General features: G+C 43.0%; 65 protein-coding genes, 1 other RNA gene and 2 pseudogenes (2 of these 68 running past the window's edge). 27 read left to right on the forward strand and 41 right to left on the reverse strand.

Translation table 11 applies throughout. The features are described from left to right. Positions 1–262, reverse strand: partial view of an argininosuccinate lyase gene (gene argH, locus ODU55_RS00520; RefSeq protein ID WP_398581508.1) — the 5' portion only. The gene continues 1,133 nt to the left of window position 1, outside the view; the window shows 262 of its 1,395 coding nt (coding positions 1–262); the start codon lies at positions 260–262; its stop codon lies off the left edge, out of view. 13 nt (positions 263–275) lie between these two features. Then, positions 276–1,469, reverse strand: coding sequence for an argininosuccinate synthase (locus ODU55_RS00525; RefSeq protein ID WP_398581509.1), 1,194 nt, complete (start codon positions 1,467–1,469; stop codon positions 276–278). A gap of 270 nt (positions 1,470–1,739) precedes the next feature. Here ODU55_RS00525 and ODU55_RS00530 point away from each other — a divergent pair, with 270 nt between their 5' ends. Continuing rightward, on the forward strand, positions 1,740–2,282 hold the full coding sequence (locus ODU55_RS00530; protein ID WP_398581510.1) for an NUDIX domain-containing protein: 543 nt from the start codon (positions 1,740–1,742) through the stop codon (positions 2,280–2,282). Positions 2,283–2,576: 294 nt separating this feature from the next. After that, complete coding sequence (locus ODU55_RS00535) at positions 2,577–2,939, forward strand: MerR family transcriptional regulator (RefSeq protein ID WP_398581511.1); 363 nt, start codon at positions 2,577–2,579, stop codon at positions 2,937–2,939. Positions 2,940–2,975: 36 nt separating this feature from the next. Here ODU55_RS00535 and mmuM read toward each other — a convergent pair whose 3' ends face one another. The 14 genes and pseudogenes from mmuM to ODU55_RS00605 form a co-directional block, all read right to left on the reverse strand. Continuing rightward, positions 2,976–3,923 carry a homocysteine S-methyltransferase gene (mmuM, locus tag ODU55_RS00540; protein WP_398581512.1) on the reverse strand — a complete coding sequence of 316 codons (948 nt, stop codon included), beginning with the start codon at positions 3,921–3,923 and terminating at the stop codon, positions 2,976–2,978. Positions 3,924–3,935: 12 nt separating this feature from the next. Then, complete coding sequence (locus tag ODU55_RS00545; protein WP_398581513.1) at positions 3,936–5,312, reverse strand: amino acid permease; 1,377 nt, start codon at positions 5,310–5,312, stop codon at positions 3,936–3,938. Positions 5,313–5,450: 138 nt separating this feature from the next. Further along, positions 5,451–6,905 carry a glutamate--tRNA ligase gene (gltX, locus tag ODU55_RS00550; RefSeq protein WP_398581514.1) on the reverse strand — a complete coding sequence of 485 codons (1,455 nt, stop codon included), beginning with the start codon at positions 6,903–6,905 and terminating at the stop codon, positions 5,451–5,453. 178 nt (positions 6,906–7,083) lie between these two features. Continuing rightward, positions 7,084–8,382, reverse strand: coding sequence for an MFS transporter (locus ODU55_RS00555; RefSeq protein WP_398581515.1), 1,299 nt, complete (start codon positions 8,380–8,382; stop codon positions 7,084–7,086). Between the two features lie 86 nt (positions 8,383–8,468). Then, complete coding sequence (locus ODU55_RS00560; protein WP_398581516.1) at positions 8,469–9,134, reverse strand: hypothetical protein; 666 nt, start codon at positions 9,132–9,134, stop codon at positions 8,469–8,471. Between the two features lie 4 nt (positions 9,135–9,138). Continuing rightward, positions 9,139–9,585: a LytTR family DNA-binding domain-containing protein gene (locus ODU55_RS00565; protein ID WP_398581518.1), complete on the reverse strand. Its 447-nt coding sequence runs from the start codon at positions 9,583–9,585 to the stop codon at positions 9,139–9,141. A gap of 133 nt (positions 9,586–9,718) precedes the next feature. After that, complete coding sequence (locus ODU55_RS00570) at positions 9,719–10,477, reverse strand: TIGR00266 family protein (RefSeq protein WP_398581519.1); 759 nt, start codon at positions 10,475–10,477, stop codon at positions 9,719–9,721. Between the two features lie 340 nt (positions 10,478–10,817). Further along, positions 10,818–11,312 (reverse strand): beta-class carbonic anhydrase, encoded by a 495-nt coding sequence (locus ODU55_RS00575; RefSeq protein WP_398581520.1) that lies wholly within the window; start codon positions 11,310–11,312, stop codon positions 10,818–10,820. A 123-nt stretch (positions 11,313–11,435) separates the two neighbouring features. Beyond that, positions 11,436–12,803: a DNA repair protein RadA gene (gene radA, locus ODU55_RS00580; protein ID WP_398581633.1), complete on the reverse strand. Its 1,368-nt coding sequence runs from the start codon at positions 12,801–12,803 to the stop codon at positions 11,436–11,438. A gap of 6 nt (positions 12,804–12,809) precedes the next feature. Then, a complete protein-coding gene (locus ODU55_RS00585) occupies positions 12,810–13,343 on the reverse strand; it encodes a histidine phosphatase family protein (protein WP_398581521.1) in 534 nt (177 codons plus the stop codon). Positions 13,344–13,349: 6 nt separating this feature from the next. Then, positions 13,350–13,793, reverse strand: coding sequence for a dUTP diphosphatase (locus tag ODU55_RS00590; RefSeq protein ID WP_024388517.1), 444 nt, complete (start codon positions 13,791–13,793; stop codon positions 13,350–13,352). A gap of 97 nt (positions 13,794–13,890) precedes the next feature. Next, complete coding sequence (locus tag ODU55_RS00595) at positions 13,891–15,036, reverse strand: tyrosine-type recombinase/integrase (RefSeq protein ID WP_398581522.1); 1,146 nt, start codon at positions 15,034–15,036, stop codon at positions 13,891–13,893. 159 nt (positions 15,037–15,195) lie between these two features. Next, complete coding sequence (gene dinD, locus ODU55_RS00600) at positions 15,196–16,050, reverse strand: DNA damage-inducible protein D (RefSeq protein ID WP_398581523.1); 855 nt, start codon at positions 16,048–16,050, stop codon at positions 15,196–15,198. A 724-nt stretch (positions 16,051–16,774) separates the two neighbouring features. Further along, positions 16,775–16,957, reverse strand: a pseudogene (locus ODU55_RS00605) (helix-turn-helix domain-containing protein); the annotation flags it as partial. Positions 16,958–17,155: 198 nt separating this feature from the next. On the opposite strand from ODU55_RS00605, the gene ODU55_RS00610 reads away from it, so the two are divergent. The 18 genes and pseudogenes from ODU55_RS00610 (at position 17,156) to ODU55_RS00695 (ending at position 26,140) form a co-directional block, all read left to right on the forward strand. Continuing rightward, a complete protein-coding gene (locus ODU55_RS00610) occupies positions 17,156–17,350 on the forward strand; it encodes a helix-turn-helix transcriptional regulator (RefSeq protein ID WP_032538261.1) in 195 nt (64 codons plus the stop codon). Positions 17,351–17,386: 36 nt separating this feature from the next. Beyond that, entirely contained in the window at positions 17,387–18,145 is a 759-nt protein-coding gene (locus tag ODU55_RS00615; protein ID WP_398581524.1) for a BRO family protein, read from the forward strand. Between the two features lie 206 nt (positions 18,146–18,351). Beyond that, entirely contained in the window at positions 18,352–18,681 is a 330-nt protein-coding gene (locus ODU55_RS00620) for a hypothetical protein (protein ID WP_398581525.1), read from the forward strand. After that, positions 18,674–18,880: a hypothetical protein gene (locus ODU55_RS00625; protein WP_398581526.1), complete on the forward strand. Its 207-nt coding sequence runs from the start codon at positions 18,674–18,676 to the stop codon at positions 18,878–18,880. The genes ODU55_RS00620 and ODU55_RS00625 overlap by 8 nt, the downstream gene beginning before the upstream one ends. Positions 18,881–18,889: 9 nt before the next feature. Then, entirely contained in the window at positions 18,890–19,039 is a 150-nt protein-coding gene (locus ODU55_RS00630) for a hypothetical protein (protein WP_398581527.1), read from the forward strand. Continuing rightward, the gene (locus tag ODU55_RS00635) at positions 19,036–19,371 is read left to right on the forward strand and encodes a hypothetical protein (RefSeq protein ID WP_398581528.1); all 336 of its coding nucleotides are present in this window, start codon (positions 19,036–19,038) and stop codon (positions 19,369–19,371) included. Before ODU55_RS00630 ends, ODU55_RS00635 begins: the two co-directional genes overlap by 4 nt. Continuing rightward, the gene (locus ODU55_RS00640) at positions 19,364–19,633 is read left to right on the forward strand and encodes a DNA-binding protein (protein ID WP_398581529.1); all 270 of its coding nucleotides are present in this window, start codon (positions 19,364–19,366) and stop codon (positions 19,631–19,633) included. The genes ODU55_RS00635 and ODU55_RS00640 overlap by 8 nt, the downstream gene beginning before the upstream one ends. Before the next feature lie 101 nt (positions 19,634–19,734). Beyond that, the gene (locus tag ODU55_RS00645) at positions 19,735–19,875 is read left to right on the forward strand and encodes a hypothetical protein (protein WP_172030109.1); all 141 of its coding nucleotides are present in this window, start codon (positions 19,735–19,737) and stop codon (positions 19,873–19,875) included. Position 19,876: 1 nt separating this feature from the next. After that, positions 19,877–20,386, forward strand: coding sequence for a hypothetical protein (locus tag ODU55_RS00650; protein WP_398581530.1), 510 nt, complete (start codon positions 19,877–19,879; stop codon positions 20,384–20,386). Next, a complete protein-coding gene (locus ODU55_RS00655; protein WP_398581531.1) occupies positions 20,383–21,981 on the forward strand; it encodes a phage resistance protein in 1,599 nt (532 codons plus the stop codon). The genes ODU55_RS00650 and ODU55_RS00655 overlap by 4 nt, the downstream gene beginning before the upstream one ends. Positions 21,982–22,317: 336 nt before the next feature. Further along, positions 22,318–22,491 carry a hypothetical protein gene (locus ODU55_RS00660; protein WP_398581532.1) on the forward strand — a complete coding sequence of 58 codons (174 nt, stop codon included), beginning with the start codon at positions 22,318–22,320 and terminating at the stop codon, positions 22,489–22,491. 20 nt (positions 22,492–22,511) lie between these two features. Further along, a complete protein-coding gene (locus tag ODU55_RS00665) occupies positions 22,512–23,060 on the forward strand; it encodes a hypothetical protein (RefSeq protein WP_398581533.1) in 549 nt (182 codons plus the stop codon). Positions 23,061–23,140: 80 nt separating this feature from the next. Then, positions 23,141–23,509 (forward strand): hypothetical protein, encoded by a 369-nt coding sequence (locus ODU55_RS00670; protein WP_398581534.1) that lies wholly within the window; start codon positions 23,141–23,143, stop codon positions 23,507–23,509. Between the two features lie 52 nt (positions 23,510–23,561). Then, a pseudogene (locus tag ODU55_RS00675) lies at positions 23,562–24,065 on the forward strand (hypothetical protein). Between the two features lie 419 nt (positions 24,066–24,484). Next, entirely contained in the window at positions 24,485–24,898 is a 414-nt protein-coding gene (locus ODU55_RS00680) for a hypothetical protein (protein ID WP_398581535.1), read from the forward strand. A 46-nt stretch (positions 24,899–24,944) separates the two neighbouring features. Beyond that, positions 24,945–25,286, forward strand: a complete 342-nt coding sequence (locus ODU55_RS00685; RefSeq protein WP_398581536.1) for a DUF1492 domain-containing protein — start codon at positions 24,945–24,947, stop codon at positions 25,284–25,286. A gap of 208 nt (positions 25,287–25,494) precedes the next feature. Then, positions 25,495–25,683, forward strand: coding sequence for a type II toxin-antitoxin system HicA family toxin (locus ODU55_RS00690; RefSeq protein ID WP_398581537.1), 189 nt, complete (start codon positions 25,495–25,497; stop codon positions 25,681–25,683). A 52-nt stretch (positions 25,684–25,735) separates the two neighbouring features. After that, positions 25,736–26,140 (forward strand): type II toxin-antitoxin system HicB family antitoxin, encoded by a 405-nt coding sequence (locus ODU55_RS00695; protein WP_398581538.1) that lies wholly within the window; start codon positions 25,736–25,738, stop codon positions 26,138–26,140. Between the two features lie 353 nt (positions 26,141–26,493). On the opposite strand, the gene ODU55_RS00700 is transcribed toward ODU55_RS00695, so the two are convergent. After that, the gene (locus tag ODU55_RS00700) at positions 26,494–27,480 is read right to left on the reverse strand and encodes a virulence RhuM family protein (RefSeq protein WP_398581539.1); all 987 of its coding nucleotides are present in this window, start codon (positions 27,478–27,480) and stop codon (positions 26,494–26,496) included. Positions 27,481–27,766: 286 nt separating this feature from the next. Next, on the reverse strand, positions 27,767–28,633 hold the full coding sequence (locus ODU55_RS00705; RefSeq protein ID WP_398581540.1) for a helix-turn-helix domain-containing protein: 867 nt from the start codon (positions 28,631–28,633) through the stop codon (positions 27,767–27,769). 343 nt (positions 28,634–28,976) lie between these two features. On the opposite strand from ODU55_RS00705, the gene ODU55_RS00710 reads away from it, so the two are divergent. After that, positions 28,977–29,546 (forward strand): ABC transporter ATP-binding protein, encoded by a 570-nt coding sequence (locus tag ODU55_RS00710; RefSeq protein ID WP_398581541.1) that lies wholly within the window; start codon positions 28,977–28,979, stop codon positions 29,544–29,546. Positions 29,547–29,576: 30 nt separating this feature from the next. After that, the gene (locus ODU55_RS00715; RefSeq protein ID WP_180274950.1) at positions 29,577–29,720 is read left to right on the forward strand and encodes a hypothetical protein; all 144 of its coding nucleotides are present in this window, start codon (positions 29,577–29,579) and stop codon (positions 29,718–29,720) included. 671 nt (positions 29,721–30,391) lie between these two features. Here ODU55_RS00715 and ODU55_RS00720 read toward each other — a convergent pair. Further along, positions 30,392–30,751, reverse strand: a complete 360-nt coding sequence (locus ODU55_RS00720) for a YbaN family protein (protein WP_398581542.1) — start codon at positions 30,749–30,751, stop codon at positions 30,392–30,394. A gap of 127 nt (positions 30,752–30,878) precedes the next feature. Between ODU55_RS00720 and ODU55_RS00725 the strand changes: the two genes are divergently transcribed. From ODU55_RS00725 to ODU55_RS00735, 3 genes are all read left to right on the forward strand, one after another. After that, complete coding sequence (locus tag ODU55_RS00725; protein WP_024384178.1) at positions 30,879–31,481, forward strand: NADPH-dependent FMN reductase; 603 nt, start codon at positions 30,879–30,881, stop codon at positions 31,479–31,481. A 15-nt stretch (positions 31,482–31,496) separates the two neighbouring features. Then, positions 31,497–32,732 (forward strand): NAD(P)H-dependent oxidoreductase, encoded by a 1,236-nt coding sequence (locus ODU55_RS00730; RefSeq protein ID WP_398581543.1) that lies wholly within the window; start codon positions 31,497–31,499, stop codon positions 32,730–32,732. An 83-nt stretch (positions 32,733–32,815) separates the two neighbouring features. Then, entirely contained in the window at positions 32,816–33,610 is a 795-nt protein-coding gene (locus ODU55_RS00735) for a formate/nitrite transporter family protein (RefSeq protein ID WP_398581544.1), read from the forward strand. An 82-nt stretch (positions 33,611–33,692) separates the two neighbouring features. Here ODU55_RS00735 and ODU55_RS00740 read toward each other — a convergent pair whose 3' ends face one another. The 3 genes from ODU55_RS00740 to ODU55_RS00750 are packed head-to-tail and all read right to left on the reverse strand — an operon-like array spanning position 33,693 to position 37,626. After that, positions 33,693–35,477 carry an ABC transporter ATP-binding protein gene (locus ODU55_RS00740; protein WP_398581545.1) on the reverse strand — a complete coding sequence of 595 codons (1,785 nt, stop codon included), beginning with the start codon at positions 35,475–35,477 and terminating at the stop codon, positions 33,693–33,695. Beyond that, positions 35,478–37,184, reverse strand: a complete 1,707-nt coding sequence (locus ODU55_RS00745) for an ABC transporter ATP-binding protein (RefSeq protein ID WP_398581546.1) — start codon at positions 37,182–37,184, stop codon at positions 35,478–35,480. Next, positions 37,177–37,626 (reverse strand): MarR family winged helix-turn-helix transcriptional regulator, encoded by a 450-nt coding sequence (locus ODU55_RS00750; protein WP_398581547.1) that lies wholly within the window; start codon positions 37,624–37,626, stop codon positions 37,177–37,179. The genes ODU55_RS00745 and ODU55_RS00750 overlap by 8 nt, the downstream gene beginning before the upstream one ends. Positions 37,627–37,852: 226 nt before the next feature. Between ODU55_RS00750 and ODU55_RS00755 the strand changes: the two genes are divergently transcribed. Then, entirely contained in the window at positions 37,853–38,869 is a 1,017-nt protein-coding gene (locus tag ODU55_RS00755) for an NAD(P)H-dependent glycerol-3-phosphate dehydrogenase (protein ID WP_398581548.1), read from the forward strand. 29 nt (positions 38,870–38,898) lie between these two features. Further along, positions 38,899–39,804 carry a UTP--glucose-1-phosphate uridylyltransferase GalU gene (gene galU, locus ODU55_RS00760; protein ID WP_398581549.1) on the forward strand — a complete coding sequence of 302 codons (906 nt, stop codon included), beginning with the start codon at positions 38,899–38,901 and terminating at the stop codon, positions 39,802–39,804. 26 nt (positions 39,805–39,830) lie between these two features. Here the strand turns inward: galU and ODU55_RS00765 are convergent, their stop codons facing one another. From ODU55_RS00765 to ODU55_RS00855, 19 genes are all read right to left on the reverse strand, one after another. Then, positions 39,831–40,508, reverse strand: coding sequence for a rhomboid family intramembrane serine protease (locus ODU55_RS00765; RefSeq protein WP_398581550.1), 678 nt, complete (start codon positions 40,506–40,508; stop codon positions 39,831–39,833). Then, complete coding sequence (locus ODU55_RS00770) at positions 40,492–41,034, reverse strand: 5-formyltetrahydrofolate cyclo-ligase (protein ID WP_398581551.1); 543 nt, start codon at positions 41,032–41,034, stop codon at positions 40,492–40,494. The genes ODU55_RS00765 and ODU55_RS00770 overlap by 17 nt, the downstream gene beginning before the upstream one ends. 41 nt (positions 41,035–41,075) lie before the next feature. Further along, the gene (locus ODU55_RS00775) at positions 41,076–42,203 is read right to left on the reverse strand and encodes an N-acetyldiaminopimelate deacetylase (RefSeq protein WP_398581552.1); all 1,128 of its coding nucleotides are present in this window, start codon (positions 42,201–42,203) and stop codon (positions 41,076–41,078) included. 9 nt (positions 42,204–42,212) lie between these two features. Beyond that, positions 42,213–42,911: a 2,3,4,5-tetrahydropyridine-2,6-dicarboxylate N-acetyltransferase gene (gene dapD, locus ODU55_RS00780; protein WP_024376132.1), complete on the reverse strand. Its 699-nt coding sequence runs from the start codon at positions 42,909–42,911 to the stop codon at positions 42,213–42,215. 106 nt (positions 42,912–43,017) lie between these two features. Further along, positions 43,018–43,506 (reverse strand): hypothetical protein, encoded by a 489-nt coding sequence (locus tag ODU55_RS00785; protein ID WP_398581553.1) that lies wholly within the window; start codon positions 43,504–43,506, stop codon positions 43,018–43,020. 107 nt (positions 43,507–43,613) lie between these two features. Then, positions 43,614–44,354: a metallophosphoesterase gene (locus tag ODU55_RS00790; RefSeq protein WP_398581554.1), complete on the reverse strand. Its 741-nt coding sequence runs from the start codon at positions 44,352–44,354 to the stop codon at positions 43,614–43,616. A gap of 162 nt (positions 44,355–44,516) precedes the next feature. Continuing rightward, positions 44,517–45,866 carry a glucose-6-phosphate isomerase gene (locus ODU55_RS00795; RefSeq protein ID WP_248027026.1) on the reverse strand — a complete coding sequence of 450 codons (1,350 nt, stop codon included), beginning with the start codon at positions 45,864–45,866 and terminating at the stop codon, positions 44,517–44,519. Positions 45,867–45,947: 81 nt separating this feature from the next. Continuing rightward, positions 45,948–46,490, reverse strand: coding sequence for a hypothetical protein (locus ODU55_RS00800; RefSeq protein ID WP_398581555.1), 543 nt, complete (start codon positions 46,488–46,490; stop codon positions 45,948–45,950). Between the two features lie 203 nt (positions 46,491–46,693). Further along, an RNA gene (ffs, locus tag ODU55_RS00805) (signal recognition particle sRNA small type) lies at positions 46,694–46,783 on the reverse strand. Positions 46,784–46,864: 81 nt separating this feature from the next. After that, positions 46,865–47,347, reverse strand: a complete 483-nt coding sequence (tadA, locus tag ODU55_RS00810) for a tRNA adenosine(34) deaminase TadA (protein WP_398581556.1) — start codon at positions 47,345–47,347, stop codon at positions 46,865–46,867. Positions 47,348–47,398: 51 nt separating this feature from the next. Beyond that, positions 47,399–49,369, reverse strand: a complete 1,971-nt coding sequence (tkt, locus tag ODU55_RS00815; RefSeq protein WP_398581557.1) for a transketolase — start codon at positions 49,367–49,369, stop codon at positions 47,399–47,401. 102 nt (positions 49,370–49,471) lie between these two features. After that, positions 49,472–50,563 carry an L-ascorbate 6-phosphate lactonase gene (gene ulaG, locus ODU55_RS00820; RefSeq protein WP_002938500.1) on the reverse strand — a complete coding sequence of 364 codons (1,092 nt, stop codon included), beginning with the start codon at positions 50,561–50,563 and terminating at the stop codon, positions 49,472–49,474. A 104-nt stretch (positions 50,564–50,667) separates the two neighbouring features. Next, on the reverse strand, positions 50,668–52,356 hold the full coding sequence (locus ODU55_RS00825) for a transcription antiterminator (protein ID WP_029179489.1): 1,689 nt from the start codon (positions 52,354–52,356) through the stop codon (positions 50,668–50,670). Positions 52,357–52,446: 90 nt separating this feature from the next. Continuing rightward, complete coding sequence (locus tag ODU55_RS00830; RefSeq protein ID WP_398581558.1) at positions 52,447–53,064, reverse strand: hypothetical protein; 618 nt, start codon at positions 53,062–53,064, stop codon at positions 52,447–52,449. Between the two features lie 73 nt (positions 53,065–53,137). Continuing rightward, positions 53,138–53,854 (reverse strand): L-ribulose-5-phosphate 4-epimerase, encoded by a 717-nt coding sequence (locus ODU55_RS00835; RefSeq protein ID WP_398581559.1) that lies wholly within the window; start codon positions 53,852–53,854, stop codon positions 53,138–53,140. Further along, entirely contained in the window at positions 53,854–54,717 is an 864-nt protein-coding gene (locus ODU55_RS00840; protein WP_024401059.1) for an L-ribulose-5-phosphate 3-epimerase, read from the reverse strand. The genes ODU55_RS00835 and ODU55_RS00840 overlap by 1 nt, the downstream gene beginning before the upstream one ends. 5 nt (positions 54,718–54,722) lie before the next feature. Continuing rightward, on the reverse strand, positions 54,723–55,388 hold the full coding sequence (locus ODU55_RS00845; protein WP_029187125.1) for a 3-keto-L-gulonate-6-phosphate decarboxylase UlaD: 666 nt from the start codon (positions 55,386–55,388) through the stop codon (positions 54,723–54,725). 118 nt (positions 55,389–55,506) lie between these two features. Then, positions 55,507–55,992 carry a PTS sugar transporter subunit IIA gene (locus tag ODU55_RS00850; protein WP_222376415.1) on the reverse strand — a complete coding sequence of 162 codons (486 nt, stop codon included), beginning with the start codon at positions 55,990–55,992 and terminating at the stop codon, positions 55,507–55,509. A 54-nt stretch (positions 55,993–56,046) separates the two neighbouring features. Then, positions 56,047–56,105, reverse strand: the 3' portion of a protein-coding gene (locus ODU55_RS00855) for a PTS sugar transporter subunit IIB (RefSeq protein WP_002939872.1). It continues 220 nt past the right edge of the window; 59 of the gene's 279 nt are visible here — the last part of the coding sequence; its start codon lies off the right edge, out of view; its stop codon occupies positions 56,047–56,049.

Consider the following 56,105-nt stretch of genomic DNA (forward strand, 5'->3'; position numbering starts at 1 on the left):
TGTGAATGTCTTCGTTACGAACATCAAACACCAACTTACCAGCTTCATATTCTGCTAACAATTCTTCCAGACCAGTTTGAATAGCCTGGGCTTCTTCAAGCTTGATAATCCCTGTGGCTCCAAGCATCTGTACATGCGCCAGTGATCCCTGAATATCATACTTAGCCAGTTTTTGGTCAAAGCGGATGGAAGCTCCGAATTCTTCGACCCATGCCTCAAGACTGGCTTCAAAGCGACCACCCCATAATTTCTTTGCTTCCATAAGCTCCTACTTTCTAGCTCTTTTTATGAATTTCCGCATTGACCTTGGTTGGTAATCCCCAAAGCTTGATGAAACCAACTGCTGCATCTTGGTCAAAGGTATCTGCACTGGTATAGGTTGCCAAATCTTCATCATAAAGGGAATTTGGAGATTTCCGAGCAACTACTTTTGCTGACCCCTTATACAATTTCACTTTTGCGGTGCCATTAACAACTGCCTGGGTCTGAGCAAGATAGGCCTTCAAGGCATCTGTTGCAGGATTGAACCACAAACCATTGTAAATCAAGTTAGAGAGTTCATTTGAAACAATCGGTTTGAAATGCGATACTTCCCGCACCAGGGTCAAATCTTCAATTTCCTTGTGGGCTGTCAGAAGGGTAATGGCTCCTGGACACTCATAAATTTCACGTGACTTGATTCCGACTAAACGATTTTCCACGTGGTCAATCCGACCCACACCATGCTTACCAGCAATGACATTGAGTCTTTGAATGAGATTAGCAAGACTTAGCTCTTCACCATTTACAGCAACAGGAATCCCTGCTTTAAACTCAATATCGACATACTCAGGAGTATCTGGTGCATTTTCTGGTGCAGTTGTAATACCAAAAGCATCTTCTGGCGCTTCATTCCATGGATTTTCTAAAACTCCGCACTCATTGGCACGACCCCAAAGGTTTTGGTCGACTGAGTAAGGACTGTCCAGGTCAGCTGGGACTGGTACACCATTTTCCTTGGCGAAGATAATTTCCTCTTCACGCGCCCATTTCCATTCACGGACAGGAGCCACGACTTTCAAGCTTGGATCCAGGGCTGCAATGGCTACCTCAAACCGCACCTGGTCATTACCCTTACCAGTACAGCCGTGAGCGATAGTGGTTGCTCCTGTCTTATGAGCCATTTCCACCAACTTTTTAGAAATCAAGGGACGGCTGAGAGCCGATACCAGCGGGTATTTTTGCTCATAGTAGGCATGGGCTTGCAGGGCTGGTAGGACATATTCTTGGGCGAATTCTTCTTTTACATCCAATACATGGGACTCAATAGCACCGATTGATAAGGCCTTATCATGAATAAAGTCGAGGTCCTTGCCCTCTCCAACATCCATACAAACCGCAATGACATCATAGTCTTTCTTCAACCAAGCAATTGCAACTGAAGTATCAAGGCCACCTGAATAAGCTAAGATTAATTTTTCTTTTGACATAAGCATTCTCATTTCTACTGTTTTTTTATAAAACTTAGTGACTATTATAGTGTATATTTATACTTTTTGCAACATAAATATACACATTTTTAAAAATTTTTTGTAAATTTTCAACCTTGATTTGAAAAGGAATAAAAGAAAAAACTGACCGAGGTCAGCTTTTAGCTCAATAATTCCCCAATCATTCCAATGCGCAAACATCCGCAAGATGCTTGTCTAACACTTCCAGATTTGCTATAATGAATAACCAATCTAAAAAAGGAGTAAAATATGGAAATCTGGAACGCCTACACAGCCGACGGTCACTTGACCGACCATACCCTCACACGCGGAGAAGCCATTCCCGATGGCCTATACCACCTAGTCGTCGAGTGCATCATCCGCCACCGCGACGGCAGCACCCTCTTCATGAAACGCGACAGCGCCAAGCCCTCCTACCCTGACTATTACGAAGCGACAGCAGGAGGCTCGGCTTTATTTGGGGAAATAGCTGAGCAGGCCATTTTACGCGAGGTCCGCGAGGAAACTGGCATTGAGCTGACAGCCCCCCAACTCCGCCACCATACACACTTTGTCGCCCATGATGACCAGTGTATCTTCCACTGCTACTGGGCAGAAACCGACTGGGACAAATCTGCCATCCAACTCCAAGCCAACGAAACCAGCCACTACATCTGGGTCCCACAAGAAAAACTGAAAGATTTCCTAGAAACAGAACTGGTTATCCCAAGGCAGAAAGACTATGTGGAGAGCTTATTTTTAGAACAAGAACAGGGTAAGAGCGAGAATGAAACTCAGTACAACATGAGATAAAAAGTGACTGAGATGGTTTCTCCCAAAAAGAATGCGACCACCTAAGACACGCACACCGCAAGCCAAAAATAAACCGAGAATAAATCCCCAAACTGTCTGCCAGCCCAACAAACTGAGCAATACTGGGCAAGCATATAAAACCAGTAACCAGCTGGGAAGTTGCTTGCGATATACCCAAGCAGATAGCGGCAACAGCCCCAAATAAAGCACAATCAAGCATTTAACAATAAGCATATAGAACTCCTTTCCCCATCAATGTATCATGAGGGGGTAAGGCACTGTCAAGAGGAGATTATGAAAACAGGACAAGTTATGCAACAATTTGGTATCAAACGTGATACGCTTCGCTTCTACACCGAACAAGGATTGCTACAGCCTCAGCTGGTTAACGGTAACTACTACTGGAATGAAGAAGAAATCAACAACCTAGAAAATATCCTAGGACTTCGCCAGTTAGGCCTATCTGTGAAAGCCATTATCCGTATCAAAGAACTTCACGACACAAAATGCGGTAGCCTCGAACAGCTTGAAGAAAACAAACAGGTCATACTGGATGAAATTGTCGACCGTGAAAAACAAATCCTCCTGCTCCAAGAACAGAAGGAAAATCTAGAAAGCCTACTCCAGCAGATTGAGGAAAGATTACAGAATTTATAGCAAAATCCCCGCCGTCACGCGACAGTGGGGACACTTTTATTTCAATCCAACAACTAGACTTGCAATATCAGCTGGTCGGGTTCGGCAACAACCTCCAACCACTTTTGCTCCTAGCTTATGCCAAGCCAGAGTATTGTCCAAAAGGCTGTGGCTATGGTCAGCTTCTTCTTTCCAGGTCTGAGTAGCTCCATCATATACCTCTCCAGAATTTGGATAGGTGACAAAAGGTTTATCTGTTTTTTCTCTCAACCGACTGAGAAAGGCTGGGTAAAGAGACGGTGCTGTGCAGTTTAGACCGACTGCTAAAATCTGCTCTCTGCTGTTTATCAACTCTGCTATTTTCTCAATAGCTGTCCCATCAGAAATCGACTGCCCGTCTTGTGAAGTGAAACTAATATAGGCCTCTACCTCTGGAAAATCCTCCGCCAACAACTCTACCAAGGCCTGTGTTTCGAGAAAATTGGGAATGGTCTCCAAGGCTAAGAGTTCTGCCCCCTGTCCTAAGAGGAGCTCTATCCGACGACGGTGGAAAGTCTTCAATTCCGCTAAACTGATGTTGCCATAATCACCTGTGTACTCCGAACCATTGGCTAGATAGGCTGCATAGGGACCAACATCGCCTGAAATAAGTGGATAAGTGCGATTTGTTTTTTCAGTTTCAGACAAGTCAGCCCAGACCTCGTCTCGAGCCTCCTTAGCCAAATCAACTGTCAGACGAATCAACTTTTCAGCCTCAGCCTGTGACAAACCAGCTTCCGCCAAACCTTCAAAAGTCGCCTGATAGGTTGATGTCGTGACCAAATCCGCACCTGCACGAATGTAATCCTTGTGAATGTCCTTGATTAGCTGGGGATTCTCCAACAGATATTTGGCAGACCAGAGCTTACCTGATACATCATGACCTCGAAATTCTAACTCCGTCCCAAGAGCACCATGTAAAATGACAAACTCTTGATTGTCTAATAATTCCTTAAAACGACCCATACGAGTTTCTCCTTACCACTTTTTAAAGCGAATGTAATGATACACATAACAACCAATCATAAAAGGTACACCAAAGTAAAGACCTGCACGCTGAGAAGGATCCCAACCGATTCCGATGATGGAAATAACCAGCAAAACAACTGTAATCCATGGCAAAGTCGGTGAAAATGGCGTCTTGTATTCCAATTCGTCTACACTATGATTCTTCAAAAATTCACGTCGGAAACCGATTTGTGCAAGCGGAATAGCCAACCAAGCAATGACAACTGCAAAACCAGCGATAGAAACCAAGGCTAAGAAAATAGTATCTTCTGCATAAATTGAGGCAATCAAGGCAACGACAACACCAATCATGGACAAAATCATCCCACGCATGGGAACGCCGTGCTTGTTGATTTTAACCAATTCCTTGCTAATCATGCCCTCATTGGCCAAAGACCAAAACATACGGCTTGAAGCGTAGAGACCTGAAGTGGACGCAGATAAAATAGCTGTCAAAATGATGAAGTTCATAATGTCCGCTGCGTAAGGGAAGCCAATCTTGTCCAAGACAAGTACAAATGGTGCTTCTGTCACACCTGCCTCTGACATGGGAAGTAAAGCTGCTAAGACCACGATGGTCAAAACAAAGAAGATAACCAAGAGACCGATGGTCGATTTAATGGCTTGTGGTACTGCCTTCTTTGGATTGTCAGTTTCTCCTGCGGCAATTCCAATCATTTCCACACCTGAAAAAGCATAGTTAACGGATAGCATGACTGAAATAAAACCAACGAGACCGTTCGGTAGTAATCCTTGGGCTGTAATATTACTGAAGAGCGGCGCAGCATTGGTCCCCTCAAAAGGCAAGACACCAAAAATAGCAAGAGTCCCGAGTACGATAAAGGCTGCAATGGCATAGACTTTGACAGAGGAAAGTGCATCTTCTGCTCGAGCAAACCAACCGACAGACAGCGTGTTCAAACCAAAGACAATGACCGCGAAAATCGTTGCAAAAATCCAAATTGGCACACTAGGAAACCAACGTTGCATGAGTTGAGCTGCTCCGACGAACTGAGAAGCCAGTGCGACTACCCAGCAAAGCCAATACATCCAGGCCACCATAAAACCAGTACCAGGACTGATAAACTTAGTAGCATAGGTATGGAAGGAGCCTGTCACAGGCATGGCTACAGAAAGTTCCCCCAGCGAAAACATAACCAAATAAACCATAACAGCTCCAAAAAGGTAAGCTGCAATAGCTCCGAACGGCCCAGCCTGTGCAATGGTATAGCCCGAACTCAAGAACAAACCTGTTCCAATAACACCACCGATGGACAACATTTGCAAATGACGACTATTCATCTCTCGGTTGAAGGTACCTTCATTTTCAAAATTATGATTTTCCATAAACTCTCCTAAATAGTAATGATTTATTTATGATAACACAGTTTTTCAGAAAATCGTTATACCGTTTTCAACGCGAGTGTTATAGTTATCGGTTATAACAAAATCCCCGCCGTCACAAGACTGCGGGGATTATTGTTCTTACAAACTCTTCAGCATATTATCAATATGCTGGATAGATTTTTCACGGCCGAGTAGGTAAATGGTATTTGGCAACTCTGGTCCATGCATTTCACCTGAAACGGCGATACGGATTGGCATGAAGAGGTTTTTGCCCTTGATGCCAGTTTCTTTTTGGACTGCCTTGATTTGCGGGAAGATGTTATCTGGTTGGAAATCTTCGTCCGTCATAGCTTCCAATTTCTCCTTGAGAGCATTGAGGACCGTTGGAACTGTTTCGCCAGCCATGACTTCTTTTTCCTCATCGGTCAATTCTGGGAAATCAGAGAAGAAAAGGTCTGTCAACGGAACGATTTCATCCACAGAAGACATTTGTGGCTTGTAGAGTTCCACCAATTTTTCTGCCTTGTCTGTCAAACGACCAGCCTCTTCCAAGAATGGTTTGGCAAGGTTGAAAATGGTCTCCAAATCAGCTTTTTTGATGTACTCATTGCCCATCCAAGCCAACTTTTTCGGATCAAAGGAAGCTGGTGACTTGCTGAGGCGTTTTTCGTCAAAGAGTTGGATAATCTCCTCTTTGGAGAAGATTTCTTCCTCACCACCAGGTGTCCAACCCAAAAGCGTGATAAAGTTGAAAACAGCTTCTGGCAGGTAGCCTTTTTTGCGGTAATCTTCGATAAAGGCAAGGGTGTTGGTGTCACGTTTGGACAACTTTTTACCCGTAGCAGAGTTGATAATCAAGGTCATGTGACCAAATTCTGGCGCTTCCCAGCCCAGTGCCTCATAGACCATGAGCTGCTTGGGTGTATTGGCAATGTGGTCATCCCCACGGATAACGTGCGAGATATTCATCAGATGATCATCGATCACTACGGCAAAGTTATAGGTTGGATAGCCGTCACGTTTTTGGATAACCCAGTCACCACCGATGTTGCCACCTTCAAACTCGATTTCGCCCTTAACCATGTCATTCCACTTATAAACACCAGCTTCATTGACAGCCAAGCGAACTGTTGGAACAATGCCAGCCGCCTCACGCTCTGCGATGTAGGCCGCTTTTTCATCTTCAGACATACCAAGGTATTCGTTGATGTAGCGAGGTGTTTCGCCCGCAGCTTCCTGACGCTCACGCTCCGCCGCCAATTCTTCTTCTGTCACGTAAGACTTGTAGGCCTTGCCTTCTGCCAAAAGTTGATCAACATACTTTTGGTAAATATCCAAACGCTCTGATTGACGGTATTGCTCATGAGTTTCTGGACTCTCATCCCAGTCAATACCCAACCAACGCAGGTTTTCAAGCTGAGAACGCTCGCCGTCTTCCACATGGCGTTTGCGGTCTGTGTCTTCGATACGAATGATAAAATCACCGCCGTGATGACGGGCAAAAAGATAGTTGAACAATGCTGTACGGGCATTTCCGATATGCAAGAGTCCCGTTGGACTTGGTGCGTAACGCACACGAATTGGTTTGGTCATGTTTCTCTCCCTGTAAAATTTTCATACTCAATGAAAATCGAATTCAGACTAGGCGACGTAGAAGCAGATAGAACTGAAGTTCATCAAGTCAAGTCAACGACGCCTGAATTTGATTTTCGAAGAGTAGCAATCAAGAACATTATAGCATAGAACACCCTCAGATAACAGAAAAATCAGCCTAGAGAGACTGATTTTGAGGTGTTTTTCTATTTTGAGGTGTTTTTTGATTCCGTGCCAGCCAGTAGAGGACATAGAGGACCAAGAAGCCAGTTGCCGCTAGGAAAAGTCCGCTAATCTGATTGACAGTCAATACCAAGACCAGACCTGATACCAGTAGTCGAGTAAAGGCTTGACCTAGCATAAAATAGGTCGATACCGCTCCGCCAATGGTCGCCAACTGCTCCTCTGGCATAGAATTGACAAACTTAGCGTTAAACTTAGGTCCACTAGCTCCAGAGCTAATCCCCATTGTAGTAAGGAAGAAGAAAATAATTGGCAGTTGATGCAGCAACATTCCCACAAATACTCCCAGTAGAGAGAAGGTGGCTGCTATTTCAAGCGTCACCATGCTGGTCTTTTTGAAGAGAGTAAAGACCAAGGTCGAACCCAAGATGTTGCCGACAAAGAAGATTAGAATGGTCAGGGCAAGGGTGGTCTCAACATTGAGGAAGACAAGATTTGGGTCTTCGCTAATCAAGAGGACAAGAATAGGATAAAGAATCGCTCCGCAGGCGTTGATAATGGGGCTGGTAATCAGGACCAGGCGGAACTCGGGAATCTTGCGCAACTCCACGATGGCTTGCTTGAAAGAGGCTAGAATGCCTGGACCCTTGGTTGCCTGCTCGGGCTGGCTCGGCTGCTCTGCTATTTTCAAAGGCTGCTCCGTCAGGAGTTTGCGAAAGGCTGGCGTCAGTAGCTGCATGATGAGAAGGGCGGCTAAAAAGGTGCCGGCGTTGAGAAAAGCCAGGTTTTGGTAGGAGAGGAGGCCGACCAAGAGGGCAGAGAGGGCCTGAAAGGCGATGTTGAGGAGACTGGTAACGGTCTGGCGAAAGGCCGAGTACTGCTCCCGCTCTTCTTTGGGCGCTACGCGCAATCCCAGAGGTGTATAGAGGCCGTTTTCATAGAAGCCAGCGAAGTCTGCAAAGACATTGAAAGTTGCAGCCACCACGACAATCCAGAGGGCTGGCTCAAAGCCCATGCAGAATCCCAGAATGAGGTAAAGAAGGACACGAAAGAGAAGAGTCAGCTTGATAGTGCCGATTTTGTTGACCGTCTTATCTGCCAGATAGCCCGTAAAGAGCCCCATAAAGCTAGGAAAGATTTCTGAGAAGGTCACAATCGCCAGCGCCAGACGGCTGTTGGGTACCAGCAAGACATAGTTCATCAAGGCCAGATAATAGACAACATCGCCAAAATTGGACAGCATATCCGCCGTCAGTACCCATAGGTAAGTCGCATTTTTCAAAATCTTTTTCATGATAATCCCTTTCTTTTATATAGTTTTCAGAATATTCAGACTCTTTAGTCTGCAGAGGAGCCTGAATAGACTTTCCTCTTGCCACTTTATGCAGAATAAATCGTTAGGTTTGAGAAGGCTAGGTCACCTGTAACAAGGAGGGCCTTTTCTCCCTGCTCAGTCGCATAGTTATTGGTTGTTGACATAGCACTGTCAAGTTCCACCACTGCTCGCCAGTTGGCCGGCAGATAGAGTGTAACATTTGAGAAGGCAGCATCGATATGGAATTCAGCCTTATTGCCTAAAATAACCGCCTGATCAAAGTAAACTGTACTAGATCCGAAGGCTACTTCCACACTATCATGGAGAAAATTATCGTCATGAATGTAGCGGGTTGAAGAGCCAAAAGCTGTATCGCGTCTCTTATCGCCAATCACGCCTGTTCCAAAACTTTTTGTATCAATCATCTCCCTGTTCCTCCTAGGTTTTATCAGTAACTTCAATCCTGCACAAGCTAGTATCGATCCCAGAATTACTGTCCAGGTATCAATGTTCACCCAGTCAAAGTGATTGTTCAAAATAATAAAGACCAAAGTTCCCCACACAAAGCTTGTAACTAACTGTCTTCTAATTATTGCTTTTAGGAGAAGATAACTCCAACCGACTACCAATACTAATTTCCAAAGAGGAAGCTCAATAGCCGGCAAGTAGTCTTGAAACAAGACCAAGCCTGCCAAGACCAGCAGAGCAATTCCTAAACCATATTTTTTCATCTTCCTACCTCATTTCCTGTAACTTTTCTTTAAGCAAGTGGTAATAGTGCCGCGACACATGAACTTCCTTGTGGGTCTTGTAGAAGGCAATTCGACTGGTACCCGAGAAGGACTTATCCAGCGAATAGACCGCCTTGCTGTTAACAATGGTTGACTTGGCCACTCGACAAAAGTAGATCGGCAAGTATTCTTCCAGCTCATAGAGCTTCATCTTGACCTCATAGGCATCGTCGCCTGTATGGGCAAAAATCTTGGCCCCATCCGTTTCAAAGAAGAGCACCTCACTCACGGATAGAAAATACTCACTGCTCCCCTTGTAAAAGACAAGCGAGGGACGGCTAACCTGTTGCAGAGCCCGCTGAATCGCTTCTACTTCTGGTCCTAGCTGACTGGCCCGGATGACCACTTCAACCTGATCCAAGTTATCATCAAATTCAATCCTAACTTTCATAGCTCCCTCCTTTTTGATAGGTCTATTATACCAATTCCAACCACAATTACAAGGGCATTTCAGTAAGTGGTAAAAATCAGCAGGTAAGTGGTAACATCAGACATACAAAAAACCAGCCGAAGCTGGTTCCATCTTAAAAAATCGCATCCAGCAATGATGTGCTTCCACCACCACCGTCACCACCTGCACCGACAATATGATTGCCAATGACCTGAGCAAATGTCTCAATGTTCAAGCTCTGTACATAGATTTCTCCATAACCTGTAAAGGTATTAACGATTCCTTCACCTGTACCGATAGATTGGAGGAAACCATTTTCCATATGGATATTGTAGTCCAAATCACGACTCCAAGCAACCACATGAGCATTGTCAATGGTGATACTTCCACCATCCAAAGTTAGCTTCTTAATAGAACCAAACGCATTCGCCAAAAGTGTGCCATGCCCCTCCGTAGTCATCACAAAGAGACCACCCTGACCACCAAAGAAAGCTTTCCCAACACTCTGGCGTTCCATTTTATATTGAGCAGAACCATCAAGGGCAAGGAAAGCACCATCATTGAGGCGGTATTGCTCTGCCCCCAGTTCCAAGGCAATAACCTGACCTGGCGTTGAAGGCGCAAGTGCAATTTTTCCGTCGTCACTATTGGAAATGGCTTGCGTGACAAACATAGATTCGCCTGATACCATTGACCGACCGATGGCCCCCATCAATTTACCAAAACCTGAACCACCACGCGCATTGAGCTTAGTATTCAAGGTCACACTCGGCGTATGGTAGACCATGCTCCCTTGTTGAATATAAGCTGATTCACCAGCTTCCAAGGCGATTTCCACCAAAGGAAACTGCATATTACTATCGATAGTATATTTCATCCGATTGTCTGACATAAGAAGGTCTCCTTGTTTTTTGTGTCATTCCTATAACACAATTCTACAACTAAAACAAAACCCTGTCAAGTATTTTTATAAAAAAATATGGAAAACTGCACTATCAGTTCCCCATTTTTATTATATAGTCTTTCAGTTTGCTTTTAGTACTAGGCAACGAGCTGCATGGTTGCTTCAATAGTCCAGCGTACTGTTGAAGGTTGGAAATCATACTTACGATAGTAAGTAACATTAGTGGAGTACAGCAAAGCGAGTTCAAATAATCACAAATTATTTGAATCTGGAAATAAGGAAACGGAGTTTCCTCATACGTCGACGTAATAAAAGATAAACTGAAAGACTAGATAACTTCTGTCATACGGCCCGTATCTACATCGTAAACCGCACCGAAAATTTCAACGTCATCGGGGATAAGCGGAGATTGTTTCAAGAGAGCAATATCCTCCCTCACACTTTCCTCAACATCGGTAAAAGGTAGGAAGTCCTGACCGCTGACATCAACCTGCAAATCCCGCTTGAGTTGGGCCGCAAAATCCTCATTGGTAAAGGTCTGGGCACCGCAGTCTGTATGGTGGAGGACAACGATTTCCCTTGTGCCGAGCTGCTGCTGGGAAATGACCAGCGAACGAATCATGTCGTCTGTCACGCGCCCACCCGCATTCCGCAAAATGTGAGCATCACCCAGAGCCAGGCCCAAGGCCTGCGCCACGTGAAGCCGTGAGTCCATACAAGTCACGATAGCCACCTTGGTCTTTGGACGAAGAGGCAAATGGTAATCACCATGCAGGTCAACATAGGCCTTGTTGGCCTTCATAAAGTTTTGAAAATAAGACATAGGACCTCCTTGTCTGATGAGAATTTCTGAAATTTTCAGAAATAGGTTAGACCTAGCTTATCACATTCCCGACTATTTGTCGCAAAAAGAGGAGCGACTAGCTATCACTCCCGAATATTCTTGTCACTTAAACACTTTCTGCAAGACTTCGCCAATGGTGGTCACGCCGATAACGGTGATTTCCTTGGGCACCTTGATACCTGTCAGAGAATTTTTTGGGGCATAGACCTTGGTAAAGCCCAATTTAGCGGCTTCGTTAATCCGTTGTTCAATCCGATTGACACGGCGGATTTCACCTGTCAGACCGATTTCGCCTATAAAGCACTCTTGTGGGTTGGTAGGCTTATCCTTGTAACTGGAGGCAAGGGCAACTGCGACCGCCAGGTCAATAGCTGGCTCATCCAGTTTGACACCACCTGCTGACTTAAGGTAGGCATCTTGGTTTTGGAGGAGCAGGCCTGCCCGTTTTTCCAAAACCGCCATAATCAAGCTAGCACGGTTGAAGTCCAAGCCTGTAGTGGTCCGCTTGGCATTGCCAAACATGGTCGGGGTCACCAGGGCCTGCACTTCGGCAAGGATAGGGCGGGTGCCCTCCATGGTCACGACAATCGCAGAGCCAGTCGCCCCGTCCAAACGCTCTTCTAGAAAGACTTCGCTAGGGTTGAGGACTTCGACCAAACCCTGCGACTGCATTTCAAAAATGCCGATTTCGTTGGTGGAGCCAAAACGGTTTTTGACCGCCCGCAAGATACGGAAGGTATGCTGCCGCTCACCCTCAAAATAGAGGACTGTATCCACCATGTGCTCCAAGGTCCGCGGTCCAGCCAGGGTTCCTTCCTTGGTCATGTGGCCGACAATAAAGGTTGCGATGTTGTTGGTCTTGGCAATCTGCATAAGTTCATTGGTCACTTCACGGACCTGACTGACAGAGCCTTGCACGCTAGAAATGTCAGGGCTCATAATGGTCTGGATAGAGTCGATAATCAGGAAATCTGGTTTTATCTTCTCAATCTCGGTCCGAATGCTCTGCATATTGGTCTCCGCATAGAGATAGAACTCGCTGTCGATGTCGCCCAGACGCTCCGCCCGCAACTTAATCTGCTGGGCAGACTCTTCCCCCGACACATAGAGGACGGTGCCAATGGTCGAAAGTTGGGTTGATACCTGTAAAAGTAAGGTGGATTTTCCGATTCCTGGATCGCCTCCGATCAGGACCAGACTGCCTGGGACCACACCGCCACCGAGGACACGGTTGAACTCCTCCATGTTGGTCTTGGTGCGGGCCACTTGAATAGAGGAAACTTCATTGAGTTTCATGGGACGGGTCTTCTCACCTGTCAGGCTGACCCGCTCGTTCTTGACCTCAGTGACTTCCACTTCCTCGACAAAGCTAGACCAGGAGCCACAGTTTGGACAACGGCCCAGATACTTGGGTGAGTGGTACTCGCAGGATTGACAGACAAAGGTTGTTTTTTTCTTAGCGATGATGATTTCCTCCTATAGAGTGTATTCTAGGATTTCGCAGTAGGCTATGGTTTCTTTAGGGACAAACTGGCGTATCAGCATACCGTGACAGACGATAACGATTCGGTCATAGGCTTTGTATTTTTCAAGGGCCTGTAAAAATCGCTCTTTCATCTCCGCAGCAGTCTCATAGCGAACAGGTGAAGACTCAGGCACCGCTCCGCTATTTTCCCAAAATAATCGATGAGCTAAGACAGCCTCATCTTGACTAGCATTTTGCCCCGTCAGGTCTGGTCGCCACTCATGAAAAAAGGGCTCAACCAGAAGAGGTAGTTGCTGGGCATGAGCAATGTAAGTTGCAGTCTCCAAGGCCCGCGTGACGCTTGAAGCGATAACCACCTGAGCATGAGCAAAAACAGAACTGCTGGCAACTTTCTGGGCCAAAGCCCTTCCCTTTTCAGTCAGGGGAGCCAGATCCCGTCCAAAACCTGCGTACAGCCGAGGGTTATCATGCTGGTCAAACATACTGTAGTCAGGCTCGGAATGCCGCACAAAGAAAATCTGCATAGTAGTCTATTTCCCCGTCGAGCCAAATCCGCCCGTCCGAACGCCGTCGGCCTGGTCGCCGTCAGCCAAGAGGAAGGGGGCAAAAACAGCCTGTACGATCCGCTCGCCGGCTTCCACCACGACAGTTTCCTCTGTGATGTTTCGCATCTGGGCAAAGATATGACCTTCATTGGCTGGATTGCCATAGTAATCGCCGTCGATAACCCCAACCGAGTTAATCAAAACCAGCCCCTTTTTGCGAGGGTTGGACGACCGGTCGTAGAGATAGAGAACCTCGTTGGCCTGCATATAGGCCTTGACACCCGTTGGCACCAACTTAATCTCACCTGGCTCCAAGCTGACCCTCTCCGCAGCCTTTAGGTCGTAACCTGCTGCGTGGGCTGTCTCACGTTTTGGCAATAAATTTTCATCAGTAAACTGGCTGACCAGTTCGAATCCACGGATTTTCATAATATTTTTTCTTTTATCCTTTCAAAACGTTGATTTAATAAGGTTTCTAGCACCTTGTAAAAAGTTGTTTTTGTAATTTGTGGACCTTTTTGTACACCTATAGACTATTTATGGCTTTTTCGTAATATGAAACAGCCTCTTTTTCTTTATCTTTTGATAGGTGCCCATAAGTGTCTAAGGTCATTGAAATGTTAGAGTGACCAAGGCGGTATTGGAGCTCCTTGTAACTAATACCAGCGTTCAGCAGTAAACTAGCGTGGGTATGGCGGAAAGCGTGGCAAGTAAAGCGAGGAATCCCCAGAGCCTTACAACGGTTATTTATAATTTGTTGGAATGAAATTCTAGGGAGATACTCCCTTACAGTTGTTGCGAAGACCACAGAGGGAGCACACGCACCGACATCTAAAAACATCAACCGTTGACGGTTTCGGTATTGTTTCAGCATGAGGGCAGTTTTTTTGTCTATGCTTATGATACGAGTACCTGCCTTTGTCTTTGTGCTTCCAATAATACGCAGTTCCATGCTATAAGTTTTGCCAATTGATATTGTACCAGCTTCTAAGTCAATATCAGACCACTCAAGAGCTGACAATTCGCCAATACGGCATCCAGTAGCGAGTAATAACTTAAAAATAACGAAGTAATAATAATCTTTAAATTTTTTACTTGCCAATTCCTCAGCATGTTCAAGAAACAGTTTTAAATGTTCAGGCTTAATAAACTTGACCGCCTCACGTCCCTTTTTTTGCTTTTTAGGTAAGATAACGTCACGAGCTGGATTTGTTACCAGAACTTGCAACAGTACCCCATGTTGTAAAATTCTGTTATTGATTGAATGAATAGCTTTAAAATTTACTAACTTAGGAGCCAGACCATTAACAAACTGCTGAATAGTGGCTGGTACTATCTTATCTAGTTTCATTCCTCCAAATATTGGGATAAGGTGGTTATATAGTTGCCTTTTGGTTACTACAAAAGTCTGAGGCTTTACTGTTAACTTGTAACTTTCTAGCCAAAAGTCAGCTAATTCTTGATAGGTTTTTACTTCTACTTCCTTTTTTACCGTTGAACCATTTTGGGCAAACTCAATAGGTGCGTGCTTGGCCTTTTGCTTCACCTCTTTTTTTGTCCTACCCGTCACGCTGGTTTTTACTTTCTTTCCTGTAATGGCATCTACTCCTAGATAGACACTTGCACGGTAAACAATGCTACCGTCTTTTTTTGTTACTTCAGTAATTTTCATGATCATAAACCTTTCTAAACATCAGCAGGCAAGCCGTAAAGGTTTTATATCATGCGCAGGGCTGCGAGAATAGCCCTATTTTCGTTTGTTTTTGGTTTGGTAGGGGGTAAATATACCAGTAAAGAATAATATGCGAATATGGTCTTTATATGGTGTTTATCACATATCATCAAAAAGTGAAAGTTGATTTTCGTCCGGTTGTTTATCTAGTTGTTTATGCTTCCTTTTTAAATCTTGGATACTTTCTTGAGGTGTAGGAAGATTTTCTGGCATAGTTGTGCCTAGTTCCTGCATAGTTTTTCTGATTGTTCTACCTACGTTAAAGTGTGTATCGTTAGCTAGATTTTCGTCGTATATCGGCCGATTTCTTAACACTTCATCGGTTTGAGTAGCGCGGAATAAGTTTGCAGCCAATTCAGCGCTACCCATATAATCAAGAATACTTTGTCCCTTTTCTAGTTCTTTTCTATCATGAATATCTTGCATAGACATTCCACCATAGAGACCTTTATATCCAAAATTCTGAAAGTTTCCGTAGTTAGTGACACCCGACATTTTAGCAGCTTCAGCTAATGATTTATTGTGTTCCTTCATCTCTTGGCGAATTGCTAAACGTTTGTGCTCTTCATCGAGTTTGTTGAAATTATCAGCTAGCTCTTGCTGACGGGTTTTAATAGCAAAATATGATTGGCCCAATGCAATGACTTCTTTTCTAGGGTCACCATTTTGGACAATCAAATAGCAGGCATAGCGAGATAGTTTATAATCTTTAATTTCCCTATCTCCTAGAGGGAGCTGTACAATTTTGCTGACCTCGGGAAAATTCATAGCGACGGGGTTTCCAGTGTTTTCACAAGCTATTTTAGCCCGTTCAATGACATTTAAAAAATTGTCCCATTTTGCATACTCTAAAACGGTTTGTAATTCACGGGCATACCAATATTCTATCCCGTCTTCGTCTGTATGCTTGATGTTTTCAAATGCGAGTTCATCATAATGTTGTAAATCGTTCATCGTCTTCCTTTCTAAGATAATAAAATTTAGTAGTTTAGTAATCACGCGCCGAATACTAAGAAATCTTAAGGTCAAGGAACATATAGAAGCTATGATTGCTAAAATATCCAACCTGACAAAACCTAACTTTTTTTCAGCTATTAACAAAAGCTAACTTTTTCAGCTTCCGACAAAATCCGACTTTTTAAAAAAATGGTGGAAAATGGTGGAAAGATTTCAGCAAGGACATTACTAACAGTAAGCCCCCCACAGTCCACCAGAACGCCCCTGAGAGCGTGGAATATCGTGAGAGGGTAAATATACCAGAGAAGTATTTGAACGTGGTGAGGGGGCTACGGTGGCGCGTGGGTTAGTGGTTATTTTTTAGAATAGAAATATAGTTTTCATATTGTTTTTGAAGAATACCGAGGTATTCCCTTGCTTCTCTTGGCACCCTGGTATCTTCTTGCCCAATTTTTAGATTTTTAACACCATCTTCAAAAAATTTTGTAAGAGTTTTTTTATCATTCACTTGTTTAAGATTATTGATATTCCAATTTAGAATCCATTCAAACACATATTGGTCTATTTCTAAATATGGGGCTGTTTTCCATGCGAGAGCAGCGTTATTGAAAGCTTCATCACTAAAAACGTGTCTAGTTGCTTTTCTATCCGCTTTTATATTATTGTAATATTTTTCTAGTTTCTCATCTATCAAACTTTCATTAGTCACATTTGTATGTTCTTCAACTAGGTCAGATTTTGAGACGTTGAAAAAGTTTGCCATCATTTCTATTTTATCAATACGAGGATACGTCTTGGCGTTAACCCAATCAAGAACAGTTGTATATTTGAAGTCTAAAGCCATGGCCATTTGGCGAGGATTTAGACCTTTTTTGTCTAACAACCTCTTTATATTTTCAGCCATGATTTGCTTATTCCCTAGCGACATAATCATACCGCCTTTCTTTTTATCATATCTCAATTATACGGTTAAAGCATACAGAAAGCAAGAAAAAAAGAAAAATGTCAAAAAATAATCAAAAAACGCTTGACAAGTACGGAAATACCGTCTATACTAAATACACGGTTAAACCGTTCATAAAGTAAAAAAGGAGGGAAATAAATGAGCAAGTACACTCTTAAAGCTTTGCGAGCTAATGCAGATATGAAGCAGACTGAAGTGGCTGAAAAGCTTGGTATTTCTACTACTACGTGGAGTAAATGGGAAAACAAGAAACGTTTTCCAACAGTTGACCAGGTAGAAAAGATTTCAAAGCTTTTCAATGTAGCTTATGACGACATTATTTTTTTACCGTAATATACGGTTATACCGTTCATTAGAAAGGAGGCAAGCATGCGGAGGAATTACAGCAAAGTCATTGAAGAGCTACGCAGTGACCATGGTTTGAACTTGGTTGCTATTGGCCAGCGTATTGGAACAGATCCGCGAACCGTTGACAAGTGGGCTACAGGCAAGTACAACCCTAGCCCAAAGAGCAGGCAGAAACTGAACAAACTATACAGAGAGGTAAAACAGAATATGGCAACACAGGTAAGTATTTTTGAAGAAGTTAATGAAAATGGACGCTATTTACAAGTTATCCATACGGATAATTTTCACGGACACCCGCTAGATGTTTACGGCGATTTTGAAAATCCGTTATTCATGGCTAGAGAAGTGGCTGAAATGATTGAGTACAGTAAAACAAGTCAAGGGTACTACGATGTTCAATCTATGCTAAGAAAAGTTGATGAAGATGAAAAGATAAAGGGTATCCCTTTAGAGGGTACTACGGAAACTTTCCGTAGCGGGCAGACGATGTGGTTTTTAACCGAGTACGGACTATATGAAGTGCTTATGCGTTCAAGCAAACCAAAAGCTAAGGAATTCCGAAAAGCAGTCAAGCAAATTTTGAAAGAAATCCGAACACAAGGCTACTACATGCAAGGCGAACTAATTCAAGACCAACCGACCCAGCCAGTTATCGAGTTAAATTCTGACATGGCTTACATCAAGAGCAGGCTAGCAGAGTTGCAGAATATGGACAAGATGGCAGACATTAAGGTAGGGCTAGCGAAAACTTACCGAATTGCTGAACTCATGGAAGATTAGGGAGACCACTAAAAAACGCACCCCAAGGCGCGTGAGAGCAACAAAAAAGGCTTAACAGGGACCAACCAGAAAAGCCTTTCAACCAAGAACTAAAACACAAATTACAAGCAGGCAAGCCGTAAGGGTTTTAGTAAATGTTTTATAGCTAGATTATAGCATATCTAGGACACTTTGACCAGACACAATAAAAAAAGAGGTAAAACAATATGACAGAAAACACTAACGGGCTAAAGGCTCTAGCGGAGTATTCACAGCAACAGCATACCCCTAGCGTACTATTAACCGTCAAACAGCTAGAGGAATTAGGAAATGAATTAAACGACATCATGAATGCGCTAGAAATGAATAATCTAACGCTTGAAGGGTTGCAGTTTATCCAGGACAATGATGCAACAAGGACCGCTTGGCACCTAAGAAAATACATCAGTATCGCTTACAAGCAAAACGAAAAGTTATATGATCGTTTGGATAAAATTGCCTTTTTACTTTTGAACAATGGCAACGCTAAAGAATTGGGGGCTTTGGAACATGATTGAAGAAATGACAATCGAAACAGCTTTGACGCTGATAGCAATTATTACACCGCTGAACATGTTTCTATGGTTTCGCGTTGGTTTGGGTACTTTCCAATCCCCCGACAAGTCCAAAACAGAGCCAGAGGGTAAACATAACAGACGGCTAACAAATGCGAACTACGGGGCTTATATTCAATCACAGGGCAGATATTACAATTAAGGAGAAACCATGCTGACATTTAGAGAACTTGAACACATTGCTGAAATTATACTCAAACACACTACACCAGAAGAAATGCAGGAGTATCTTGATATGGATCATGAGGGGAAATGGTTATGGACAAAGAACAAAATTGCTAGTTTGGAGGTGCAGGCATGACAGAAAACCAACTACCACCACACCTATACAAAGTTTTCAAGCTGTTACCACTTGGAATGGACTTGCCTATCACGGGGACAGATATTGAACGTCTGACAGGCCTAGACATCCGAACCATTAGGGAGCATATACGCCAGCTTATAGTCGATTATGGTATTCCAGTATGTGGCGGACGAGATAACAAGCACGGAGGCTACTATATCCCCCAGAATGAAACGGAGCGACTTGCTGGAGTGTTGCCCTTACAGCGACAATATGACCAGGAGCATAAGCGAATACACGCGCTTTTGACTGCTGACTTAGAAGACTGGAGGAAGTATAGAGATGGTTAACATACTATCACGAGAGGCAGAACTGGAGTTACTGGAGAAGGTAGACAGACATCTGGATAAGCGCCTGGAACTTGAGAAACAACAGCTAGAGCGGTTTGACTTGATACCAGCCGATGAAGTAGCTGACAAGTTAAATGTTTCAGGTACTACTTTGAGAAATTGGGAGAACGTTGGGCTACAACGGTATCAGTCACCATTTGAGAATAGCAAGAAAGTATTTTATCGAGCGAGTGACTTATACAGGTTTTTGGCTGTTGAGTGAGTAAAAAGGGTAATAAATTTTGAGATTATCCAAAGAAACTCAATAAAATCAACGGATGATAGCACTTAATTTTATAACAATTTCAAATAATGGAGGTAAGAATGGCAAGATATAGCATACACCCAGCAGACAGCGGCGGACATTACCACAATATTAAACTTTACAAGGACCGTCGCCCAACCTTTGAGCAGGTCAAGGAGCAGCAACGTTTGAAGAAACTCAAAAAGAAACGGAGGAAGTGACATGTATAGCTTAATTGAAATCACCATCAGCAAGGAGAACATGAAGAAGTTGCCTATCACCGAAACGCAGGCACTTAAGAAAGGGGATTACTACAAGTTCTACTACTTTTTGCCCTTTGATACCTATATGACAGGCTTCATCTATCAAGGGTTGATGGTGACAATCGTCAAAGACTACCCGAAGGAAGTGGACGGTTGGGAGTTGGTCAGAGATAAAAAAATAGCCATGATCAACAATGAACTACTAGAGAAGATGGAAAAGCTGGAACGTCACAACTTGAACAAGATGCGGGTCAACATCGATTACATCTATACTCCAATGCTGACGGAGCTACTGAAATACGGTGTTAACTCACGGGCTGACGTGGCTTACTTGGTTCGAGAGCTGTATATCAACGGTATGGACATGATAGGAGCTATAGAAATCTTTGCTAATCTTACTCAGCGGGGCGACCTAGCAGGCTATTTCTTGCAAGTGGCAACATCATTCTTTGAGGGGGTGACTGTTTGAAACCATTAAAAGAGATTTTACAACTGAATTGGAATGAACAGGAGTTTGGCCAGTCTAAACTAAAGGCGGACTACAAGAAACAACTGTATAACATTGTGGCAGTTGATAGCTTGAATAATGCATGGTACAACGATAAATCTGTATTTATACCAGATAATCGGATCATGTATATCACGGAGCAGAAAGGCACGACAAAGAAATTCATATCCGCAACATTTGAGAAAAAGACCAAGGGCAAGGGTGACAACAAAAAGGATTATATCCATATTACCTACGATAGGAATTTTTCGCCGTTTGCTAAGTTGGTGGTTGATTATCTGCTAGGGCGGTTCGTGTTCTATGATGGCAAGTTATACGATGTAAACAACAAGCAGGCGGTTCTAATGGATGAAATCACCATACAGAACTTATACGGCTTCAAGCGTGATGGGGAATATGTACTAGAAATTCTTTCAGGTATCGCCAGCAATATCAAAATAGAGCCAGTTCGAACGTTACAGCCCTATCAAATTGCTGGAAGTGACTTTATTATTGATTTAAAAGAACACCGCTATTATAGGACTAACCCCAATGAAGAACAGTCCTATTTTAAATATTACCCAGTGGACTACAACACTGCTAAAGATGGGCAGGCGATGGCGGACAAGTTTCTAAAGTATGTTATTGCGGATGAACTTTCATTACACAACGCGACTTTACAAACCTACTACATGGCACAGGTTGCCAGCGGACTACGGTCCAAGACTAATTTTTTTATCGCAAAATCTGGAGTACGGACAGGAAAAGGCTTGCGACACATTGCTTTATCTGGACTATTTAATAAGATTGATGTAGAGCTGGATAACCTCATCTCACGGGGATTTGATGCACTTAATGCATGGGCTTTGTTTTCAGGCGGTGAGATGGCTTTGGCGACCGAGCAGGGCGACATAGTAGGCGACAGGGTGGAACGGGTGCTAAAGATTATTGCAACTGAAAAAACGCACGTCGCCCGAAGTGTTGGAGGAAACCAAGGGCTTGTACAGTTGTCTAGCGTGCTATGTATCGATACCAATAGAAATGTATCGCTATCTGATGAAATGAACGGGCGTAAGGTCCTCATACAGTATCAGGACAGACCAGAGGGCGAAACAGATGCAGAACGTGAAGCCATCTTTGCGGAATATTGGCAGGCTTTCACTCACCCCGATAAGTCGCCTAAGATAGATGGCTGTATTGGTTTCTTGCTGACCAGCTTGGACTATTTCAGGGAGCAAGGGCAGAAATTCGAATGGAAAGCCGTTGAAGTTTTTAATGATGTGGACTTGGATGACTTTCAAATGTTGCTACTAAATGCACTAACTCATCAGAAGTACGTCATTAGGACGGATAACCAGCCAGTTGAAGAGCTTTTCAGAAAAACCTACGGCACTAATGGCATCAAAGCAAAGAATGCAATGGAAACCATCGGAGTTGGGTCAAAGCGTAAAAAAATAAAAAATAGGTTAGTCACTGTTTACGTTGTGAACAACGCTAAACGCTTCACAAGTTATAACCCTGAAAGTGAACAACCTAAAGAATTGAAGCTATTTAGCAACATCGATGACGTGCTTTGAGGTATCAGGGGGGTACATGGGGGTTACATAGCTTTTAAGCAACCCCTGATACCTCACAAACCCAGTTATATCAAGTATCTAGCTATTATTATTACACTAGGTACAGAGGTATACATAGGTTTATATAGGACAAGAAAGAAAAAAGAAAAAATTAGATACAAAATACATATATAAAACTAGCACAAAAACAAAAAAATAGTAAATATATATAGTAAAACCCCTGATACTCTATGAACCACTGTAAAAACTCAGTAAAATCAATGGTTTGAGTGGGGTCACGGGTTTCACATACCCCTGTAAAAATATCAGGGGTCTAAGCAAAAATGGAGGAAAAACATGAAAATTAAATTATTTTATCTAAAATATAGCCAATTATTGGAGGATTTTGAAAGTGAAGTAAATGACTTCATGGCAACTGTTGAAGTGGTTGACGTGAAATACACCGAAGCAACAGCAGGGCATTATGAAGATTTAGGAACAAACACAGGGCTGTTGGTCCTATACAAATAACAGAAACGGAGAATAACACCATGACATTACAGACATTTTCAGACACACCGAACACATTCACATTCAACTACACATTCAAAGACTTTGACACTGCACAAGTTGCAGGTCACGCGCTTATGGGCTACATGACTGGAACATTTGACCAACCAGCTATTGAAGTCTATTATGACAATGACAAAGCAGGCGGATACATGAACCGCTTATCAGTGGAGTATGTGGCAGATACTGAACTTGTTGAAGTGTTCCAGCGGATTTGTGACAGTTTCAAGGACTATTACAACAATCCTGAAGCAGAAACTGACATTGAAGGCCAGTACCGCCTGGAGCGCGTGGAACAGCTCAAACAGTCAGAGAACTTTGATAGCTTACTAGAAAGGGCAGTAACTTACGAACTGGAGTTGATAGACTATGCGGAACGGTTGCTAAGTGATGAACCTGTTCCAATGGATAGCGAAATGGCCTACATGACATTGAACTTGATAGGCGGTAAGGGCGTAGGGTTGTTCAAGTCACTAGATGAAGCGAACGAATACAGCGGACTTGCATATTATAATGCAGATACAGAATAGCAGAGAGGCACTAGCCTCTTTTTGTGCTAAGATTATAGAGGAATAGCATGGTAAAAAATAAAGGTGGTAGACCAACCAAAATGACACAAGGAACGGTAAAGAAATTAGAGGAAGCGTTCTTAAGAGGTTTAAGCGATGAAGAAGCTTGCTTGTATGCGAATATTTCAAAACCAACTCTATACGATTATTGCAAGAAAAATCCACAGTTTTCTGACCGAAAAGAGCTACTGAAACAACGACTAAAGACACGGGCTAAGTTAAATATATCTAACGCTATAGAAGACGGGGACGTGGCTATTTCAAAATGGTACTTAGAGCGGAAAGATGACGAATTTAAGACCAAGACAAAACTTGAACATGATGGTACGGTATCCGTTGCACCTCATAATCCATTTGAAGATTTGACGGTTGAAGAGTTACGAGCCATCATTGCTGAAGATGCGGAATAAATACTATTAAGCCAATAGTTTTGGGTTTTTACAGTATAGGGGTATTTTTTGAATGAAAGTATTGTATATAGAGATATTTACCAGAGCTATGAAAAAGAAAGGAATAACTCAGGGGAAAGCTGAATTAGACGGTTAGCCCTTGACTATTGACTTAGACAACCTTTTTATTGTTATGGGTAGAGATAATTTTGAATTGGCCAGAATACCAGGGGCAAAAGGCGGTTATAGGTATTTCTTTCTTTGCCCTGATTGTGGTAGGCGGTGCAGAAAACTCTATAAGCGGTATTTGTTCTATGCTTGCGGGAATTGCCAACAAGTCCATAAGCAGACACTAAACCGCAGCAAGACAGATTGCCAGTACTATTGGGAACTGGCCCTAAGAGAGGCTAGGAAGGTTGAGCCAGGTTGGACCCCTAAGCGTGGTGGATATATGTTTGATGGTTTCCCCAGTCGCCCCAAAAGAATGAAACGTGATAAATACTATAAACACTATCAAAGGTTTTTGAACTATGTTAGAAAAGGGGATAGCTATTGGCTGAGAGGGTTATCTAGGTGAAGTACTTTGATAATTTTCAAAACAAACAAATACTACAAACGTTCGCTTTACAAAACAAATAAATGCGGAACGGTTGGGAGCTAAAAGGCTAGCATTATAAAGTATTTACGAGGTTATAAGTTACACCCCTTAAGCGCAAAAATACGGAACGTTTTTGATTTTTTCAAAACGACGAATAACCGAACGCTATATAATACTTAAAGTTAGATGAATGAAAATGATTAGGTTTAGGCTAGGTTTGATAAGTAAAAACCAGGGAGGTTTAGGGGAGGCATTCGGACAAATCGGACACCTTAAAAGAGATAAGGTTTAGATAAGGTGGCGCGTGATTGAACCACGAGAAAAGAAAAAAAAGCCAATGCGCTAGCACTGACCGTTGTGAGTAAAAACCTAAAACTATTATATCACACGGAGGGCGTATGTTAACTAGACAACAATTACAGGCCTTAGACGATTGGTTATTATCTCAACAAAACATTGATAGGCAGATACGAATAAGACGGCTAGAGCTTGAAACAAAACACGCTGAGAGTAATATCAAGAGCAACAGACCGAATAGGCACGTTGAAACAGTTGCCGTACGCCTTGCGGATGATCAAGTACTGAAAGGGTTGGAGAACTTGAAAAACGCGATACAAGAGCTTGAGAAGTTCCTGGAAGATAAGAATTATAGTGACTTGCTTGTGATATATCAACTAAGATATAAAGAAAAACTAATGTGGGAGGAAATCGAAGACAGAGTAAACCTGAGTAGAAAAACGGTATATCGTAGACGAGAGAGCATTTTGAAACTTTTCGGGGAGTTTGTCGGGGTATATTATGACATCAGTTAAGCAACTAGCAAAAAGAAAGCTGAAAGAGTTTCATAGATGGTGCAGGGTGGCAAACCTATTCCATGAACCGACAGAGAGCTTTGACAATTGGCTTGTACCGTTGCTTGATTATAATCCAGAGGACTATAAGGATAGAAAGCACGATTGGCAACGTGAAGCCCCTGAGGAAGTGAATGAGATAATCAAAGCAGTAAACAGCATACCGCACCAACGACAGAGGGCTATCCTGATAATGTGTTATATTGGCCGTGAAACTACACGGCTACCAGAGCAGGCACAACGACTTGGGATAGCTGAAAGCACATATTACTTGGCTAAAAATGAAGCTTTGCAAAAGTTTGCTGAACTGTATCGAAGCGGAGCGTTATTGCAGTATCTGGATAGTTAAGACTGGAAGCGTTCGGAAATACCCCCATCTTTTTTGAACGGGGATAGGTTTGTTCGGGGTTCTACAACGCCGGCCTCTTCCGTGCACGATTTTCCCTTTTTGAAATTTTTTGGCAACAAAAAACATTTGTTTACAATGCGTGTTATATATTGACAAATGTTTTGAACAAGTGTATAATATAATTAAAGATACGGAAAGGAGATAGCTAATGACCACAAGGCGAGAACTTGAGAAGCTAGCAAAGGCTAAAGGCTTCTACCCGACGGATAAGGGTAAAGGTTCGCACACACTTTGGGAGCATGACGACGGGCGAACAATTCTAATCAGTAACCCGAAACAAAAAGACTACAAACCCAAAACCCTAAACAATGTTCTTAAAGTCCTAAACGAGAAATAGGGGAAGCTCATTCCCCTACCCTTTCGGGTGGTCATTGGCTAACTATCAAATTATGAAATATACTTACCTAGCGCTTTTTGAAGCAGATGCAGACAACGGTGGATATACTATCACTTTCCCAGACTTTCCAGGGGCAATTAGTGAAGCAGATACCTTGAATGAGGCTATCTATAACGCTCGTGAAGTTCTTGAAATCTATACCATCATGTTTGAAGACGAAGGTAAAGAATTTCCAGAGCCTTCTAGTTTTAAGGCTTTGGCTGGTGAGCTTTCTAGCGATGCTGACATCTTGCAGGCTATTTCAGTAGATACTGAACTTGTAAGAGAGCGGGAACGTTCTAAAGTGGTGAACAAGACGGTAACGCTACCTAGTTGGTTGGTAGAGGTTGGGAAAGAAAATAAAATCAATTTCAGCCAACTCTTGCAGAAGGCAATCCGCGAGGAATTGCAAGTATAGACCTAGCCTTCCATACTTTCACACGCGCACCAAGAAAAACCAAGACAGTAGCGCGTGTTCCATGATATAATACACTTATCAGCAAGTAAAAAAGCGTAGCTACTCACTACGCTAGTTCCTTGCCTGCTGAACTCATTAAATTTTTTAGGTTGTCAAACGTTGATTTGATAACCTTTTTTCTATGTAAAATTTGTTCACCTTTATGTTCACCTTCGGGGATAATCTAAGGAAAACTAAAGAGATACTATTTTTCAAAAATCCAGTAAAATCAAGGGTTCATGGAGTTATAATGACGTTCAAAGATAGGTGACTTCTTAATCCACGGATTTTCATATTTGTTTCCTTTCGAGTCTTTATTTTCGGGATAAATCTTCAAGTAATTTTTCAAAATCAGAGTTTATCTTTTGGGTCTTGTTAAAAATTGCATATTCTGACCGAGCTTTCTCCTTGGCTACCTGCCTTGTAATTTGACCATGTCCCTCTAAAAGCTTATAATCTTGAAAGGCTAAAAATCGATCAATGCTATCTGCCAAATCTTTCATGGTCTGAGCCTTTCCTTGCTCAATTTGTCGCTCCAGATAGTCAAAGTAGCCCGAAATACTACGTTCCAGCGATCGAATTTCTTTTTCGTTCAGATAATTTTTAACAACAAGAGCATCCGATTGCAAAATACGTCCATCAGGAGAGTGTTTCCAGGTTACCAACCCCATGTTTACTTTGGTGTGGTCTGCCTTTTCATAAATAATTTCTGCAGCTGTTTTACCTGTAATCGCATAATGAAATTTATTTTGCACATGAGCATAGAATTGCTTAGTCATCAAGCTATTAGCATCATAATCAATCGCAATCTCTGCAAAAATATCTGTGATTTGTAACCAGATTCGTCGTTCACTAGCACGGATAGAACGAACACGTTCTAAGAGTTCGCGAAAATAGTCTTTTTCCAACAAGTTTTCGCCTTGCTTCAAACGCTCATCATCCATGGCAAAACCTTTAATCATGTACTCTCGAAGTACAGTTGTTGCCCACTGCCTAAACTTAGTAGCCTTTTGAGAATTGACACGATAACCGACGGAGATGATAGCATCCAGATTGTAATAGCTAGTTAGATAATTTTTACCATCACTTGCAGTTGTTTCCATTTTGGAAATAACTGAATGCTCATCTAGTTCGCCTTCTTCAAAAATATTTTTCAAATGTTTGCTGATAGCTGGCACCCCAACATCAAACAATCTTGCCATTTCCTTCTGACTAGCCCAAATCGTTTCATCACTGACAATAACACTAGCCTTTTCTTGATTATTTTCTGCTCGGTAAATTAAAAATTGTAATTCCTTCATATTTGCCTCTTTAGTTATTTAGGGCTTACTCCCCACTACAAATTCATTCGCATTTTTCGTCACAAATGCAAAAAGTGTTGTTAAGGGGAAGGCATACTCGTCATCAAAGCAGTCTGCACGTAGCCACACGTCTTGATCAACCTTGCGAAGATAGACACTACGAGGGAAAGTGAATTCGTCTTCCAACCATAGGTCTATTATACACTAATTCATCAAAGCCTGCGATTTTCAGCAAAAAAAAACACCTGACCTACAGGTGCTACAAATATAAACTAGCTCAAGCAGTTCAAACCCCTTCCGAGCCAAAAATCGTCCAATACTCCTCGACTTCCTTCTCCAACTGTTCAACCAGCTCCAGCAAGTCTGCAGCTCGGAGAATGGCAAGCCCCTTATCTACCATCCCTCTATCCTGCTGAAAGATACCCATACGAACATTGGCTCTTCCTATGCAATCAATCCGCATACTTTCCTGAGCTATGGAAGAAACTCTCTCCATTACTGAAACACAACGTTGATACTCCCCATTTTTCAGTAAAACGGTCGATAGATTATAGAGAAAAGCAAACTGGCTAACCTGTACATCTCTGAATTCCTTATACTTGTCCAAGGAAAGCAAGATTTTATCTACAAAGCCTTTCAAATGAAATACAGGAATGATCGGAAGCACCAACCCCAACTTACGAAAATCAGCCAGATACCAAGTGTCTGACTTCTCCAATTCCTTCCAAAGTGCTTGCCCCAACTGTCTGGTTCGCTCCCCATCTCCTGTTTGATAAATGGACAAGATTAAGCGTAATTGTTGCTCAATTCGTTGAACTCGTATATCTTCTTGCTTCTTCAAATACTGCTCTACTTGATATAAAAAATCTTGACAGTTTGATTCAGAAAAAAATTGTCCTCTCAGATTTTCAAAGCGATGGATGATAGAAGATCGCTCCGAAGGCTGATAGGCATGGCAGATATAGTCAAACTCTGCAAAGGTCATATCCAACTGACGGAGGATATGGGAAAAGTGAGCAATGGTCGGGTACTCTTTGTTGTTTTCAATTTTTGATAGGGTCGTCCGTGACAAGGCATCTCCACAAACTTCCTGCTGGCTAAGTCCCTTTGACTTGCGAATCTCTTTTAAGACTGTCCCAAAATCCCATTTCATACAAGACCTCCAAAAAATGTGAGAAATGTTTGCGTTTTCATCAATCGCATTTATTCTATGATACCATAATAGTAAAGAAAAACAAAAATAATGATAGGAGGCACTCTTATGAAAAATTGGAAAAACTATCTCTTGCTTTTAACTTACCTAGCAATCCTCATGGTTCCACACCTCCTAGGCGGTGGCTGGTGGGACTGGCCGTTACCAATTATCAACAAATAAATAAGCTACTACCATCTCACCACTCTGGAAAGGAGGATAATAACTGGAAACTATATGTTGGGTGGAGAGGGTGGGAAAGCTAATCTTAAAAATAATAATACACTTAGAAAGGAAAATTATCATGAAAGTTCAAAAATATATAGCTCTCGGTCTACTATCTATTTCATTAATTCCCAGTACTTCAGTTCTGATGCAATCTAATTCCGTTTATGCTAACGAGATAGTCACAACTACCTCAACAAGAAGCTTGTTAAACACTCTGGAAGAAAAAGGTTACTTAGAAATTGATGATTCTTCAAAAAATGTTAAATTAACAGAAAAATACAAACAAGAAGTATTATCGTCCGTAGATTTAACACAATATCATGTCGAATTCACTGAAAACTCTGTCACAATTGTTCCACATATCCAAGAACGAGCCTTTACAGGTGTTAACAAAATAGTTTATACTTGGAAGGGGTTTGATGTTTATCTAGATAGCACAAATGCTAATCGATTAGCTGCTGGTTTAGGTCTCGGTGCAGTCGCCGCCGCACTAGTACCTGACCCAACGCTATCAAAAGCCCTAGCTATCGCTTTAGGAGCTGCCGCAGGATTAGTGGGATGGAATAACGCTGCTGGCCGTGGTATCATCATCGCTTTCATAGGTTATTTGGGCGACGCTAAACCCCACTGGATTGCTTCTCAATAAATCCAACCCCTTTCTTAGGAGGTGCTCACCATGGTTTACTTGAAAATAATCATTCTCTGGTTTTCTCTAGCCCTTGCATTGTACGGCGACAAGTTCATTCAGAAAGATTTCCCAATTTGGAAAGGGATTTTCCTACTTGTTGCTCTGGCAAGTTCACTTTCTTTTCTATTTTAATCCCACATAGAGTATTTTGGAAAGAAGAACAGTTATGAAACGAACCAATCTCTTTCAAAAAAAATCAATCGTTTTCACTCTGATTGGCCTCCACTTAGTTGTTTTCCTACTTAGTGGACTTCGCTCTTGAATGTTGCACCAACCCTTCAAATGGTGGATTACCCTAGGGATTAGTGTCGGTTTTTCAGTTGCTTATCTCTTAGTAACAAAAAATGACACCTAGTCATACAAAGAAATTGCGAATAAACTACATCAGATGAACATGAAAACATTACAAGAAAATCCATACAAGACTAAATGTATCAAGTTATCTATCTTAAACTTGAAGTCTTGTAGAACACATACTTAAAAACCAGTCAATCACAGATATAGATTGACTGGTTTTTACTGTTCACATTCTTACTCAATGAAAATCAAAATCGGACTATGCAACGCAGATGTAAATAAACCTCTGTTCTTCACATAATTTCCAGTAATCAGACTGAAAACCTTCATTGAAGCCGTTCCATCAACAAGGTCTGGCTCTGATTTTCGAAGGATATTATTCAAACACAAACTGGTTGTGGTAGAGTTCGGCATAGAAGCCATTGAGTTTAAGAAGCTGGCTGTGGTTGCCTTGCTCGATGACTTTTCCGTCTTTGAGGACGATGATTTCATCCGCAAGTCTGGATCTATTTCTCTGGTATAACCCAAAAAAGATAGTAAGTAATAAAGACTGTCAGCAAGCCAAGTCCAATTTTGACAAATAGTACAGGAGCCAACCAAATGGAAATCCCCATGAGTATGTAGATTTGCCAGATAATTTGTTTTTTCCGTTTACGGGAAATGGCTTTGGTTTCAGCATAATCCGCTACGTAAAATTGATAAATTTTTGTATTGCGTAGCCATTTTTCAAAATTTTTAGAGCTTCTAGCAAAACAAAATCCAGCCAAAAGTAAAAGAGGCGTTGTTGGAAGTATAGGTAGAACAATCCCAATCATGCCAATAGCAAGACTAACAAAACCAGCTACTAGATAAACGATTTTTTTCATAATACTATTATACCAAAAGAGTTCGTGATTTTTTGAATATTTTCTGTATGGTTTAGGAAAACGCTTGCTTTTTGCCCTGTTAACTGATATGATAAGGATATTACATTTAGAAAAGAGAGAAGATGCTATGAAACTTCTAGGACTTGTCGGAACCAACTCCGCTCGCTCAACCAACCGCAAACTCTTGCAGTACATCAAACAGCATTTCGCTGACAAGGCAGATATTGAATTGGTTGAAATCAAGGACCTTCCAGTCTTCAATAAACCGGCTAATCGTGAACTGCCAGAAAGTGTTAAAGAATTAGTTGCAAAGATTGAAAGTGCTGATGGTGTCATCATCGGAACACCTGAGTATGACCACTCGATCCCCGCTGTTCTTATGAATGCACTAGCTTGGGTATCATATGGAGTCTACCCTATGCTTAACAAGCCGGTTATGATTACAGGTGCCTCATACGGAACACTCGGTTCTTCCCGTGCTCAATTGCAACTACGCCAAATTCTCAACGCTCCTGAACTCAAAGCTACTGTTTTACCAGATGAGTTCTTACTATCTCATTCCATGAAAGCCTTTGATACAAACGGTGAGCTCATTGATTTAGAAATCAGTCAAAAACTGGATGCCATCTTTGATGACTTCCGTCTCTTTGTCAAGATGACAAGTAAACTGTCTAGCGCTAAAGAGTTACTTCAAAAAGAAGCTGAAAACTTTGACTGGGAAAACTTGTAAGAGAGGAGAACAATCATGAAATTTGTCGGAATTGTCGGGTCTAATGCAGACCAATCTTATAACCGCATGCTATTGCAATTTATTCAACGCCGCTTTAAAGTAAAATTTGAATTAGAGCTTTTGGAAATCAAAGATGTCCCAATGTTCAATCAGGACGAAGACCAGTCTAATAGTTTTGCGATCCAATACCTTTACAACAAAATCACACGTGCTGATGGTGTCATCATTGCTACACCTGAGCACAACCACACCATCACACCTGCTCTTAAGAGTACTCTAGAGTGGCTAAGTTTCAATTTACATCCATTTGAAAATAAACCAGTTATGATTATCGGGGCTTCTTACTACGACCAAGGAACGTCTCGTGCTCAAGTCCACTTGAGGAAAATTTTGGACGCTCCAGGTGTCAATGCCTACACGTTACCAGGTAATGAATTCCTCCTTGGTAAAGCGAAAGAAGCTTTTGATGATAAAGGGAACATTATCAATGAAGGGACTGTGAAATTCTTGGAAAGCTGTCTAGATAACTTTATCAAGTATGTCGGCGTTGTATCTAAATTGAAACAACCCAAGCCAATTGCACCCGAAGATTTAGACTGTAACCATCCAATCGCAACGACCATCACCGGTGTGGACCCAGATGACCCAGACTGGCTGGATAAGGCTTCTAAATTGGTCAACGCTGTCGAGGGAGATACGTATGTTAAATTAGATAACGGTCTTTTAACAGTTAACCAACTCAATATGTTCCTCAACGCCATGCCATTTGAGTTGACCTATGCAGATGATAACAATCAGTTCCTCTATTACAATAATAGCCACCAAGAGCCTGATACTATGTTAGGTAAGCGAGTCCCAGAGCAAGTAGGAAACCGCTTGTCAACCGTTCACGGCACTTTACCACCTGCTCGTATGAAGAATGTCGAATGGGTTGTTGGAACCTTACGTAATGGTAACCAAGAGTACGTTCGAACAATCGTCCCGGGCACACCACCTGAAATTATTAATACTCATAACTACCAAGCTATGTACTATCCTGACGGGTCCTACGCTGGTATCAATGAAATTATCTTTAATTTTAAGCCATGGTTAGATTGGTATCTTGAAACCACTGGACAACGCTTGGTGGGGGGTGCAGGAAACACCGCATCTCCTGCCCATGTTGATGCAACCTCTGGCGCTTCAGATACAGGTAGTACCCATACAGCTTCCACACCGACAGATGCCAATTCTGGTGCATCTGCTCACTAACAAATAAAAACTAGTGGGAAGGGGCTCCCTTTCCACTATATTTTTTCAATAAATTTTTGATGATTATGTCACAAGGAGGCCCCATGTCACCATTTCAAGAAAAAATTTCGGTTGCAGTTTCAAAAAAAGAATCCCTTTTTGATGAAAATCTAAGCCGTTACGCCTTACGCTCCATGTATGCAGGAGCTTATTTGACCATGTCAACAGCTGTTGGTATTATTGGAGCTGATGTCATCTCCAGTCAATTCCCAAGTCTATCGCGTTTTGTTTTTACCTTTATCTTTGCTATCGGACTGATTTTTGTTCTTATTTTTGGTGGCGAATTGGCTACATCTAATATGATGTATCTAACGACTGGTGCCTATTATAAGCAAATTACTTGGAAAAAAGTAACGCTGATGTTACTTTACTGCACCTTCTTCAACTTTGTAGGTGCTACCATTCTGGCTTGGCTTTTCAATCAGTCCTTCTCCTACCTTAACTTATCTAACGAAAGTTTTGTTGTCAACGCTGTCACCATCAAACTAGGAAAATCCGACTGGAGTAACTTCTTTGAGGGAATTACTGCCAATATGTTTGTGAATATGGCTATCCTTGGGTATATGCTACTCAAGGAACAATCCGCCAAATTCTTTGTTATTGTATCTGCTATTTTTATGTTTGTTTTCCTTATCAACGAACACTTAGTTGCTAATTTCGCATCATTCATGCTCTTAGCCTTTAATGCTGCTCGTTCTAATGTAGATACCTTTACTATCGTGAATATTCTTCGTCAGTGGATTGTTGTTTTCTTTGGAAATTGGCTTGGAGCCGGACTCTTTATTGGAATTGCTTATGCTTGGCTCAATCAGACCAAAACCAACCATCTTGAACAGTAATGATACTACAAAAACAGCCAAGATAAACCACATCCTAAAAGTTTAAGGATTGTGGTCTGCTTATCTTGGCTGTTATTTTTTACTATTCAAACACAAACTGGTTGTGGTAGAGTTCGGCGTAGAAGCCGCCCTGTTTAAGGAGTTGGCTATGGTTGCCTTGCTCGATTACCTTTCCGTCTTTGAGGACGATGATTTCATCCGCATTGAGAATAGTTTTGAGGCGGTGGGCAATGACGAAGCTGGTCCGTCCTGCGATAATGGCCTCCATGGCCTTTTGGATTTTGGCTTCCGTTACCGTATCAACGTTTGAGGTTGCTTCGTCCAAAATCAAGACCTGTGGATCTGTTAAGAGCGTACGAGCAATAGAAATCAGCTGTTTCTGACCTGTGGAGAAGACATTCTCATCATCGGTCACATAGGTTTCATAACCCTCTGGCAAGCTCATGATAAAGTCGTGAATATGGGTGGCACGAGCTGCGGTTTCCACCATTTCCTGCGAAATGCTCTCATCGCCAAAGCGGATATTGTCCGCAATGGTACCAGAGAAGAGGACTGACTCCTGCAAGACAATACCGACCTTATCCCGCAAACTATCCAAATCATATTCCCGAATATCGCGACCGTCAAAGGCCACGCTACCACCATTGACATCGTAGAAGCGGTTGATCAAGTTCATAATGGTAGTCTTACCAGACCCCGTCGGCCCAACGACCGCCACCATTTTGCCCTTAGGAGCTGAAATGGATACCTTGTCCAAGACCTTCTGACCTGGCAGGTAGCCAAAGTCGATGTCCTTAATTTCAACACCTTCTTTTAATTCGGTAAATAGCGGAGCGTTTTGCGGGCGGACTTCCTCAGGCTCATCAAACATTTCCTGGATACGATGAGCACCTGTGAAAGCCAACTGCAATTCTGCCCAGCTAGATGCAATCTGCATGATTGGCTGGTAATACTGTTGCGAATATTGAACAAAGGTCACGACCAGACCAAGTGCAGCAGCTGTTTCCAGCGAGCTATCATTTAGGACAATGCTGGAGCCTGCAAAGATAACAATGGCAGTATTAACCAAGCTCATTCCGTTCATAAATGGAAAGAGAATCCCACCAAACAAACGTCCCTTGAAAGTTGTGCGACGAACTTCTTCATTGAGTTCCAAGAAACCATCAATCGTCTCTTCCTGCACACCCTGTACAATAATCGCCTTTTGTCCTGAAATCTTCTCATCCATGTAGGCATTGAGTTTAGACACGGCAGCCTGTTGCTTATCAGTATATTTCCGTGACAGGCGAATGATAATCACTAGGGCAATCAAGGCAACTGGCGTAGATGCGATAGTTACCAAAGCCAAGCGAGTATCCTGACGGAACATCATGATAACCATACCGATGTAAAGAGCGATATTGGTCACTACCTGAGTCAAGGACTGGTTAAAAGCATTTTGGATATTGTCCAAATCACTGGTAAAACGAGAAAGAATATCCCCATCCTTGTGGCTGTCAAAGAAGGCAACTGTCAAGCGTTCCAACTTGCCAAACAAACCTTTTCGCATCCGGTTGGTCGAATGAGCCACGATACGCGTGAAAAGGAGGGTGTAAATCAAGGTTGATACCACAGTCGCCACATAGGCCAACAAGAGATTGAGCATAACCCCATTAAAATCAGCTAGGTCGGGCTTGAAATCTGACTGACCCATTTGCACCGAAGCAAAATAAGCCTGACCAATTTTCCCCATCTCTGCAATCGCATCTCCAAGGAAAACAGGCGTCTTAACCTGCAAATAAGTCGCCATCACAATAGCTAGAAAAATCACAGCAAAGGACAGCTTATAGCGTTTAAAATAAAACCAGAAAAAACGTAAAGTCTTCATTTATTCATCCTTCCCTTTCTGTGTTTCGTAAATTTCTCGGTAGACGTCATTTGTCGCTACCAATTCTGCGTGTGTTCCTTGACCAATCAAGCGACCTTCATCAAGAACCAAAATCTTATCAGCTTTGACAACAGAAGAAATCTTCTGAGCAACGATGACCGTCGTTGTCCCCTTCAAATCATGGTTGAGGGCTTCTTGGACCAACTTCTCAGACTTAGCATCGAGGGCTGAGGTCGAATCATCTAGCACCAAGACTTTAGGATCACTAATCACCCCACGCGCAATGGACATCCGCTGTTTCTGACCACCTGAGAAGTTATTTCCACGTTCTTCTACTTGACTCTCATAGGTATCATCCAAGCGGTCGATAAATTCTTTGGCTTGGGCAATACCTGCGGCCCGCTCCAAACGTTTTAAATCTGCACCAGGTGCACCTTGACGCAGGTTATCTGCAATGGTCCCTGAGAAGAGAATAGCTTTTTGCAAAACGATAGATACTGTATCTCTCAAGGTTTCCTGACTGATGTCTTTCAAATCACGTCCACCAATTGACACAGTCCCTTCCTGTGGATCAAACAAACGCGGAATGAGCTGAGCTAGTGTTGATTTACCCGCACCCGTTGCACCGACCACACCGACCATCTGACCAGACTCAATCTCAAAGGAGATATTTTTCAAAGTTGGCTCAGTGTCATGCGGATAGGTGAAGCTGACATTGTCAAAGACAATCCGTCCATCCAAGTCCTCTTTTGCACCATCTTTAAAGGTCATGGCCGGCTCTGTATCTAAAACCTCACTCAAACGTTTAATGGAAATAGCAGCACGTGAAGCCTGCATCCCCATAAAGCTAGTCATGATAATGGCAAACATGATTTGCATGAGGTAACTCATAAAGGAAGTAAAGCCCCCAACTGCTTCGATATTAGTGTCTAACATCCCTGAAACGAGATAAAGCGACACAAAAATCGCCATGTAGGAGATAAACATCATCAAAGGTTGCAAGATAGAAAAACCATAACCAATAAAGAGGTTAAGATCCAAAAGCTCATTGGATACTTCTTTAAATTTAGCGTATTGATTCTTCTCCTGTACAAAGGACTTAACCACACGAATCCCACGGAGGTTTTCCTTGGCAATACTGTTCATCCTGTCCATGAGGGACTGGAATTTACCAAAGCGCGGTCCCATCAAGCCCATCACGACTGCCATGATTCCCATGATGATGATGACCATGAGCACGATAATCCACCAAAGTTCTGGCAAAGTGCGCACCGCCATGATAAAGGCACCAACAAAGAGCAGAGGTACCCGCATCAATATCGTAAAGAGCATCATAACAAGGTTTTGGATTTGATTGACGTCGTTGGTCATACGAACCACCAAATTCCCTGCATTAAATTCCTCTACATTGGCATAAGAAAAGCTCTGAATTTTCCGAAAGGTCTTCTCACGAATATCCGCAGATACTCCCTGAGAAATCTTAGCCGCCATGATGGTATTGGCCAGACCAGCCAAGAGACCAATTCCCGCAATCAGCAAGAGGAACTTACCGACACGGACAATCTCATCCTTATCATTAGCCAAAACAGCCGTCAATACATCCTGCAAATAACTTGGCTGCATCAAAGTCGTCGCTACAACAATAGAAGTCAGCAAGACTGATGCCAAGGCATACCATTTGTAACGTAAAATGGCTTCTTTAAACATGTTTTTTCTCCTTATAATTTCTAATATTTTCTTTTAATTGATTGGCCACCTGTCTGATCAAATCAAATTCTTCCTTTTGAATACCTAAAAATAGAGAACGATCCATCTCCTCATGGAAATCTTTTAATGGCTCAATCTTGCTCCGCCCCTTCTCTGTCAAAACCAACTGCTTATAGCGTTTGTCAACTTGTGAAGGTATGACCTGGATAAAGCCGTTTTTCTCCATTCGCTTGACCAGGTTACTGGCCACTGATTTGCAAATACAAAGCTCTGCTTCTATGTCTTTGACAAAGGTCTCACCGTCTACCCGCTCCGACATAAAGAGCAAGACCCAACCCTGTGGCCCAGCTAAGTGCTCCACATCGTATTCCTTTGCAATGGTTTCACTGATTTGTTCAATCTGATTTAATAGATTCCGAAAATCTGCAATAGTATGTCCCATGATAGCTCCTTTCTACGAAATAATTACCATGAGAACTATTATAGTTCTCTTAGGAACTATTGTCAATCATTTTTACTCCTTTTTTTCTGAAAACGATATGTATTTTCAAATTATCCCCCTACCAACATTTCTCTTCCTTACAGCAATATTTGACATGACTTGCAAGATTTTATCTATAGATTATGGTATAATGTAAGCAAAGCAAATCAACTAGAAAGGATTTTCTATGACCAAACAAACTATTGCTATCTTGGGACCTGGCTCATGGGGAACTGCATTGGCTCAAGTTCTCAACGATAACGGTCATACTGTCCGTATTTGGGGCAATGTCCCCGAACAAATCGACGAAATCAATAAAGAACATACAAATAAGCGCTATTTCAAGGATGTTATCCTAGATGAAAACATCAAAGGATATAAGGATTTGACTGAAGCCTTGGACGGTGTTGACGCGGTTCTTTTCGTTGTGCCAACCAAGGTTACTCGATTAGTTGCCAAACAAGTTGCACAAGCTCTTAAGCACAAGGTCGTTGTCATGCACGCTTCAAAAGGCTTAGAGCCTGATAGTCACAAGCGCTTGTCTGAGGTACTGGAGGAAGAAATTCCTGCTGAACTCCGTTCTGAAATCGTCGTGGTTTCAGGGCCAAGTCATGCAGAAGAGACTATCGTCCGTGATTTGACCTTGATTTCTGCAGCTTCAAAAGACTTGGAAACAGCCAGCTACGTCCAAAATCTTTTCAGCAACCACTACTTCCGACTTTATACAAATAATGATGTCATCGGTGTAGAAACAGCAGGTGCTTTGAAAAACATCATCGCAGTTGGTGCAGGTGCCCTTCACGGACTCGGATTTGGCGACAATGCCAAGGCAGCTATCATTGCTCGTGGATTGACAGAAATTACCCGACTCGGTGTAGCCATGGGGGCCAATCCCTTGACTTACAGCGGTCTATCTGGCGTCGGCGACTTGATTGTTACAGGTACATCCGTTCACTCACGGAACTGGCGGGCCGGCGATTTGCTTGGCAAGGGAGAGAAACTCGAAGATATCGAAGCCAATATGGGAATGGTCATTGAGGGTATTTCTACCACCAAAGCGGCCTATGAACTGGCACAAGAATTGAATGTTTACATGCCTATCACTCAAGCCATCTACAGCGTGATTTACCAAGGGGCAAGCATCCAGGATGCCATCCAAGAAATCATGTCTGGCGAATTCCGTCAAGAAAACGAATGGTCATAAGTAAAATTTAAAAAAGAGGAGATTAGATTATGACAAAAAAAGTTAGAAAAGCCGTTATCCCTGCAGCAGGTTTGGGAACACGCTTCCTTCCAGCAACTAAGGCTCTTGCCAAAGAGATGTTGCCAATCGTTGACAAGCCAACCCTCCAATTCATCTTTGAAGAAGCCCTTCGTTCTGGCATTGAAGATATCTTAGTTGTAACCAATAAATCAAAACGTTCCATTGAAGACCATTTCGATTCAAACTTCGAATTGGAATACAACCTAAAAGAAAAAGGCAAGAATGACCTCTTGAAATTGGTGGATGATGCAACTGCTATCCGACTTCACTTCATCCGCCAAAGCTATCCAAAAGGATTGGGAGATGCCGTCTTGCAAGCCAAAGCCTTTGTTGGAAATGAACCTTTTGTCGTGATGCTAGGTGATGACCTCATGGATATCACCGATGAGTCTGTTAAGCCAATCACCAAACAGCTGATTGAAGACTATGGGGCAACGCATGCTTCTACCATCGCAGTGATGCCTGTGCCACATGAAGAAGTTTCATCATATGGTGTCATCGCACCTCATGGCGAAGGAGTCAATGGTCTTTACAGCGTTGAAACCTTTGTGGAAAAACCAAAACCAGAAGATGCACCTTCTGATCTGGCCATCATTGGTCGCTACCTTTTGACACCTGAAATCTTTAATATCTTGGAAAATCAAGAACCAGGTGCCGGCAATGAAATCCAGTTGACAGATGCCATTGATACCCTCAACAAGACACAGCGCGTATTTGCTCGTGAATTTACCGGCAAACGGTATGATGTCGGAGATAAATTTGGCTTCATGAAAACTTCGATTGACTACGCATTGACCCACCCACAGGTCAAAGATGATGTCAAAGACTACATCATCGATCTTGCTAAACAATTCCAAGCTGAAGAAGAACAATAAAAAACTAGCAATCGCTAGTTTTTTTCTTATATCAAATAGAATACCCCTAGTAGAAAAACAATCAAGCCCAAATATCCAATGAAACTGAAAAAAATCTGTTTTCCTGTAAAGAGATCCTTTTCCACAAGAGGTGGAAGGAAAATCACAACCAAACAACCTCCAATAGCGCCTCCAATATGTCCTGCCATACTAATGGTTGGATTAAAAAATCCCAAGACCAAGTTCAATCCCAAAAGGACCATATAACGTTGACCGAGAACCTGTAGATAAGGGCTACGACTAAATTTCCTCAACAGTGCCATAGCTGCAAAAAGACCAAACAGAGAGGTCGATGCACCTGCACCAACTACATCTGGTGTAAAAAAGAGAACAAAAAGATTGCCCATTATCCCAGACAAAAGATAGAGAAGAAAGAAGCGCCGAGGTCCAAACAGTCCTTCTAGTTGATAACCCAAACCAAGTAAGGTAATGCTGTTAAAGATAAAATGTTCCCAACCAATGTGGACAAAGATAGGAGAAATCAAGCGCCACAACTGAGTCGGATCATACCGCACCACTTCACCATACATACCACCGAATTCAAAAATCGTATAGGCTGTAGTGGTCTGCCCAAAGCGAAATACTTGTATCAATAGAAACACAAATGCCGTGACAGCCAACAAGCCATTGGTCACAGGATAGCGCTTATCAAAAAAGTTCTTCAAAAATCAACAACTCCTTTACTGGAATATCAAATACATCTGGTTCGAAATCATAGACTTGAAAGTCTGCCAAGGTCGATACCGTGTTCCCCTGATAATCTGTTAGGTAGCGATCATAAAAACCGCCTCCATAGCCCACTCGAAAACCCGCTTGATTCCAAGCTAAACCAGGGACATGAATCAACTTAACCACAGACTTATCCACAGGTTGTGAATAAGTACCAGGTTCCCAAACTCCAAACCTGGATTTCACCAAATCATCAGGATTATATTCTACAAAATCCATACGCCCTTGTGAATAGGTCTTAGGGATGAAAATCTGCTTGCCATCCTTTTGAGCCTGTTCAATCAGGTAAGAAGTGTCAAACTCATGGGGCATGGAAAGGTAGGTTCCAAGCGACTTTGAGCACCTATAGGTGTCAGATGAAAGGAGCCTTTCTGTTAGCTGCTGACTCCATCTGGCTCGCTGGCTACTAGTCAGGTCTTTCAAGTTCTGCAAGACATCTTGCCGAATACTTTTCTTATCCACAGAGGCTCCTTTTCTTTTAGAAAAAGACTGGGAATTCCAGTCTAGTTTGCTTTCGTTTTCAAAAAATCGCTCAACTTATCCACAGCAAAGGGAAGCACTTCCTCTTTGGGGCTGAGACGTGGATTGTGAAGGGGATAAGGCGTATCCACACCCAGCCAGAACATAACACCCGGCACCTTGTTGAGCAGGTAGCCGAAGTCCTCACCCGTCATGGCAGGTGGGCAGTCAATCATCTCCACTCCGTCAACACCATCAAAGTAGGTCATCAGTTCATCCGCCAGCTGGGGATTGTTCTCCACAGGCAGATAACCGCTAGGATTGAGCTCAATTTCCAAGTCCACTCCAAAGGACAGGGCGATTCCCTCTGCCACTTCCCGCACCCGTTTTTGCACCAGAAGACTCATACTCTGGGTCAAAGCCCGAATGGTGCCATGCAAGAAGGCCGTTTCCGCAATGACATTATTGGTCGTGCCCGCGTGCATGGAGCCGAAGGTGACCACCGCTCCCTCAATCGGATCAACGTTACGGCTGACCACCGACTGCACCTGGGTCACAAAGTAGCTTGCTGCCACCAAGGCGTCATTGGCGGTATGGGGAAATGCTGCGTGACCACCTTTTCCTGTAAACCGTATCTTGACTTCACAGGTCCCAGCAAAGAGGGTCGCACGGTTAGTTGCCAGTTGACCGACTTTGAGGTCTGGTCGGACATGGAGCCCATAAAATTCATCTGGCAACCAATCCCCAAATGCTCCCGCTTCATACATGAGCATGCCACCTGCTAGATTTTCCTCCGCAGGCTGAAACAAGAAGAGAAGATTATTTTTTGGTTGCTGCTCTGCCATTTTCTCCAAAAGCCCCAGGGCAATGGTCATGTGGAAATCATGTCCACAGGCGTGCATCCTGTCTTGGTGGAGGGACTTGAAATCCAGGTCCGTCTCCTCCACGATCGGCAGACCGTCAATATCCGCCCGCCAGCCAATCGTTTTCTCTGGAGCAGAGCCTGTCAGATAGACTAAAATCCCAGTCTTCCAAGTGCGGACTTGGGCAAAAGTACATTCTTGAAGTAAACCTTCAATAGTTTCCATAAGAAAGGCGTGGGTCTTGAACTCCTCCAGGCCCAGCTCTGGAATTTGGTGGAGGGTCCGGCGTGTCGCAATTAAATCTAGCATAGCTACCTCTTAGAGTGTCCGCAAAGCCTCTTCCAAGGCTGTTTTTTGTTGGGTTTGAGCGTCGATTTCCTTGATGATGCGGGCTGGTACACCTGCCACCACTACATTTTCAGGGACATCTTGGGTCACAATAGCACCTGCGGCCACAACAGAACCGCTACCGATTTGTACACCTTCGATGACAACGGCATTAGCACCGACCAAAACGTTGTCACCGACACGAACTGGCTCGGCAGAAGCTGGCTCGATAACACCTGCAAGGACCGCACCTGCACCGATGTGGCTGTTTTTACCAACGGTCGCCCGTCCGCCCAAAATCGCTCCCATGTCAATCATGGTACCTGGACCGATTTCCGCACCGATGTTAATCACCGCTCCCATCATGATAACGGCATTATCGCCAATGGTCACTTGGTCACGGATAATGGCACCTGGCTCGATACGGGCATTGATATTACGCTTGTCCAGCAAAGGCACAGCCGAATTGCGGCCGTCTTGCTCCACCACATAATCCACGTTCTCAGTCAGGTTTGCCAAAAGTGGCTCGACATCCTTCCAGTCACCGAAGAGGACATTGCCAAGTTTTGTCACCTCAGCAGGAACAGGCCCAGCCAATTCTCCCTCAAAGGTCACTTTAACAGTAGTTTTTTTCACAGCATTACCGATAAAAGCAATGATTTCTTGTGCAGTCATTTTTTGTGCAGTCATAATATTTTCTCCATTTTCTTTGGTATTTACTTATTATAACAGAATTTTCAGATTTTTCTAGCAAAGAAAAACAGAAATAGTACTGACTATTTCTGCCTTATCCTTCTTAACCACCTAGGGCTGCAGACATATCATTGATTTGTTGCTGCAAGCTATCTCGGTATTCTTTTAGGAACTGAACGATCCCATCTTTTCCAACAATTGGTGCATTACCGAACAGGCCATATTGTGCTTTCTGCTCATCTACTGACTGTGTAACACTATCTCTCATCGCTTGATAAGTCGCATCATCACCTAGTCCGTGTTGACTGACCATATTTTCATAGTTAGTCACGTATTCATTGACAATAAACTCGTACATTTCCAAATAATCATTGTATGTTTCAATACTTTCAATGGTCGCATCAGTAGAATCCGTTGGGACAAAATCTGTCGCTGAAGCAGTGTCGCTTGTACTAGTTGCTTGTTCTGAACTAGACTGGGTAACACCGCTAGAAGTATCCGTAGCTTCCTTTTTACTTGGTTCAGTAGTAGAACACGCAGCAAGTGCAAACACTGACAGTGCAGTCAAAGTTAGGAAAGTAAGTTTTTTCATAAAATCCTCCAAGAAATTGTTTACACTACCATTATATATATATATGCGTTGTCAAGTATAAAATTAAAAAAAATTAGAAGTTTGACCTCCTAATTTTCAAGCATTATCTAATCTTCAATTTCTTTTCTCGGATTGACAGCTCCGACGATGTAGTCCTGCACCAGACCTGTATCATCTAGCACAATCCCGTGTAGAACTCCGCCGTAAACAGCTCCGCCGTCAATTCCCATTTTCCCATCTGGACTAGTCCAGATTTGGCTGATGCGGATCTTGGTCTGATAGAGATTGTAAACAGGGGTGTGTCCAAAGACAATCATTTTCCCTGTGGTATTTTCAGCCTCATGGAAAGGGGTGCGTAACCAAACCTTATCATGATTATTGGTTTCACGCCAATCTGGTAAGGTCAAATCAATTCCTGCATGGACGAAAATATAGTGCTCGGTCTCCATGTGATAGGGGCAAGATTTGACAAAATCAATCAGGTCCTCATATTGTTCCATCACTGCATTGGCATCCACCAGACCATCTACCGGTGCATCCAAAGGACGCCCCAGTAGGGAATTGATGGTCGTATCTCCACCGTTTCTCCGATAGTGGTCGTAGCGATCAACAGGATCGCGTAACCAAGCTAGAAACATCCGTTCATGATTACCAGTCAAACAGATAGCACCTTTTTCACGGACCAACTGTCGCACCAACTCTAGACAGGCCTTTGAATTTTCTCCACGGTCAATCAAATCACCAAGAAAAATCAGTTGTTGCCGCTCTTCATTCCATTTCTTTAACATATCGAGTAGGAGTTCAAATTTACCATGAACATCTCCTACTACAAAAAACTCTCTTTTCATAGTGTCTATTCTACCATATTTCCAAAGGAAAGAAAAACTGGGAGTGTGATAGAACTCAAGACATAGAAAAGAGTTCGTTCTCACACCCCCGCACAAGTTGATTAGGCCAGATTGGGAGTATGAAACACGAACTCTGATAGGCGGGATTAAAGTTTGGTTTTCTTACAAACGTGCGTTCAATTCTGCACCAAGTTCTTCAAATCCTGGCTTGCCAAGAAGAGCGAACATATTTTTCTTGTAGGCTTCTACACCTGGTTGGTCAAATGGGTTGATCGCATTGAGGTAACCAGAGATAGCAATCGCCAACTCGAAGAAGTAGAAGGTGTAACCAAGTGTGAACTCATCTTGTTGTGGAAGGGTCACAAACATGTTTGGTACACCACCGTCTGTGTGGGCAAGAAGTACGCCGTCCGTTGCTTTTTTGTTTACAAAGTCAACGTCCTTACCTTGCAAGTAGCCAAGACCGTCAAGGTCTTCTGCCATTTCAGGAATCAAGATATTTTTTCTTGGTTTGTCAACACGCACCACTGTCTCAAAGATGTTGCGGTTTCCTTCTTGGATAAATTGTCCAAGAGAGTGCAAGTCTGTTGAGAAGTTAGCAGATGTTGGGTTGATACCTTTTTGGTCCTTACCTTCTGACTCACCCGCCAATTGTTTCCACCACTCGCTGAAGTATTGCAGTGATGGCTCATAGTTTGCCAAAATTTCTGTTACATAACCTTTTCTGTAAAGGATGTTGCGAACAGCTGCATATTGGTATGCTTGGTTTTCAGCAATTTTATCTGATGTGTAGGTCTTGCGAGCAGCATTTGCACCTTCCATAAGGGCATCAATGTCTGCACCAGCTGCCGCGATTGGCAAAAGACCAACTGCAGTCAAGACTGAGAAACGGCCACCAACATCATCTGGAACAACAAAGGTTTCCCAACCATTTGCATCCGCTTCAACCTTAACAGCACCTTTTGCCTTGTCAGTTGTAGCATAGATACGCTTGTTAGCTTCTTCTTGACCGTATTTCTTCACAAGCAATTCTTTGAAGACGCGGAAAGCAATGGCAGGCTCAGTTGTTGTACCTGATTTAGAAATCACGTTAACTGAGAAATCCTTATCTGCCACATAGTCCACCAAGTCAGCAAGGTAGCTTGATGAGATAGAGTTTCCAGCGTAAAGGATTTGTGGAGCTTTACGCTCTTCACGTGTTTGCAAGTTTACAAAGGCATTGCTCAAGAAATCAATAGCTGCTTTAGCACCGAGGTAAGAACCACCGATACCGATAACTACCAAAACTTCACTTTCATTTTGGATCTTAGCTGCAGCTTCCTTGATACGAGCAAATTCTTCTTTGTCGTAGTTTTCTGGCAAATCCAACCAGCCGATAAAGTCGCTACCAGGACCTGTTCCTTGACGGAGCATTTGGTCAGCTAGGGTAACTTGTGGTTGCATGTAGTCTACTTCTTGAGCTCCAACGAATTGGCCCAAGACTTTTGAATAGTCAAATGTAATATGTGTCATGTCATTCCTCCATTTATGTACCATAATATGATAACGCTTTATCATGTTTTTTTCAAGGGATTTATCAATTTTCATTTATTTTCATGAAATGGTTTGCGGAACTTGTTTATTTTTTGCAAAAATAGTGAAATTCCGAGGAATTTCAAAGTCTGCTAAGACCTGACCTGAACCCGTCACTGTTATCAGATTTGGCAAGATTTTTGATAATAAGTACAATGGCACCAGGGTAATATACCAGATCGTCATGACTTCAAAAATAAACTTACTATTATTACCTCGTTGAATATAACGTTGTCTGTATTCTTCTTTTAAAGATGGGTGCGGAATGTAGATATGAAATGGGACAGCACCGCGCACAAGCATGGCAAGCAGCATTCTCAGTAAAAAATTCATGGCGACAAGGACAGTCTTGCCTTCCTCGTGCAAAGTGTAAGCTTTATCTATATAGATCTTTTTATAATTCTTATCTTTAATCGGACGTGGAGTTGATTTTCTTTCTTCTTTATTTAAATGACGAACACTAGAATTATCATATTTTATATCCGACATTTCTAAGTCGACTATTTGTGAAGATTGCTTGGCAAGTGTCGTTTTACCCATACCTGGAAAAGCAAATATAAACATAGGCCTTCCTCCTTTTTCTTCAGTAGAATAGCAGAGCTAACAAAAAGTTTTCTTAAGAGGAAATCTATTTTACTACTTTTTACCTATAAATCAATAGAAAACCAACAAAATCAGTCCCTAGACTGAGATAGGCTACTACCCTATTTCTAAAAATAAGCCAAAGAAAACCCTCTGAAAGCTTGATTTCAAAGGGTTTTTAGACTGTACGCAAAAAGAGCACACACCCGACTTCGCTTAGGGCTGCTGGATTCCTCCCCTGACCCGCTTCACGCACGAATGTTGCTCCGTTTATTATTATAACACAAATTGATGAAAGTGCAAGTTTGGAGTACAAACTAGCTATCCGAAGCGGCTTCCTCTTGCGCCTTCAAAGCTTATTTCTCAGATTTTTGCTTTTCTCGCCTCTGTCTGAAAAAATCTTGCATAATCTGAGCACAAGCCTCTTCCAAGACCCCCGTTTCGACCTCCACACGGTGATTGAGCCGCTGATCTGTCAAAATATCATAGAGGCTGCCTGCAGCCCCAAACTTCTGATTGGCAGCTCCGTAGACCACCTGGGGAATACGGGCCAAGCCGATAGCACCACTACACATGACACAGGGTTCTATTGTGACAAAGAGAGTCGTATCCAGCAGTCGCCAATTACCTTCGATTCGATTGGCTTCTTGGATGGCCATGACCTCAGCATGCATGATGGCCTGGTTAAGTTCCTCACGCGCATTGTGCCCACGACCAATAATCTGTCCATCCTTAACGATGACACAACCGATAGGAATTTCATCCTTTTCCAGCGATTTTTCAGCCTCTGCCAAGGCTTGACTCATAAAGTATTCTTTTTCTTCTAAGGTATAGTTCATAAAATTATTATAACAGAAAACAGCCCCGAAAGGCTGTCTCTACACTGTTTATTACAATTCGCCAACCAATTTCACAACATTTTCTACTGTGAAGCCGTAGTTGTCAATAACTGTTTGGGCTGGAGCTGAGGCACCGAATGTGTCGATACCGAGAACTTTACCATCCAAGCCGACATACTTGTACCAGCTTTGAGTTGCACCCATTTCGATTGCCAAACGACGACGGATAGCATTTGGAAGGATTTCTTCCTTATAAGCTGCATCTTGGGCATCAAATAGCTCAGTTGATGGTACAGAAACCACACGCACTTTTGTACCAGCAGCTTCTAGTTCTTTGGCAGCTTTAACAGCCAAGTTAACCTCTGAACCAGATGCTAGAAGAATCGTATCAAAGCCTTCTGTTTCGTAAACCACATAGGCACCTTTGGCAACCTTGTCAAAGTCAGTACCTTCTTCAACTGTCAAGTTTTGACGAGTTAGGACAAGAGCTGATGGAGTTGACTTGCTAGTCAATGATAGGTACCAAGCCGCCTGTGTTTCACGCGCATCTGCTGGACGGAAGACATTGAGGTTTGGCATAGCACGAAGTCCTGCCAAGTGCTCAATCGGCTCGTGAGTTGGACCATCTTCACCGACTGCGATTGAGTCATGAGTGAAGACATAAGTCACTGGAAGTCCTTGAAGAGCTGACAAACGAACTGCTGCTTTCACATAGTCTGAGAAGACGAAGAAGGTACCACCATAAACACGAAGTCCACCGTGGGCTGCCATACCATTCAAGATAGTTCCCATAGCAAATTCACGAACACCAAACTGGATGTTGCGGTTGAGTGGATTTACTGAATCTTGCAGACCATCTTCCTTGATGTAGGTCATGTTTGAGTGTGCCAAGTCTGCTGAACCACCGAGGAAGGTTGGCAAGACCTTAGCCGCTGCGTTGAGGGCATCTTGTGAGGAGTTACGAGTTGCTTGTGAGAAACCATTTTCATATACTGGGAAGTCTTCTGGTTTCACTTCTACTACATCGCGACCTTCCAAGATAGCTGTTACTTCTGCAGCTAATTCTGGATGAGCTGTCTTGTAGTCTTCTACCAATTTCACCCAGGCATCGTAGGCTGCTGCACCACGGTCTGCTACATTTTCCTTGAAGTCAGCATAGACTTCTGCTGGAATTTCAAATGGACCATAGTTCCAGTCAAGCGCCTTACGAGTTGCTTCTGCTTCTTCCGCACCAAGTGGCGCACCGTGAACAGCGTTTGTGCCTTGTTTGTTTGGTGAACCATGTCCGATAACTGTCTTAATCTCGATAAGAGATGGCTTACCAGCTACTTTTGCCTTTTCAATAGCAGCAAAGATGGCATCTACATCTGTACCGTCTGTTACGAGGTCTGTATGCCAGCCATAAGCATTGTAACGGGCACGTACATCTTCTGTGAAGGAGTCTTTTGTTTCGCCATCCAAGTTGATGTCATTTGAGTCGTAGAGAACGATCAGTTTTTCTAATTTTTGAAGACCTGCGTAAGAAGCCGCTTCTGCAGAAACACCTTCCATCAAGTCGCCATCACCACAGATTACGTAAGTATAGTGGTCAAAGATTGGGAAACCATCACGGTTGTATTTAGCTGCAAGGAAACGCTCTGCTTGCGCAAAACCTGTCGCAGTTGAGATACCTTGTCCAAGAGGGCCTGTTGTTGCATCTACACCTGCTGTGTGACCAAATTCTGGGTGACCTGGTGTTTTTGAACCCCATTGACGGAAGTTCTTGATTTCGTCCATGCTCACATCTTCAAAGCCTGAAAGGTGGAGCAGTCCGTAAAGCAACATAGAACCGTGTCCTGCTGACAAGATAAAGCGGTCGCGGTTCACCCAGTTTGGCTGAGCTGGGTTGATACGAAGTTCTTTAGTAAAAAGGCTGTAGGCCATTGGAGCCGCACCCATGACGACACCTGGGTGACCTGATTTTGATTTTTCGATGGCGTCAATACCAAGGAAACGAATTGCATTTACTGAAAGTTGTGACATTTTATTCTCCTTTAATAAAGTCATAGTTCTATTATACCATAAAGCGTTTTCGCTTGTCATTTTCAAAAGGCAGGACTTACGTCCCGCCCTTGGAGTGAGCTCTTATAACAAAGCCTTAAATTGAATATTTGAGTCTTCTAAGAAGCAATCATCAAAGCCACGTGGGTGGTGATATTCAATACGGTCCTTGTCCATCGGATAAGTATACTTGCCACCAACTTCCCAGATGAATGGGTGGAAATCATATTGCAAGCGTTCCTTACGCATTTTCCAGAGCTGCAAGATTTCATCTGTTGACGCCATGAAGTTAGACCAGATGTCATAGTGAACAGGGATGATTACCTTAGCACGCAAGTTTTCTGCCATACGGAGAAGGTCGATTGAGGTCATCTTGTCTTGGATACCGATTGGGTTGTCACCGTAGTTGTTGATAGCAACGTCGATGTTGAAGTCGCGACCGTGTTTTGCAAAGTAGTTTGAGAAGTGGGAGTCTGCACCGTGGTAGATGGTTCCGCCAGGTGTTTCAAAGACATAGTTGACTGCCTTGCGAGCCATGAGTTCATCTGTCACAGGAAGTCCTGCTAATTTACCACCATTTTCGTCATAACCTTCGATGGGAAGTGTCACCAAGCAGGTACGGTCGAAGGATTCTACAGCGTGAACCTTGATGTCTTTGAATTCAAAGCTGTCTCCTGGTGCGATACGGATGATGCGGTCAGCTGGAACACCCCATTTTTCCCAAATGTCGCCACTTTCAACTGGACCGACAAATTTGACATGGTCCAATTTTGGATTGTTGATGATGGCTGCGGCTGTGCTGATGTCCATGTGATCACTGTGGACGTGCGATACAAGGTAGTAGTCCAATTCATTGATAGCGAATGGATCGATAACCATTGGTTGTACACGCAAGTTTGGCTGCAATTTGCGTACGCCTGCCATGTTCGCCATTTGGTGACCCCAAACCATATCTTTCACTTTTTTAGTGGATTTTCCACGTGATGACCAGAGGTCCATGACAACGTTCGCACCACCTGGTGTTTTAATCCAGACACCGCAGTTCCCAAGCCACCACATAGCAAAGTTGCCTTCTGGCACTACTTCTTCTTCAATTTCTTCATTGAGCCAAGTTCCCCATTCTGGGAAGGTTGAAAGAATCCATGATTCTCTTGTAATATCTTGAACTTTAGCCATTTTCCATTCCTCCTATAAGGTACGTTTCTATGCTTCTAGTATATGCTCCAAAGGCAACAAAAAAAAGACCAAATAAAACACAGGTTTGTGTTCACACTTGGACTTTAATATAAGTCTGTTTCGATTTCCTGCCCCGACAGACTGGTCAGCAATTCATTGGCAATCAAGCCTTGCAAGCGTTGTTTTAGTTCTATCGCCTGTTTCTCGTCGGAAACATAATTTCCCAGAAGCTTGTCTAGCTCCATTGCAAAGCCTTTCTGACTGTCCGTCAAGGTACGGTATTTGGCAAAATGAATCAATTTCAAAACATCATCAAAATCTAGAATCGGATGCACCTGTATCAAGGGCAAGTCTGTTTCCAGAGCCTCATTGGTCGACACCAGAAAATCAATATCCAAGAGGTCTTCCACGCTCTTAAACTGCTCTGTTGTAAAGACAGCAGAGATTGTCTTATCCGGCAAATGATGCTGGCATTGCTTGAGTAAGAGCCTCTGGACCGAAACCCCTTCATCACAAATCAGATAAACAGTCGGACTGCTGACCTTCCGACTACCACTTCGACGGAGGGCACCTCCCAAATGAATGGTCAGGTAGGCCACATCTTCATCGGTCAGCACAATCTGCCAGGCCTCTTCCAAGATATGTCCCGCCGTTTTCGTCACCCGAAAAAGCGTATCGTACTTGTAGCGAATCTGTTCTGCCAAGGGATTACGCGATAAAATCCCGTAGGTTTTGCGAAATAGCAGAGCTTTACAGTGAGCCAAGAGATGATGAGAAAGTTCCTCCTTATTCTCAAGCTCAAAGGAAGAATGAATCTCGAAATAACGAATAAATTTATCAACTACTTTTTTAAGTTCTACAAAATCCTGACTGGTCACATGGGCATCGCGGTCCTTCCTATAAGACAAGAGCAAGACCGCTATCAAAGAAACCTCAATATCATCTAGCTCAATATCAAAAGCAGTTTCTAAGGCTTGTTGAAAATGATGAGCGACCGTATACTCAATCCGCTCATAGACCAAGGTAAATTCGCGGGCAATTGCCTCCTTATCCTCAGCCGTCAAGTCCATATTGCGATAGCTGAGCAAGATATAAGGCAAGATTTTCAACATAAACTCGATTTCAGATCGATTAATCTTTTTCCCCAGTTCCCGCTCAATGACCGATACTTGTTTGGTCAAAAATTGAGAAAGTTGGTCCGAGAAGAACTCCTGACAACCTGAAAAATCACCGACCTTGCCTTCTAATACCTGTATAAAACCTTCATTGGCCTCGGCGTAGAGATTATAGAGCAAGGAGTGCATATACTGAATCTTATTGAGAGGGTGGCAGTCCAAATCATAGCCATGTACCTTGGATACATACAGGGTCATCTGGTATTGTTCCTGAGCTAGCTTGCCCCTGATTTCATTCAAGTCATTCAGGACGGTATTGCGGGAAACCTCTGTCAACTCCATTAGTTTTTCAATGGTCACTCGCTCTTGTGCAATGCAGATATAGATCAGCATCAACTGCATCCGCTCAGTCATATTGAGAATATAGCTATAGGAATCCAGACCTTCCAAGAGAACCTGACAGGCTTCTTTCTGCTCTGGCGTTAGCAGCAGACCAATCCTAGGCTGACTTTCAATCATATCTAGATGAGCCGGCAAGGAAGCATTGATTTTCTCGAGATGATAGTAAATCTTACGCCGTGATTGTCCCAATTCACGTGATATCTCCATTACCGTCGCTGGCTCCTGCAAGCGAATGAGGTAGTGTAACAAATCACAGCTACTCTTATCTAATAACATCTGGTCCTCCTTTTCATGTCACCGTTTCCATTGTATCATGTTCTGAGTCCTATTACCAGTTATCTTATCGTACGAAGTTCTCTACAGCATTCAATAGACGCTTTTTATAATTTCCACTCTTGTAATCAAATCCCCATGCATATTGTCAATTCGTAAGGCCACATTTTTCAGATAGACACAGGCACCAATGGCAATGGTTTTTTCTTCTTCTTTCAGCTTACGAGTCACAAAATCACGCAAGGTTTCTGTTCCTTCGCTAGGGATTTTTACCCGGGCAATAATATTGGCAACCTTGACCTTTTGACTGGCCCGCATGATGATATTATTAGAATCATCAAACTGAGTAAAGAGGTATTTTCGCACCGCAAATAAGATGGCAACCGACACAATACCAATCAGGTAATCCATACTGGAACCATGTTCCACAATCAATTGGCGAGCAATAGCAACCAAGAGTACCTCAATCACCGTGCTGGGCGATTGTTTACAGAGCATCTTGATAAACTCCACACCAACCGCCAGTGTCATAGCCTTGCTTAAGAAATTCTGAATAAAGGTATCTGCCTGAATCCCTCCTATCAATGAATGGAAGAGGTCTGTCAGCAACAGGCCCGATAAGGCTAAAAGAGCCAAACCTAAAATAGCAGACAAGATCAACTCGAGATAGTAAGCAATCTCTGTCAGACTGTCTTGTAAAAATTTTCTCATCGTTCTCCTCACCAAAAAGGGAAAAAGCAGTGCTCACTTTGATGGGAGACTGCCATTTTCCCTGATGTTTTTTTTAGTGTCCATCACCCTTTTGGCCGTAGTAGGCATTTGGACCATGTTTACGGAGGTAGTGCTTGTCCATGATATAGCTTGGTGCTGGCTCCACCCGTGGATTGATTTGTTCGGTGTAGCGGTTCATCCGAGCCACTTCCTCAAGGACAACGCTATGGTAAACTGCCTGAGCAGGATCCTTGCCCCAGGTAAAAGGTCCATGGTTGCGAACAACAATTCCTGGAACAGCCACTGGATCGATGCCACGGCGCTCAAATTCCTCGATGATGACTGAACCTGTTTCTTTTTCATAGGCAGAGTTCACTTCCTCAGCCGTCAAAGAACGGGCACATGGTACTGGACCGTAGAAATAGTCCGCATGAGTGGTTCCATAGAATGGAATATCTCGACCTGCCTGAGCCCAACCAACTGCCTCTGTCGAATGTGTATGGACAACGGCATGGACATTTGGCCAAGCCTTGTAGAGTGCAACGTGAGTCGCCAAATCAGACGAAGGATTAAGGTCACCTTCTACCACATTTCCATCCAAGTCCGTAACGACCATATTTTCTGGGGACAATTTTTCATAGTCCACACCAGAAGGCTTGATGACAATGCGACCAAGTTCTCGACAGACTTCTGATACGTTGCCCCAAGTGAATTTAACAAGTCCGTGGGCAGGTAGGGCGATGTTAGCTTCATAAACCCGTTGGCGCATTTCCTGTAAATCTTTTGGCATTAGTTCAACCCCGCTTTCTCAATCAATGGATAGAGGAAATCTTGTGCCTCTTTGATAGCAGCTCGTGTTTCCTCAACTGTTTCGCAGTTTTCTGACCACATCTCAATCAAGAATGGACCTTGGTAGTTGGTCTTTTTCAAGACTGCAAACATATTGTCCCAGTCCACACAGCCCTGACCGAATGGGACATCACGGAATTGACCTTTGGAGTTTTCGGTTACCGCATAGGTATCTTTCAAGTGAAGGGCTGCAATAGAACGGTGTCCTAGGTAAAATTCGCTGTAAATGTCATTGTGCCAAGCAGATACGTTTCCAGTATCTGGATAGACAAAGAGATAAGGCGAGTCGATTTCTTTTTCAACGGCTAAGTATTTTTCAATGGAGTTGATAAATGGATCATCCATAATCTCAATAGCCAACATGACCTGAGCTTGTTCAGCCCAGTCGCAAGCCTGACGGAGATTCTTTATGAAACGCTCTCTAGTTTCAGGCGATTTTTCCTCATAGTAGACGTCATAGCCAGCCAACTGGATGACACGAACACCAAGGTCCTGAGCCAGTTCGATACACTGTTTCATGGTTTCCAAGGACTTAGCTTCAAGAGCAGGATCATTGGAGCCTAGCGGGTAGCGACGGTGACCAGAGAAACAAATGGTCGGAATACGGACACCTGTTTCATAGATAGCCTTGACCAGCTCCAAACGCTCTTCCTTGGTCCACTCCAAACGAGCCAAACGTGCATCGCTCTCATCCACCGACATTTCCACAAAGTCGAAACCTAATTCCTTGGCAAACTCCAAACGCTCCTTCCATGTGAAGTGCTTGGGTGTTGCCTTTTCATATATTCCGATTGGTCGTGCCATGGGTCTTACCCCCAGATACGACGGATTTCGTCTTTGAATTCACGCGCCGCAGCTGCTGGGTCTGCTGCTTCTGTGATACCGCGACCTGCGATAAAGGTGAAGACATCTACACCCTCAAACAATTTAAGCGTATCAACATCCAAACCACCTGTTACAGAAACACGGAAGCCCATTTCAACCAATTTTTTCACTTTATTGAGGTCTTTTTCACCCCAAGTTTCGCCAGCAAGGAGGGCGTCACGTGATTGGTGGTAGATAGCTTGTGAAATGCCCGCATCCAACCAGAGTTGAGCTTGTTCATAAGTCCAATCACCGTAAAGTTCGATTTGGATTTCGCCCTTGTCACCACGCACTTCCTTGATAGCCTTCAAAGCTGCTTCCATAGTTGGAATAGTTGCAGAACAGATACAAGTCATCCAGTCCGCACCACGAACGGCATTGTTTTTAGCAACCGTACCACCAGCATCCGCACACTTGGTATCCGCAACGATGATTTTGTCTGGGAAGAGGCTGCGCAGCACTTCTACCAATTCGCTACCAACTTGGAGCAAGCAAACTGTACCTGCTTCAATAACATCCACTTCATGACCAACGGAGACAGCAGCTTTAATCGCACCTTGCAAGTCTGAATGGTCAAGGGCAACCTGTAAATTTGGGATATGTTTTGTCATAATACTATTACCAAGAAGGAATAGAAGACTGAACAGTCTAGTGTCTCCAGACTGTCAGACCTTGCTACTCTACTTCAATTCCTTTCATTTTTGTCTATGTCAATTTCTTGTCGTCAGATTAGCTTTCCAAGTCTAAGCCTTCTAAGTATGGGCTATTTTTAGACTCTTCAACCATTGCCAATACTTCTTCTGGAGTTTTGCAAGCAATCAAACGCTCAATGGAATTTTCCAATTCGAAGAGAGCAATGATTTGAGGGATAGCTACTGAAGTATGGATTTTTGGATCTGTCGCTGCAAGTGTCAAGAGGACAGAAACTTCCTTACCATCTGAGAAGGCTACTGGTTTTGTCAAGGTAATCAAGGCAAAGGAATCTTTCAAGACACCGACACCTGCCTGGGCATGAGGCATAGCCATGCCTGGCATAAGGATGTAGTATGGACCGTATTCTTCGGTTGAAGCGATAATAGCATCGTAGTATTCCTCAGTCGCTGCACCGCTTTCAATCAAAGGCTCAACTGCCAAGTGAACAGCTTCCTGCCAAGTTTCTGCTGTCAAACCCAAGCGAATGGAATTATTTTCCGTAAATGATTTTTGTAAATTCATATTGTCTTCCTCTCTATGTGAAAGGGGATGAGAAGAAATCCCGTCCCCTATTCATTACAATACTTGACTTAGTTTTGTCTTGATTTCGTTGTCGTCCATGAGGTTGTCAAGAC

The sequence above is a fragment of the Streptococcus sp. 2022WUSS037 genome (assembly GCF_044427225.1).
Taxonomy (GTDB): domain Bacteria; phylum Bacillota; class Bacilli; order Lactobacillales; family Streptococcaceae; genus Streptococcus.

Bases quoted from the DNA above. Each gene is read 5' to 3' on its own strand.
- ODU55_RS00525 (WP_398581509.1), bottom strand. From the start codon at position 1,469: ATGTCAAAAGAAAAATTAATCTTAGCTTATTCAGGTGGCCTTGATACT.
- ODU55_RS00530 (WP_398581510.1), top strand. From the start codon at position 1,740: ATGGAAATCTGGAACGCCTACACAGCCGACGGTCACTTGACCGACCAT.
- ODU55_RS00535 (WP_398581511.1), top strand. From the start codon at position 2,577: ATGAAAACAGGACAAGTTATGCAACAATTTGGTATCAAACGTGATACG.
- mmuM (WP_398581512.1), bottom strand. From the start codon at position 3,923: ATGGGTCGTTTTAAGGAATTATTAGACAATCAAGAGTTTGTCATTTTA.
- ODU55_RS00545 (WP_398581513.1), bottom strand. From the start codon at position 5,312: ATGGAAAATCATAATTTTGAAAATGAAGGTACCTTCAACCGAGAGATG.
- gltX (WP_398581514.1), bottom strand. From the start codon at position 6,905: ATGACCAAACCAATTCGTGTGCGTTACGCACCAAGTCCAACGGGACTC.
- ODU55_RS00555 (WP_398581515.1), bottom strand. From the start codon at position 8,382: ATGAAAAAGATTTTGAAAAATGCGACTTACCTATGGGTACTGACGGCG.
- ODU55_RS00560 (WP_398581516.1), bottom strand. From the start codon at position 9,134: ATGAAAAAATATGGTTTAGGAATTGCTCTGCTGGTCTTGGCAGGCTTG.
- ODU55_RS00565 (WP_398581518.1), bottom strand. From the start codon at position 9,585: ATGAAAGTTAGGATTGAATTTGATGATAACTTGGATCAGGTTGAAGTG.
- ODU55_RS00570 (WP_398581519.1), bottom strand. From the start codon at position 10,477: ATGTCAGACAATCGGATGAAATATACTATCGATAGTAATATGCAGTTT.
- ODU55_RS00575 (WP_398581520.1), bottom strand. From the start codon at position 11,312: ATGTCTTATTTTCAAAACTTTATGAAGGCCAACAAGGCCTATGTTGAC.
- ODU55_RS00585 (WP_398581521.1), bottom strand. From the start codon at position 13,343: ATGCAGATTTTCTTTGTGCGGCATTCCGAGCCTGACTACAGTATGTTT.
- ODU55_RS00590 (WP_024388517.1), bottom strand. From the start codon at position 13,793: ATGAAAATCCGTGGATTCGAACTGGTCAGCCAGTTTACTGATGAAAAT.
- ODU55_RS00595 (WP_398581522.1), bottom strand. From the start codon at position 15,036: ATGAAAATTACTGAAGTAACAAAAAAAGACGGTAGCATTGTTTACCGT.
- dinD (WP_398581523.1), bottom strand. From the start codon at position 16,050: ATGAACGATTTACAACATTATGATGAACTCGCATTTGAAAACATCAAG.
- ODU55_RS00610 (WP_032538261.1), top strand. From the start codon at position 17,156: ATGAGCAAGTACACTCTTAAAGCTTTGCGAGCTAATGCAGATATGAAG.
- ODU55_RS00615 (WP_398581524.1), top strand. From the start codon at position 17,387: ATGCGGAGGAATTACAGCAAAGTCATTGAAGAGCTACGCAGTGACCAT.
- ODU55_RS00620 (WP_398581525.1), top strand. From the start codon at position 18,352: ATGACAGAAAACACTAACGGGCTAAAGGCTCTAGCGGAGTATTCACAG.
- ODU55_RS00625 (WP_398581526.1), top strand. From the start codon at position 18,674: ATGATTGAAGAAATGACAATCGAAACAGCTTTGACGCTGATAGCAATT.
- ODU55_RS00630 (WP_398581527.1), top strand. From the start codon at position 18,890: ATGCTGACATTTAGAGAACTTGAACACATTGCTGAAATTATACTCAAA.
- ODU55_RS00635 (WP_398581528.1), top strand. From the start codon at position 19,036: ATGACAGAAAACCAACTACCACCACACCTATACAAAGTTTTCAAGCTG.
- ODU55_RS00640 (WP_398581529.1), top strand. From the start codon at position 19,364: ATGGTTAACATACTATCACGAGAGGCAGAACTGGAGTTACTGGAGAAG.
- ODU55_RS00645 (WP_172030109.1), top strand. From the start codon at position 19,735: ATGGCAAGATATAGCATACACCCAGCAGACAGCGGCGGACATTACCAC.
- ODU55_RS00650 (WP_398581530.1), top strand. From the start codon at position 19,877: ATGTATAGCTTAATTGAAATCACCATCAGCAAGGAGAACATGAAGAAG.
- ODU55_RS00660 (WP_398581532.1), top strand. From the start codon at position 22,318: ATGAAAATTAAATTATTTTATCTAAAATATAGCCAATTATTGGAGGAT.
- ODU55_RS00665 (WP_398581533.1), top strand. From the start codon at position 22,512: ATGACATTACAGACATTTTCAGACACACCGAACACATTCACATTCAAC.
- ODU55_RS00670 (WP_398581534.1), top strand. From the start codon at position 23,141: ATGACACAAGGAACGGTAAAGAAATTAGAGGAAGCGTTCTTAAGAGGT.
- ODU55_RS00680 (WP_398581535.1), top strand. From the start codon at position 24,485: ATGTTAACTAGACAACAATTACAGGCCTTAGACGATTGGTTATTATCT.
- ODU55_RS00690 (WP_398581537.1), top strand. From the start codon at position 25,495: ATGACCACAAGGCGAGAACTTGAGAAGCTAGCAAAGGCTAAAGGCTTC.
- ODU55_RS00695 (WP_398581538.1), top strand. From the start codon at position 25,736: ATGAAATATACTTACCTAGCGCTTTTTGAAGCAGATGCAGACAACGGT.
- ODU55_RS00700 (WP_398581539.1), bottom strand. From the start codon at position 27,480: ATGAAGGAATTACAATTTTTAATTTACCGAGCAGAAAATAATCAAGAA.
- ODU55_RS00705 (WP_398581540.1), bottom strand. From the start codon at position 28,633: ATGAAATGGGATTTTGGGACAGTCTTAAAAGAGATTCGCAAGTCAAAG.
- ODU55_RS00710 (WP_398581541.1), top strand. From the start codon at position 28,977: ATGAAAGTTCAAAAATATATAGCTCTCGGTCTACTATCTATTTCATTA.
- ODU55_RS00715 (WP_180274950.1), top strand. From the start codon at position 29,577: ATGGTTTACTTGAAAATAATCATTCTCTGGTTTTCTCTAGCCCTTGCA.
- ODU55_RS00720 (WP_398581542.1), bottom strand. From the start codon at position 30,751: ATGAAAAAAATCGTTTATCTAGTAGCTGGTTTTGTTAGTCTTGCTATT.
- ODU55_RS00725 (WP_024384178.1), top strand. From the start codon at position 30,879: ATGAAACTTCTAGGACTTGTCGGAACCAACTCCGCTCGCTCAACCAAC.
- ODU55_RS00730 (WP_398581543.1), top strand. From the start codon at position 31,497: ATGAAATTTGTCGGAATTGTCGGGTCTAATGCAGACCAATCTTATAAC.
- ODU55_RS00735 (WP_398581544.1), top strand. From the start codon at position 32,816: ATGTCACCATTTCAAGAAAAAATTTCGGTTGCAGTTTCAAAAAAAGAA.
- ODU55_RS00740 (WP_398581545.1), bottom strand. From the start codon at position 35,477: ATGAAGACTTTACGTTTTTTCTGGTTTTATTTTAAACGCTATAAGCTG.
- ODU55_RS00745 (WP_398581546.1), bottom strand. From the start codon at position 37,184: ATGTTTAAAGAAGCCATTTTACGTTACAAATGGTATGCCTTGGCATCA.
- ODU55_RS00750 (WP_398581547.1), bottom strand. From the start codon at position 37,626: ATGGGACATACTATTGCAGATTTTCGGAATCTATTAAATCAGATTGAA.
- ODU55_RS00755 (WP_398581548.1), top strand. From the start codon at position 37,853: ATGACCAAACAAACTATTGCTATCTTGGGACCTGGCTCATGGGGAACT.
- galU (WP_398581549.1), top strand. From the start codon at position 38,899: ATGACAAAAAAAGTTAGAAAAGCCGTTATCCCTGCAGCAGGTTTGGGA.
- ODU55_RS00775 (WP_398581552.1), bottom strand. From the start codon at position 42,203: ATGCTAGATTTAATTGCGACACGCCGGACCCTCCACCAAATTCCAGAG.
- dapD (WP_024376132.1), bottom strand. From the start codon at position 42,911: ATGACTGCACAAAAAATGACTGCACAAGAAATCATTGCTTTTATCGGT.
- ODU55_RS00785 (WP_398581553.1), bottom strand. From the start codon at position 43,506: ATGAAAAAACTTACTTTCCTAACTTTGACTGCACTGTCAGTGTTTGCA.
- ODU55_RS00790 (WP_398581554.1), bottom strand. From the start codon at position 44,354: ATGAAAAGAGAGTTTTTTGTAGTAGGAGATGTTCATGGTAAATTTGAA.
- ODU55_RS00795 (WP_248027026.1), bottom strand. From the start codon at position 45,866: ATGACACATATTACATTTGACTATTCAAAAGTCTTGGGCCAATTCGTT.
- ODU55_RS00800 (WP_398581555.1), bottom strand. From the start codon at position 46,490: ATGTTTATATTTGCTTTTCCAGGTATGGGTAAAACGACACTTGCCAAG.
- tadA (WP_398581556.1), bottom strand. From the start codon at position 47,347: ATGAACTATACCTTAGAAGAAAAAGAATACTTTATGAGTCAAGCCTTG.
- tkt (WP_398581557.1), bottom strand. From the start codon at position 49,369: ATGTCACAACTTTCAGTAAATGCAATTCGTTTCCTTGGTATTGACGCC.
- ulaG (WP_002938500.1), bottom strand. From the start codon at position 50,563: ATGGCTAAAGTTCAAGATATTACAAGAGAATCATGGATTCTTTCAACC.
- ODU55_RS00825 (WP_029179489.1), bottom strand. From the start codon at position 52,356: ATGTTATTAGATAAGAGTAGCTGTGATTTGTTACACTACCTCATTCGC.
- ODU55_RS00830 (WP_398581558.1), bottom strand. From the start codon at position 53,064: ATGAGAAAATTTTTACAAGACAGTCTGACAGAGATTGCTTACTATCTC.
- ODU55_RS00835 (WP_398581559.1), bottom strand. From the start codon at position 53,854: ATGCCAAAAGATTTACAGGAAATGCGCCAACGGGTTTATGAAGCTAAC.
- ODU55_RS00840 (WP_024401059.1), bottom strand. From the start codon at position 54,717: ATGGCACGACCAATCGGAATATATGAAAAGGCAACACCCAAGCACTTC.
- ODU55_RS00845 (WP_029187125.1), bottom strand. From the start codon at position 55,388: ATGACAAAACATATCCCAAATTTACAGGTTGCCCTTGACCATTCAGAC.
- ODU55_RS00850 (WP_222376415.1), bottom strand. From the start codon at position 55,992: ATGAATTTACAAAAATCATTTACGGAAAATAATTCCATTCGCTTGGGT.